The organism is Microbacterium sp. ZW T2_14 (assembly GCF_044987405.1).
Classification (GTDB): domain Bacteria; phylum Actinomycetota; class Actinomycetes; order Actinomycetales; family Microbacteriaceae; genus Microbacterium.
In genome coordinates, this window is sequence record NZ_JBJDRK010000033.1 from 1 (window position 1) to 56,840 (window position 56,840).

The window sequence follows — 56,840 nt, forward strand, 5'->3', positions numbered from 1 at the left end:
GCCCACAACCCCGCCCCGGCGGCGTTCTCCTGGCGAGACCTCAACGGGAACGGCGTGCTCGATCCGTACGAAGACCGTCGCCTCGATCCGGTGGCACGGACGGCGGACCTCCTCGGCCGTCTCTCGATCGAGGAGAAGGTGGGGCTGATGTTCCATACGGTCATCGAGAGCGGACCGAACGGGACGCTCCTGGATGCGCCGGGTGCACTGAGCAAGTCCTCGACGCGCAGTGTCGTACTGCAGAAGCACCTCAGCCACTTCAACGTCCATGCCCTGGGGTCGGGTCGGGATGCCGCGCGGTGGGCGAACGAGCTGCAGCGGCTCGCGGAGCAGACACCCCACGGCATCCCGGTCACGATCAGCACCGACCCGCGTCACGCGTTCATCGAGAATGCCGGGACGTCGTTCACCGCCGGCGCCTTCTCCCAGTGGCCGGAGCCGCTCGGACTTGCCGGACTGGACGATGACGACATCCGGGCATTCGCCGACATCGCACGCCAGGAGTACCTCGCGGTCGGCATCAGGATGGCGCTGCATCCGCAGGTCGATCTCGCCAGCGAGCCGCGTTGGGGTCGGCAGCTGCACACGTTCGGCGCGGACCCGGAACGGACCATTCGCGCGCTCACCGCCTACATCGAGGGGTTCCAGGGGCCCGAGATCGGTGCGTCGTCAGTAGCCTGCGTGACCAAGCACTTCCCCGGAGCGGGCCCGCAGCAGGACGGTGAGGACGCCCACTTCCCCTACGGAAGGGAGCAGGTCTATCCCGGCGGCGCGTTCGACCTCCACCTCGCGCCCTTCCGCGCGGCCGTCGCGTGCGGCACCGCGGGGATGATGCCGTATTACGGCATGCCGGTCGGTCTCGAGCTCGACGGCGAGGCGGTGCCGCCCGTGGGCTTCGGGTACAACCGCCGCATCGTCACCGATCTGCTCCGCGAGCAGCTCGGCTTCGAGGGCCTGGTGGTGACGGACTGGGAGCTGGTCAACGACAACGTCGCGCACGGGCAGGTGCTTCCGGCCAAGGCTTGGGGCGTCGAGCACCTGACTCCGTCGGAGCGGATGCTGGCCATCCTGGACGCCGGGTGCGACCAGTTCGGCGGCGAGGAATGCGTCGACGTCCTGTGCGAGCTCGTCTGCGACGGTCGCGTACCGGAGTCGCGGATCGACGAGTCCGCCCGCCGGATCCTCGAGCTCAAGTTCCGTCTCGGGCTCTTCGACGATCCCTTCGTCGACGAAGACGAGGCCGAGCGGATCGTCGGCAACGCCGGCTTCCGCGCGCTCGGATTCCGCGCACAGGCCGAATCGCTCGCCGTCCTTCAGGACGACCGACGGATGCTGCCGCTCCAGGCGGACGCGCGCATCTACGTCGAGGGGCTGTCGCACGCGGCGGCCGCCGCGCTCGGAACCGTCGTCGATCATCCGGCCGAGGCCGACCTCGCGGTGGTCCGCCTCGCGGCCCCATACGAGCCGCGCGACGACCTGCTGTTCGAATCGCTGTTCCATCAAGGGTCGCTGGAGTTCCGCCCGGGACTGGTCGCGCGACTGGCCGCCATCGGCGCCGAGGTGCCCCTGCTGATCGATGTGTCGCTGGAGCGCCCGGCGATCCTTGAGCCTCTGGCCCGGATCGCGTCCGTGCTCACGGCGAGCTTCGGCACCGGCGACGAGGCGTTCGTCGCGGCGCTCACCGGCGTCATCCACCCTCGGGGCAGCCTGCCGTTCGAGATTCCGCGCTCGATGGAGGCGGTGCGTCGATCGCGAGAGGACGTGCCCCACGACACCGTGGACCCGCTGTTCGCGTTCGGCCACCGGGTCATCGTGCCCGCTGCGGTCAGGCCATGAGGCGGGGCGGGTGGCGGACGGAGCCGGAGCGCGTCGCTGAGCGGCTCGACCGGCTGGTCGGCGAGTCGTTGTCGGCGGCCGTCCACACGCGGACGGCGCCGCTCGAGCTTCTCGGGTGGGAGGTGCCGGGCGAGCCCGTCCCGTTCGCGGACGCCGCGCGACAGCGGTACACCCCGTTCGCGGTCGGCGCCCCGTGGGGGCGGCCCTGGAGCACCCTGTGGCTGCGTGTGCGGGGCGCCGTGCCGGCGGAATGGCAGGTGGACGCCCGCCATCGCCCCGAGATCGTCGTCGACCTGGGTTTCGACGGGCTCATGCCCGGGTTCCAGGCGGAAGGTCTCGCCTTCCGGCCGGACGGCACCGTCGTGAAGGCTGTGTCGCCCCGGAACTCGCACTTGCCGGTCGTGGGCGCAGAGATCGACTACTTCCTCGAGCTCGCTGGAAATCCGGGCATCCCGCCGGAATCGCACTGGCGGCCGACGCCCCTCGGCGACAGGGCGACGGCCGGCCTCGAACCGCTGTACCGGCTGCGGCGGCTGGAGATCGCGCTCGTCGACGTCGTCGCGTGGGAGCTCCTGCAGGACATCGAGGTGGTCCGCGGGCTGGCCGCGCAGCTGCCACCGGATGGACCGCGCGCGCTCCAGCTGTGGAGCGCACTCGACCGCATGATGGACGAGGTCGATCCAGACGACGTGGGCGCGACCGCGCTCGCTGCGCGCCGCGCCCTCGCGCCGGCCCTGGCGGCACCGGCCGCGTCCAGCGCCCACACGGTGCTCGCGACCGGTCACGCCCACATCGACACCGCATGGCTGTGGCCGGTGCGCGAGACCGTCCGCAAATGCGCCAGGACCTTCTCTAACGCCCTCGCGCTGATGGACGAGCATCCCGATTTCCGCTTCGCGTGCTCCTCGGCGCAGCAGCTCGCGTGGGTCAAGGAGTCGTACCCGGACCTCTTCGCTCGCATTCGCGAGAAGGTCGCGTCGGGGCAGTTCGTCCCGGTCGGCAGCCAGTGGGTCGAGCCCGACACGAACATGCCGGGAGGCGAAGCCACGGTACGCCAGCTCGTGTACGGCAAGCGGTTCTTCCTCGAGGAGTTCGGCGTCGAGACACGTGAGGTGTGGCTGCCCGACACGTTCGGCTACTCGGCAGCGCTCCCGCAGATCATGAAGCTCGCCGGAGTCGACTGGTTCATGACGCAGAAGATCTCGTGGAACCAGACCAACGCCATGCCGCACCACACCCTCGCCTGGGAGGGCATCGACGGCACGCGGATCTTCGCGCACTTCCCGCCGATCGAGACCTACAACGCCGAGCTGTCCGCGGCGGAACTGGCACACGCCGAGCGCACGTACCGCGATCACGACGCGGGCACGATCTCGCTCGCACCGTTCGGCTGGGGCGACGGCGGCGGTGGGCCGACGCGCGAGATGCTCGCCGCTGCCCGCCGTCAGGCGAATCTCGAGGGGTCGCCCCGGGTGCGTCTGGGGAGCCCCGGCGACTTCTACACCGCTGCCGTCCAGGAGGCAGACGAGCTCCCGGTCTGGCGGGGCGAGATGTACCTCGAGCTCCACCGCGGCACGCTGACCAGTCAGTTGCGCACCAAGCAGGGCAACCGCCGATGCGAGGAGCTGCTGCACGAGGCGGAGCTCTGGGCGACCACCGCCGCCCTTCATTCGGGGGCCGCGTATCCCTACGACGCGCTCGATCGCCTCTGGAAGCGGGTGCTGATGCTGCAGTTCCACGACATCCTGCCCGGCAGCTCCATCTCGTGGGTGCATCGTGAGGCCGAGGCCGACCACGCAGCCATCGGAAGGGAGCTGGAGGGCATCGTCGTGGCGAGCCTCGATGCTCTCGGCGTCGCCGGCCAGGATGAGCCCCTGCTGTACGCGAATGCCGCTGCCGTGCGGTTGGCCGGAGTGCCCCCGCACGCGGTCGCCGCATCACCTCGGGCGGAAGGGGCGGCACGGTTCGAGGAGACCGCCGACGGGTGGGTGCTCACGAACGGCGTCGTACGGGCGGCCGTCGACCGGCGCGGACTGCTGGTGTCGCTGCAGGGACCGGACGGACGCGAAGCGATCCCGGCCGGCGAGGCGGCCGGACTGCTCCGGCTGCACCGGGACGCGCCCGGAAAGTGGGACGCCTGGGACATCGAGCGGCATGACCTCGGTCACGCCGTCGACCTCGCGGAGCTCGAGAACCTCAGCGTCGTCGTGGAGGACGGCGTGGCCGTGGTGCGATGTGTCCGGCGTTTCGGTTCGTCGTCCGTCACACAGGAGCTGACGCTGATGCCCGGACGGGCGGCCGTCGACATCACCCTCGACGTCGACTGGCAGCACCATGGGCGTCTGCTGAAGCTGATGTTCCCGCTGGACGTGCACGCCGAGGAGACGCGCACCGAGACGCAGTTCGGCCACCTTGCGCGCCCCACGCACGTGAACACCTCGTGGGATGCGGCGCGGTTCGAGGTGTCCGGACAGCGCTGGATCCACGTCGGCGAGGCGGGCTACGGTGTCGCCATCGCGAACGATTCCACCTACGGGCACTCCGTGGAGCGGTGTACGCGACCGGACGGCGGGACGAGGACGACGATCGGGATGTCGGTCATCCGAGGCCCCCGCTTCCCCGATCCCGATGCCGACCGCGGGAGGCATCGCGTCCGATTCTCGATGCGCCCGGCGGCCAGTATCGCCGATGCGCGTGAGGAGGCGCTGCGTCTCGCCCATCCGCTGCGTCCGGTGCGGTCGTCGCGCCCCATCCCGGCGCTCATCACCTCCACCGACCCGCACGTTCTCGTCGAGACGGTGAAGCTCGCCGATGATCGCAGCGGGGACGTCGTGGTGCGTCTCTACGAGGCATCCGGCGGTCGACGGCGAACGACGCTCCGCGCTTCGTTCCCTGTTGCCGCTGTCCAGCGCACCGACGTCCTGGAGCGCCCGCTCGAGACCCCGCACGATGCTCAGGGCGAGGAGGCCGACCCCTCGTCCGTCGCACTCGAACTCCGGTCCTTCGAGATCGTCACGCTGCGGTATCGGGTCGCCCGGATCCGATGAGCGCCTGCGCGAGGAACGCCCGGGCATCCGCCTGCATCTCGGCGGTGAACTCGTGCCCGGCGTCGTGCCAGGCGCCGGTGTAGCGGGCACCGAGCAGCGTGCGAAGGCGGGCGTCGGCATCCGTCATCCCCTGCGGAGGGAAGAGCTCGTCGTGCCGCCCGTACTGCACGAGCAGCCGGCGACCGAGGGCGGCGACGTCGGGAAGGTCGAAGCGAGCGGCGAGGCCCGGGCTGTGCAGCAGCCACGAGTGGGTGTCGAGGTAGTCGGGCACCAGCGAGGCCGCCGTCGCCATCATGCCGGAGACGACGGATGCCGCGACCCGACCGTCGAGCGCGGTCGCGAACAGCGCCCGCCCGCCGCCGCCCGAGAAGCCGACGGCACCGAGGCGTGCGGCGTCGACGCCCGGCCAGTTCGCCAGCACGTCGAGCGCGGCCAGGTCGTCGGTGGCGACGGCGCCGGCGAACGTGGTCCCCAACGCGCCCGCCGCCTTCGCGATGCCGTACTCGTGCAGCGACGAGAGCTCATCGAAGCGCTCGTCGGCCGAAAGTGTCTCATCGCGCTCGCGGTGCAGGGCGTCGAGGGCCGCGCCGAGCCGCGCGAGCACCGCCGGCGGCGCCGAGAGATCGAAGGCGCGACTGGCCCACGAGAACGCATCGGGCACCAGGACCACGAAGCCGTCGCGGGCAAGATCGTTCGCAGGCGTCCGACCGCCGTAGCAGCGGGCGCGGAGGCGGGCCGCCGACGGATGAGGCGCGCGTCCCGCGTCGACGAGCTGCTCGGCGCCGGTCGACCGGACGCCGCCGTGGGCGTGCAGCGCGAGCACCCCGGGAAGATCGCCGGCGCCGGCGGCGCGCTCGGCGGGCTCCAGCAGGTAGGCCCGTGTGCGTGGACCGAAGCCGAGAGACCACGTCAGCTCGCGACCCTGCACACCGTCGACGACCCACTCACGCTCGATGCGCACGTCGACGGCGGTCGCGGCGCGGACGCCCAGCACCGCGACCAGGGCATGGCGGTCGGCGTCGCCGCCGGCATCCGGTGACAGGGTCGCGTCACTCGCGGCCGCGACCGCTCGCCCGTCGCGATCACGCGGCACGAGCGGCGGAGCGCTCGCCAGGTACGCCGGCCAGTCGGCGTACCCCGCGAGCGCTCCGGTGCTCATCGCGGCGCGTTCAGCTCGCGACGCGCGCGCGGAGGTGCGGCGAGACGGATGCCGCGAACCCGGCGGCCGTGCGCTGCACGGCGAGGAGCGGGTCGGTGGCCCAGATCTCCTCGTTGAAGATCTCGACCTCGATGTCGCGGTCGTACCCCGTGGCCTCCACCGCGGCGGTGAGCGAGGCGAGGTCGATGACGCCGTCGCCGGGGTAGTGGCGGCTCAGCAGCACGTCGGCCGGCAGCGGGGTCTTCCAGTCGCACACCTGGTACGTGGCGATGCGGCCCTCACGACCGGCGCGCGCGATGGAGGACAGCACGTCGGGGTCCCACCAGATGTGGAACGTGTCGACGGTGGCGCCGACGACGGCCGGGTCGAAGTCGGCGGCGATGTCGAGAGCCTGCCCGAGCGTCGAGACCACGCAGCGGTCGGACGCGTACATCGGGTGCAGCGGCTCGATGGCGAGCGTCACACCGGCGGCCGCGGCATCGGGAACCAGCTCGCCGATCGCATCGCGCACCCGCTCGCGGGCGCCCACCAGGTCGCGCGACCCTTCGGGGAGGCCCCCGGCGACGAGCACGAGGATCGCAGTCGAGCCCTGGGCGCCGGCGGCGGCGAGCGTCGCGGCCTCCTCGATCGCGATGCGGTTGTCGTCGATCGATGCCCGGCGGGCCGGCCCCTCGGGCATCGTGAAGAAACCCGAGCGGCAGTGCGTGGTGAAGCGCAGGCCCGAGTCGGTGAGCATGGACGCCGCAGTGGCGAGGCCGACCTCCTGCACCGGCTCGCGCCACAGGCCGATGGCCTCGACGCCCGCCTCGGCGGTCACCCGCAGCGCGGTCGCGAGGTCGGCGTACTTGATGGTCGCCTGGTTGATCGACAGGCGGGGGTCGACAGCGGTCACCGTGCGGTCCCTTCTTCCAGGTCCAGATTCCGCGACACGGATGCCTCGGCGGCGGTCATGCGATCACCCCGGGTACGTCGATGCCGTTGTGGCGGAGCATCCCGTGCCAGCGGATCGCGGCGAGCTCGGGCTGCTCGAGCGCGAGGGACGCGTTCGCGAGCTCGACGATGCGCGAGAGGTGCGGGAGGCTCCGGGCCGAATGCAGGCCGCCGACCATCTGGAACGCGGACTGGTGCCCGTTGAGCCACGACAGGAAGGCGACACCGGTCTTGTAGTAGAACGTCGGCGCGGCGAAGACCTGGCGGCTGAGCTCCTCGGTCGGGCCGAGGATCTCGAGGTACCGTGCCGGGTCGCCGGCGTCGAGCGCCTGGATGGCGGCCGAGGCGACCGGCGTGATCGCGGCGAAGGCGCCGAGCAGCGCGTCGGAGTGCTGGCGCGAGCTGTTCGGGTCGCGCTCCGGCTGCGTCGCGTCGGGAACGTCGGCGCCGCCGATCAGCCCGACGTAGTTGAAGTCGTCGCCGGTGAACATGCGCACGCCCTCAGGAAGGCGCTCGCGCACCGAGACCTCCGACGCGGCATCCAGCAGGCTCATCTTGACGCCCGCGACCTTGTCGACGTTCTCCTCGATGATCTCGAGGAGCACCGCCGAGGCCTCGCGCCAGTCGGGCGAGCCGAAGTAGCCCTCGAGCGACGGGTCGAAAGCGGTGCCGAGCCAGTGCAGCACGACCGGGGTCGTGGCGGAGGCGAGCACCTCGCGGTAGACCCGGCGGTAGTCGTCGGCCGACTCCGCGGCGCGGGCGAGATGCCGCGATGCCATGAGCACCGGCCCCGCCCCCTGCTCCTCGGTGAAGTGCAGCTGCTCCTTGTAGGCGTCGATGACCTCGTCGACCGAGATGCGCTCCGCCTCGACGTGGTCGGTGTTGACGCCGACGACGACCGACCCGCCCTCTTCGCGGGCGACCTGCGCCGAGCGGGCGATGAGCTCGCGCGTCGCGGCCGCGTCGAGACCCATGTTGCGCTGGGCCGTGTCCATGGCGTCGGCGACGCCGAGTCCCCACGAGTACACGGCGCGGCGGAAGTCGAGCGTGGCGTCCCAGTCGACCTCAGCCGGTCGGCCCGGGGTGTTGTCGGCCCAGGTCTGCGGCACGACGTGCGCGGCGGCGTAGGCGACCCGGCTGCGGAGCGGTCCTGCGGGCTTGGCGTAGCCCGGGGACTCGTTCAGCCGGACCGCCGAGAGCGCCCCGGCGGCGGAGAGAAGGGTGAGCTTCGGCATCCGTGCTCCCGATCAGTCGAGCGACAGTGCGGGCAGCTCGACCTTGCGGCCCTCGCGGCTCGACTGCAGACCGGCCTCGGCGAGCAGCACGCCGCGGGCGCCCGAGAGCAGGTCGAACTGGTACTCGGTGCCCAGCACGTACGACTCGAGGAACTCCTCCCACTGCTGGCGGAAGCCGTTCTGGAACACGTCGTTGGTGGGCACCTCGGCCCAGTCGGCGTCGTAGTCGTGGTCGTCGGCGAGGTCGGGGTTCCAGACCGGCTTCGGCGTCGCGTTGCGGTGCTGGATCTTCGCGCCGAACAGGCCCACGACGGCCGAGCCGTGGGTGCCGTCGACGTGGAACTCGACGAGCTCGTCGCGGTTCACGCGCACGGTCCACGACGAATTGATCTGCGCGACGATGTCCCCCTCGAGCTCGAAGATGCCGTAGGCGGCGTCTTCGGCGGTGGCCGTGTAGTGCTCGCCGTTCTCGTCCCAGCGGTCCTGGATGTGCACGGCGGCCTGCGCGTAGACGGTCTTGACGTCGCCGAACAGGTTCTCGAGCACGTAGTTCCAGTGCGGGAACATGTCGACGATGATGCCGCCGCCGTCCTCGGCGCGGTAGTTCCAGCTGGGCCGCTGCGCGGGCTGCCAGTCGCCCTCGAACACCCAGTAGCCGAACTCGCCGCGCACCGACAGGATGCGGCCGAAGAAGCCGGAGTCGATGAGCCGCTTGAGCTTCTGCAACCCAGGCAGGTAGAGCTTGTCGTGCACGACGCCGGTCTTCACGCCGGCCTCCTGCGCGAGCTTGGCGAGCTCGAGCGCCTCCTCGACCGTCTCGGCCGTCGGCTTCTCGGTGTAGATGGTCTTGCCGGCGGCGATCGCCTTGCGCAGAGCCGAGGCGCGCGCCTTCGTGACGAGGAAGTCGGCGTAGATCTCCCAGCGCGGGTCGGCGAGGGCTGCGTCGAGGTCGGTCGTGTAGTCCTCGATGCCGTGCTGCGCGGCGAGGTCGGCGAGCTTGGCCTCGCTGCGGCCGACGAGCAGCGGCTTGACGGTCACCTTCGTGCCGTCGGCGAGCTCGATGCCGCCCTGATCGCGGATCGCGAGGATCGAGCGCACCAGGTGCTGGCGGTACCCCATGCGGCCGGACACGCCGTTCATGATGATGCCGATCTCGCGCACCTGCGGACGGGCGGATGCCTCGGCCGGGGCGGGAGCGAGTGTCGTGTCGGTCATGGGGGTCCTGCTTTCTTCTCTGAAGGCCTGTGTGGTTCCCGGTCGCGGAACGCGAACTGGGTAAACGCTTTCCAATAGTCTGACACGGGAGGAAGCGTCATGCAAGCACCTCGTGCCAGAGCGCGCGCTGGCCGATCTCGACGGCGTCGAGAGCACACAGCTGGTCGGTCGCGGCGGCCAGCCGCGCAGCGGCGTCGGCGGGAAGGTGCACGCGGCTGTCGCGCCGGAGCGGCAGCACATGCAGCTCCACGTGGGACGACGCCGAGACGCCGACGTCGCGCAGGTTCACGTAGAGGTCGGAGCCGTCCCAGAACCTGTCGGTCGCCGTCACCCCGTCCACGCGCAGCTGCGCGACGTCGCCTGCCCACGCCGCCCGCAGCACCGTGTCCTCGTCCACCCACCCGGGAACGTCGATGCGGTACACCGCCGCATGCGCCTCGAATACGGCGTCATCGGGAGCGGCGGGCCGGCCGTCGCGCGACCCGTAGTGTCCGGACGGCGTCGACGCCGCTCGCACGAGTGAGACGTCGACGGATGCCGCATCCCCCCGCTGCCCGGTCACCGCACGCGCCGCGCGAGCGACGCCGCTGACGTGCTGCCACACGAGCTCGCGCCAGGCGCCGCCGGCGTACTCCCGCACCTCGGGTGCCGCCCCGCCGGCGCGCACCGAGACGCGGCCCGCGGCATCCCACGTCACCTCGTCCCGACTGAGGAACAGCCGGCGCTGTCCGGCTGCCGCATCGACCACCCAGAGCCGCGCGGCTTCGGTCGCCGGAACGACGAGCACGTCGAGCGCCGCGCCGTGCGACTCCTCGATGCGCAGCGGCGACGGTCCGGGCGTGACGCGGTGGGCGAGGCCGTCGTGCACGATCTCGACCGGGATGCCGGCGTCCTCCACCAGCACGAGCGTGGGAGGTGCAGCGGATGCCGCAGCCCCGGGCAGCACGGTGAGCGCCGACGCGGTCGCCGCGTCGATCGTGACACCAGCCACCTCGAGACCGAGCGGCCAGCGGGCGAGGGTGCCGGGCGGGATGGCGAGGGGTGTGTGAGGCAGCGTGACGGCGCCGCGGGCGGTCTCGACGCGGAACTGCGCGCCGCGGTACGCCGGCAGCGGCGCGTGCGGCTGATGCCGCCCGATGAAGACGAAGCCCGCGCCGTCGTCGGCGCGCACGGCCCATCGCAGGGTCGCGGCATCCTCGACTCCCGTCGGACGCTGCTCGGGCAAGTGCGACGGCATCGGCGCCATGCGCTCGCCGAACGCTTCGATGAAGGCGTGCTGCAGGCGCAGCGCCGCGTGGCTCGGGGCTGCCCGGCCGGACTCGCCGATCGGTGCGTGGAAGTCGTAGCTCAGGCGCGTCATGTCGTTCGGGTAGCCGGTCGCCTGCGTCTCCTCGAGACCAGGGCCGGGGTTGGTGCCGCCGGCGTACATGTAGAAGCCCTGCCACGCCGACCCGCTGCCCAGCTTGGCGTGGGCGACAGCGGCGATGTCGAGAGCGTCGGGGCGGGGACGACGGTGGTAGGCCGTCGCCATGCCGCCGCCCAGCTCGCAGGTCGCGGGCGGGAACCACGGCGACAGCTCGGCACGGCTGGTCGCCGCGTCGTCGGTGCCGCGCACATCGGCGCCGATCCCGGGATCGTCCCACGTGTCGGAGAAGAAGAAGTGCGCGCGGAAGGTCGGATCCCAGGGCTCGGCGGGGTCGACCCAGAATCCGTCGCCGTAGCCGCCCCACAGCGGCAGCACCTCCTGGTCGGGTAGATCGGCTCCTCCCCAGGCTGTCGCGGTCCAGAGCGGTGCCGACATTCCCGCCTCACGGGCGAGGCCCTTGAGCGTCACGAGGTGGCCCGGCTGGTCGTACAGCTCGTTCTCGAGCTGGATCGCGAGCACCGTATCGGGTCGGCAGCGCCCGTCGAGGGCGGCAGCGAGCCGCCCGAACCACTCGCGCACGAGGTCGAGGTACGCGGGGTCGTCGGTGCGGTGCTGCACGGGCGCGTCCTGCACCCAGTCCGGGAAGCCACCGTTGCGCATCTCGCCGTGCACCCACGGACCGATGCGCAGCACGACCTCGAGCCCTTCGGCCCGCACCGCGTCCACGAACGCGCCGACGTCGAATCGCCCGTCGAAGCGGGCCTGGCCGCGCACCGGCTCGTGGTGCAGCCACGGCACGTACGTCGACACGACCGAGACGCCGCCGGCGCGCATGAGCCGAAGCCGCTGGGTCCAGCGCTCGCGGGGAACGCGCGTGTAGTGCAGCTCGCCCGACACCGGCAGCCACGGCCGTCCGTCCCGCATCAGCGCGCGGTTGCTGAGGGCCAGCCCCGGCCGGGAGTCCTCGGAGTTCGCCATGGCCGGCCGGCGCTCTGCGCGCCCGGGTCGGGTCGCGTCGACTCGCAGCATCCGGGGTTCCAATCGGGGATCAGGGGAGGAGATGCGAGGAGCGGAGGAGGTTTTCGCGAAGAAAGGTCCTCCGCTCGTCACATCTCCTCCGCTCGTCGCGGTGGTCACGCAACCAGGCTGTGCTCCGCAGTCGCAATCTGCCGTTGTCTCCCTAGGTGGGACGGCGGAATGCGACTGCGGAGCGATCAGGGCTGCTCAGCCGAGGATGGCGTCGGCCTCGGCGAAGAACTGCGAGACGGCGTCGTCGACCGACAGGGCGCCCAGGCCGATCGACTTGCCGAGGTCCCAGAAGGTCTGCTCGAGCGAGCCGTAGCCGACGACCGGCACGGGCGGGGCGTCGCCGATGCGGTCGGCTGCGGACTCGATGTAGTCGGCGACCTGCTTGTCGGGGCCTTCGAGCGCCGCGCCCTCGAGCTTGGACGACGACGCCGGGAAGCCGAGCGTCGTGCCGAAGATCTCGCCGGCTTCGGGGCTGTTCACGACGAAGTCGAGGAACAGGGCAGCCGCTTCGGGGTGCTCGGTGTTCTTCGCGATCGCGACCTGCAGGCCGGCCTGACGGTAGAGGTCCTTCGAGCCCTCCTTCGCCGTGGGCGGCGCGACGATCGAGATCGACGAGGCGCCCGAGTCGGCGAGGTACCCGCCGAGGAAGTTGCTCCAGCTCATCTCGCTGGCGGTCGCGGCGGCGGCGAAGCCGGACTTCGGCGAGAGCTCCTCGAGCTTCTGCTGCGGGACCGTGACGCCGTCGCGGATCTCGTCGCCGGACTCCCAGAAGTCGCGCAGCTCGTCCTCGGTGAAGCCGAGCTCGCCGTCGTCGGTGTACAGGTTGCCGCCGTTCGCACGGAGCACCATCTCGAACACCTGGATGCGCTGGGTGTAGTCCGTCCCGCCGTAGACCGCACCGCCGGTCGCGTCGGTGACGTCGGCCATCCAGTCGTCGAAGTCGGCGAAGCTCGTGCCCGCCTCGGGCGCCTCGACGCCGGTCTGGGCGAGCAGATCGTCGTTGACGAAGTTCGCCCACAGGCTGTAGCCGGTGGGAAGCGAGTACTGCACGCCGTCGAGCGCGCCCGTGCCGAGGAGCGACTCGTCGAACGTCGTGGTGTCGATGTAGTCCGACACCTCCGCGAGGTCGAGCAGGTTGCCGGACTCGCCGTACTGGCGCAGGTAGCTGTCGGAGAACTGGAACACGTCGGGGAGCCCGCCGCTCGCCGCCTCGGTCTGCCGCTTCTCCCAGAAGCTGGGGAAGTCGGTGAACGAGGCGTTGACCGTGATGTTCGGGTACTCCTCGTTGAACGCGGCGATCAGGTCGTTGTAGCGGGTGGCGCGGTCGTCGTTGCCCCAGAACGCGAAGTCGAGCGTGACCTTCTCGTCGGGGTCGAAGGACGCGGCCTCGTCGGGCGCACTGCCGGAGCAGCCGGCGAGGACGAGCGCGGCGCTCGCGGTCAGGGCGGCTGCCGCGAACAGGGTGCGGGGTGCGGGCATGTGAGGCTCCAGTCTTGTCGGGATGGGTGCGGGTCAGGGGAGGGGCACGGTGGCTGCGGACAGCGTCGCGGCCGAGACCGACGCAGGGGCCGGGGCAGCGGCGGGCGACGCGGCGACGGGTGCCGTGACGAACGCGACCCCCTGGGTCTCGAGCACCACGCGGTCGACGGCGGCGCCGGTTTCGGCATCCGTTCCGTCGATCGCGATCTCGACCCGAGTGTCGCCGTGGTTGATGAGGGTGACGAGGTCGCCGCGGCGCGCTGCCTCGACGCCGGCGGGCAGCCCCTCGACGATGGGACGGACACCGGATGCCGCGACCACCGTCGCGACGACCGCGCCGAGTGCATCACCGGCGCTGCCGATTGCAGGCCCGCCGCTCACCGGCACGCTCGCGACGTACCAGGCCTCGCCCGAGCCGTGGCGGTGACGGGTGAGGGCGGGGGATCCGGCGTGCGGGCCCGAGTCGAAGGCGGCGACGACGTCGGCATCGGTCGCGTGCACGTGCTCGGCCACCAGCCGGCTCCGGTACACGGCGCCGTCGAGGCTGAACGTCACCGTGCCCTCGGCCGCGGCCCGGCGCGCGGCCAGCACGGCGTCGGCGCTGAGCGCACCCACACCCGCGGCGCCTTCCGACGCGCCCGCGAGCGCGCCGAAGTCCTCGAACCGCAGGCCCAGCACGGGGCCGAGCTGCGTCAGGAACCCGCCCTGGCGGAAGTGGTCGTGCTCGTCGACGATGTCGCTGAAGGGCCCGGTGAGCAGCGTGCCGCCGTCATGGACGAAGCGGGCGAGCGCCGCGGCGCCGTCGTCGCGGAGGAGATAGAGGGCGGGGGCGACCACCAGGCGATACGTGTCATCGACCTCTTCGGGCCCGACGATGTCGACCTGGATGTTGCGGGCGTGGAACGCGCCGTACCACTCGAGCACGAGGGCGAGGTAGTCCACCTCGGTCGGATGGTCGCGCTCCTCGACGGCCCACCAGTTCTCCCAGTCGAAGACGAGGGCGACCTGGGCGTCGCGGCCCGGCGCCGGCAGCTGCGGAAGCGCCGCGAGGCGGGCACCGAGCTCGGTCACCGCGTCCCACGTGCGGGTCGCGGTGCCGGCGTGCGGCAGCATCGCCGAGTGGAACTTCTCGCTGCCCGCGCGGGACTGCCGCCACTGGAAGAACATGATGCCGTCGGCGCCGCGTGCGATGGACTGCGCGGTCTCGGCCACCAGCGCGCCGGGCAGCTTGCCGGGATTCGCGGGACGCCAGTTGACGGCATCCGTCGCCTGCTCCCAGAGCAGCCACGGCACGCCGGGCTTGAGCGAGCGGATCAGATCGCGCTGGAACGCCGCGTCGCGCACCCGGTGCGGGTTCGCCGGATCGGGGTAGCAGTCGTCGGCGATGACGTCCATGAACGGCGCCCACCGGCGGTAGTCCGCGGGCTTGAAGGGTCCCATGAAGTTCGTCGTGATCGGCTGCGTGGCACCGGCCTCGAGCAGGATCTCCCGCTCCATGAGGTAGCACTCGAGCAGCATGTCGCTCGTGAAGCGCCGCCAGTCGAGCATCGACGACGGGTTGTGGCTGTAGGGGGCGAGCCGCGGCGGGAAGATCTCGTCGAACTCGCCGTAGCGCTGCGACCAGAAGCTGGTGCCCCACGCGTCGTTCAGGGCGGTGACGGTGGTGTACCGCTTCTCGAGCCAGTCGCGGTACGCGTCGCGCGCGGCATCCGAGAAGTCCATCCACAGGTGGCAGCCGAACTCGTTGCCCACGTGCCACATGACGACGGCCGGGTGGTGGGCGTAGCGCTCGCCGAGGCGTCGCACGAGCTCGCCGGCCAGGCGCCGGTACGTCGGCGACGACGGGGCGAAGTGCTGGCGGCTCCCCGGCCAGTACGACGCACCCGACTCATCGGCCGGAAGGGTCTCGGGGTAGCGGGCGCTCACCCACGGCGGGGGAGACGCCGTGGCGGTCGCCAGGTTCACGGCGATGCCGCCCGCGTGCAGCTTCTCGATCACGGTGTCGAGCCAGGCGAAGTCCCACACGTCCTCGGCGGGCTGGATGCGAGACCACGCGAAGATGCCGAGGCTGACGATGTTGACACCGGCCTCCTGCATGAGGCGCACGTCGTCGTCCCATACCTCTTCGGGCCACTGGTCGGGGTTGTAGTCGGCGCCGTACAGCACGTCGAGCTCCTGGTTCTGTCGTCGGTGGCAGGTGAGCGTGTGGTCTATGGGGTGCGGGTCAGCGCCGGCCGCGGCGTGCCGGGATCGCCATGACGGCGAAGGCCGCGCAGCCGAGCCCCGCGATGATCAGCGGTGTCAGCATCCACGTCACGACGACGACCAGCACGGCCGCCGCGGCGAGGTACACCGCCCCGATCGGGTCGGACGTGAGGGACGACGGGATGCCGCGGACCGCAGCGCGCCAGCCGCGCTCCGGCGTCCACGCGCCACAGGCGAGCAGCAGTGCGACGGCTGCGGTGAGCAGGCCGGCCCAGCCGATCACGGCAACCATCGGCCCGCCGGGCAGCGCGCCCGAGTTGGCCAGGTCGATGTCGAGCAGCAGCAGGATGGCGAGCGCGACGCTCGCGACGCCGACGACGAGGCCGCCGGGCAGAGCCGTCCACCAGTCCCGCCAGAACGTCTTCGCATGGGACTGCTCGGCGTCGACATAGCGGCGGAGATGACGGATGCCGGCGGCCAGTGCCGCGGGGAGAGTGACGACGAGGATGCCGGCGGCGGTGACGAGCAGCCCGGTCAGCAGCACCTCGCCGAACAGTGCGAAGGCGCCCTTGGCGCCCGGATAGCGGGCGGGGTCGCGCTCCTCGAGCGTGGGTCCGCTCCCGGACGCGTCCGCGCGACGTGCGGCGCGGAGTTCTCTGCGGCTCATGTGCGGCGGCATCCCTTCTCGTCTGTCGGTTGGCGTTGGTGGTCTGTCGGCTGGCGTGCCGGAGCGCGGCGGCTCAGCCCTTGAGGCCCTGCGTGGCGACGCCGTCCACGAGGAAGCGCTGGAAGACGAGGAAGAACAGCAGGACGGGGAGCAGCGCGACGAAGCTGGCCGTGACGGTCGCGCCGTAGTCCGCACCGCCGGAGGACGCGTCGTTGTAGAGGCGCAGGGCGATCGGCAGCGGGTAGTTGTCGGGGCTCGTCAGGTAGAGGAGCGGTCCGAGGAAGTCGTTCCACGCCCAGATGAACGCGAAGATCGAGCACGTGATGAGCGCCGGCTTGATGAGCGGGAGCATGATCGACCAGAAGATGCGGATGTGTCCGGCGCCGTCGATGCGGGCGGCTTCGTCCATGTCGCGCGGCATCTGCCGGATGAACTGCACGAGCAGGAAGACGAAGAACGCCTCCGTGGCCAGGAACTTGGGCAGGATCAGCGGGATGAACGTATCCACCCAGCCGAGGTTGTTGAAGAGGATGTACTGCGGGATGATCACGACGTGGAACGGCAGCAGCAGCGTGCCGATCATCGCGGCGAACAGGATGCCGAGGCCCTTGAACTGGATGCGGGCGAAGGCGTAGGCCGCCAGCGACGACGAGATCAGCACCCCGGCCACCGAGGAGGCCGCGATGATGAAGCTGTTCAGGAAGAACCGCCACATCGGCACGCCGGCGATGCCGTCGGCGACCTTGAGGTAGTTCGCGAACGTGGGGTTCTCGGGGATCAGCCCGGGGTTCTGACCGAATTCGCTGTTGGGTTTGAAGGTCGACAAGAAGAGCCACAGCAGCGGATAGAGCACGATCGCGGTGAAGGCGATGAGCACGACGAACCAGATCACCGTCTGCCACGTCTTGCGCTTCACCCGCCGGCGCGAAGTGGTCGGAATGGGGTCGAGCTGGTGCTCGAGGGTCTCGATGGCGGGTTCGCCGAAGCTGGTGGAGCTCATCGGTTGTCTCCCGAGTAGTGGACCCAGCTGCGCTGGGTGCGGAACAGGATCAGGGCGATGACGGCGACGACGATCAGCAGCACCCACGCGATGGCGGCGGCGTAGCCCATCTGCCCGTCGCTGAAGCCGCGCTTGTACATGTACACGGTCACGAAGTTCGTCATGCCCGCGGGGCCGCCGGTGCCGTTGCTGATGATGTAGGCGGACGCGAACACCTGGAACGCGCCGATCAGACCGAGCAGCAGGTTGAAGAAGATGACCGGGCTGAGCATCGGCAGCGTGACAGCGCGGAACCGGTGCCAGGCCCCGGCGCCGTCCATCTCGGCGGCCTCGTACAGCTCCTTGGGGATCTGCTTGAGACCGGCGAGGAAGATCACCATCGTCGCGCCGAACTGCCAGACGTGCAGAAGGATCATCATCGGCAGCACCAGCGCCGGGTTGCCCACCCAGCCGCCCAGATCGATGCCGAAGAACGAGAGGCCGGAGTCGACCGGGCCGTCACTGGCGAACATCGCCCGCCACACGATCGCCACGCTGACGGATCCGCCGATCAGGGAGGGCGCATAGAACGAGGAGCGGAAGAAGGCCGCACCGCGATCGCGGTAGTTCAGGAGCATCGCCACTCCCAGCGCGGCGGCCAGGGTGATCGGCGTGCCGACGATGACGTATACCAGGGTGATCTGCGCGGACTGGATGAACGCCGGGTCGTTCGTGAACATCCGGATGTAGTTGTCCAGGCCGATCCACTTCGGCGGCGAGAAGATGTTGTAGCTCGTGAAGGACAGGTACAGCGAGTACGCCATCGGGATCAGCGTCAGCCCGAAGAAGCCGATCAGCCACGGGATCAGGAAGCCGTAGCCCGCCAGCGTCTCGCGCACCACGCGGCCGCGTGCACCGGGACGCGCCAGCGGGCCTTCGGGTCGGCCTCGTCGCATCAACGATCGACGCGACGACTTCTCACCGGTGACGATCACACGGGTAGCAGTGGTACTCACGGGAACACTTCCAATGCACGAAGGAGGGTGAGGGGTCCCGGTCCGGGCGCTCGCGCGCCCGGACCGGGCGAACGTCACTGGTTGAGGACGACGTCCATCTCGGAGAAGAACTGGTCGACGGCGTCGTCCACCGACATGGTGCCGAAGCCGAGCTCCTTGCCGATCTCGAGGAACTTCTGCTCGAGCGTGCCGTAGCCGTTGATCGGGACGGGCGGGGCATCGCCCAGGCGGTCGGAGATCGATGCCTCGTAGTCCTTGATCTGCTGGCTGATCGGGTCGAGGTTCGCAGCCTCCAGCGCCGTCTCCGAAGCGGGCAGGCCCCGGTTGGTGCCGAAGATCTCGCCCGACTCCGGGCTGTTGATGAGGAAGTTCACCAGGGTGGCGGCGGCCTCCGGGTGCTTCGTCTTGGCCGAGACGGCCTCGAGCATGGAGGGCTTGAGATACAGATCCTTGGCGCCCTCCTCGGTGACGGGCGGCGCGATGAGGTTGAGCTCGGTGTAGCCCTCGCCGAGATTCGCCAGGTAGCCGGCGCCGAAGTTGTCCCAGGTCAGCTCGCTCGCGGTGAGGCCGGCATCGAAGCCGGACAGGGGCAGCAACTCCTCCGCCTTCTGAGCGGGGAGGCCGATGCCGTCGCGGGTCGCGTCGCCCTGCTCCCAGAACTCCTTCAGGTCGTCCTTGGTGAAGTTCGCCTTGCCGTCCTCGGTGAAGAGGTCCTCGCCCTTCGCGCGCTGCTGCACCTCAAAGTTCTGGATGCGTCCGGTGTAGTCGGTGCCGCCGTAGATCGCGCCGCCGCTGGCGTCGGTGACCTCGCCCATCCAGTCGGTGTAGTCCTCCCAGTCGCCGCCGGCGAAGTCGTCGACGCCGGCCTCTTCGAGCAGCTTGGGGTTGGTGTACAGACCCCACGCATTCGTCGACGTCGGGATGGCGGTGGTCTTGTCGTCGACGACGCCGATGCTGAGGATGTTCTCGGGCAGCGGGTCCGTCTCGATGATGCCACCGAGGTACGGGTCGAGGTCGAGCAGCAGTCCGTTCTCGGAGTACTGGCGCAGGTACGAGTAGTCGAACTGCATGACGTCGGGCAGGCCGCCGCCGGCCGCCTCCGTCTGGCGCTTCTCCCAGTACTCGGGGAAGGCGAGGAACGACGTGTTGACCGTGATGTTGGGGTACTCCTCGTTGAAGGCCGCGATCACCTGGTTGTACAGGTCGGCGCGCACATCGTTGCCCCAGAACGACATGTTGAGAGTGACTTCCTCATCCGGGTCGAACGTGGGAGTGCCGCCGCCGGGGGAGTCGCTGCTGCCGCCGGCGCAGCCGGCGAGCACCAGGGCAGCGCCTGCCGCGATCGCGGCGGTGGCGAGTGCCCGCTTCTTGCTGAACATCCTTGTCCTCCTTAGGAACGTCTGCGTTCGCTGTCCGCGTGCAGACCTACGTCGTCTGGGTATGCGGGGGTGGGCGCATTCGGGTGCGGGTGATGCGGTGCTGGAAAGCGCTTGCCCGCTACCGTACCCGCTCTAAAAACGTTTCGCAAGGCATCGTCTCGACGAATTAGAACGATTCAGTAACGACGCCATCCGACGTGCGGGTCCAAGATGGCGCGTCATCGCGGCGCAGGCCTGGATCCGCGCGGCTCGCGTCGCCGCGTGACTCTCGAAACGTTTCTGAGATTTGCATGAGACGTTTCAGTTTTGCCGGCTGGATGAGTTGACTCCTCTGTCGGAGGCGGTTACGTTACTCGTGGCTCGGCCGGGAAAACGTATTCCCGTTCGAGCGCTCTCGCCCACAACGATGGAGATGTGATGACGAACTCTGCGTCAGCCATGCCGACGTGGGCCCTGCGCGCTCACGCCGTCTTCGACTGGGTGTGGTGGATGGCGTACGTCAACGCCCTGTGGTGGGTGTTCGCTCTCGCCGGCGGAATCGTCTTCGGCATCGTCCCCTCGAGCACCGCGGCCGCCGACCTCACCCGGCGTCGCCTGCGCGGCGAGGTGTTCCCGGTCGCACGGAGCTTCGCCGCCGCGTGGCGCCGCGATCTGCGGACGTCCAACCTCGCGCTCGGTCTCGGATTCCTCGTGACCGGGATGCTGGCGGTCGGCGTCGCGGGCCAGCTGGCCGCCGGCGCCCTCGGCTCGGTGCTCGGTATCTCGACGGTCGTCGCGCTGGCCGCGGCCTTCGTCATCACCGCTGTCTCGGTCCCCCTGTACGTCCACTACGAGCTGCCGCTCGGCGCCTACCTCCTCATGGCCAGCCGCTGGGCCATGCGCAACGTCCTGCACGTGGTCCTGCTGCTGCTCGGTGCCGTCGCGATCGCGGGGGTCGGCAGCATCCTTCCCGGGGTCGTCCCGTTCCTGACGGTGGGCGCGTGGCTGACCCTCAGCACCGTCCTGTGCATGGCGTTCTTCGCCGCCAACGACCGCGCTCTCGCTGACCGCGCCCCCGCGGCATCCCGCTCTTCCTGATCCTTTCCGTCCCCTAGAGAACAGTCCCCACCGAACGAAGGAGTTCCCGTCATGAACCACAGCAAGCCGCTCGTCGGCGTCGGCATCGCCGTCGTCGCCGCCCTCGCCCTCACCGGCTGCTCCGGAGGCGGTTCCGGCGACGATGGTGCGAAGGACACGGAAGCCGCGAAGCTCAAGAGCCTCTCGATCATGGCGCCGTACCTCGTGACCAACGCGCCCGAGGCCGACAACGAGATCGAGAAGGCCGTGGAGGACGTCATCGGCGTCGACCTCGACATGACGTGGGTGCCGAACTCGTCGTACGGCGACAAGGTCAACATCACGCTGGCCGGCGGCGACCTGCCGCAGGTCATGGTGATCCAGGGCAAGGACCCGGGCTTCGTGCGCAACGCGGAGGCGGGCGCGTTCTGGGATCTCACCGACTACCTCGCCGACTACCCCAACCTCAAGACGACGTTCCCCGAGGTGCAGAAGGCGTCGAGCGTCAACGGCAAGGTCTACGGCGTGTTCCGCGCCCGCGACGTGATCCGCGAAGCGGTCCTCATCCGCAAGGACTGGCTGGAGAACCTCGGGCTCGACATGCCCAAGACCACGGCCGACCTCGAAAAGGTCGCCAAGGCGTTCACCGAGGACGACCCCGACGGCAACGGCGCGGACGACACCTACGGCCTCATCATCCCGAAGTGGCCCGGCACGATCGGCACCAACAGCCCGTGGGATGCGATCGAGACCTGGTACGGCGCCGGCAACCGCTGGACCGATCGCGACGGCGAACTGGTGCCCAACTTCACCACCGACGAATGGCTCGACGCGGTGAAGTTCGAGCGCAAGCTGGTCGAGGAGGGCGTCGTCAACCCCGACTTCGCGACGTTCGACTCGGCGAAGTGGAACGAGCCGTTCCTCAACGGCCAGGGCGGCATCATCCTCGACGTGCACTCGCGCGCCGCCGTGCTGATCAACCTGTTCAAGCAGTCCGACCCCGAGAACTTCGACAACTACGTCGACGTCACCGGCAACCTCGAGGGCCCCGACGGCGACGTGCACGCGCTGCCCACCACGGGCTACAGCGGCTTCCTCGCCATCCCGAAGTCGAGCGTCAAGACCGAGGCCGACCTCCGGGGCGTGCTCGAGGTGCTGAACAAGCTGAACTCCGAAGAGGCCGGCCCGATCCTCAACAATGGCATCGAGGGCGAGACCTACACGCTCGACGGCGACCTGGCGGTCGCGGTCGACGACGCGCCCCAGGCGCTCAAGGACACCTCGGCGAGCTACGCCCAGCTCGGCACCAACGTGACCGGATTCCAGGGCTACCTGCCCAAGCAGGCGTCCGAGTACGAGCAGGAGATGTACGACAAGCGCAAGCAGATCGAGGCCGACGACCTCAAGGTCGCCGAATTCGATCCGTCGGCGCCGTACGTGTCGCAGACCTACATCTCGAAGGGCGCTCAGCTCGACACCATCGTCGCCGACGCGCGCATCCAGTACATCGCCGGCCAGATCGACCTCGACGGGCTGAAGGACGCCATCGAACTGTGGCGCTCCAGCGGTGGCGACGACGTCATCGACGAGATCAACGAGCTGGCTGACGCCGACAAGTGATCGATGGATGCCGGGGCGGCGGGTCCTCCGCCGCCCCGGCGCCCTGAGAGGTTCTGCCATGGCCATGCTCGACACCGCCATCACCGAGACCGAGACGCTGACCGTAGCGAAGCAGTCGCGTCGTCGCCGCGGGGTGCGCGTGCACTTCACGCAGTTCAAGTGGCTCTACCTGCTGCTGCTGCCCGGGATCGTCTACTTCGTGCTGTTCCGGTACTGGCCGATGTACGGCGCGATCATCGCGTTCAAGGAGTACATCCCGTTCCTCGGCATCTCCGACAGCCCGTGGGTCGGCTTCGCGCACTTCGAGGACTTCTTCTCGAGCCCGGACTTCCCCCGGCTGCTCGCGAACACGCTGATCCTCGCCCTGCTGAGCCTGCTGATCGCGTTCCCGCTGACGATCATCGTCGCGCTGCTGCTCAACGAGCTGCGCGTGACGGTCCTCAAGCGGACGACGCAGACGCTCCTCTACGTGCCGCACTTCCTGTCGTGGACGGTGGTGGCGTCGCTGACCTACCTGCTGTTCGCCCTCGACGTCGGTCCGCTGTTCCAACTGATCAACGGCATGCTCGGCACCGACATCAACTTCCTGGCCGATCCGGCATGGTTCCGTCCGATCATCGTGCTGCAGGACATCTGGAAGAACACCGGCTGGGGCACCATCATCTTCCTCGCGGCGCTCGCGGGCGTCGATCAGGCGCAGTACGAGGCCGCGATCATCGACGGCGCGGGCCGGTTCCAGCGGGTGTGGCACATCACGCTGCCCTCGATCATGCCGACCATCATCGTGATGCTGGTGCTGCAGATGGGGCAGATACTCAACACCGGGTTCGAGCAGATCTACCTCATGACCAACTCGCTCAACCGCTCGGTCGCCGACGTGTTCGACACCTATGTGTACTTCATGGGCATCACGCAGGGCTCCTACAGCTACAGCACGGCGGTGGGCCTGTTCAAGGCGGTCGTCGGCGTCGTGCTCATCTTCGGGGCGAACTGGATCGCCAAGCGCTTCAACCAGGCAGGGATCTTCTGATGGCTCGCGAGAAGTACCGCTTCAACACGCCCGCCGGCCGGGTGTTCGACGTCTTCAACGTCGTGCTCATGATCGCGATCGGCATCGTCGCGCTCATCCCGTTCATCTTCGTGCTGGCCGGATCGTTCGCGACCGAGGCCGAGCTCGCGACCCGGTCGTTCTTCCTCTGGCCCGAGACGTTCTCGCTCGACGCGTACGAGGCGATCTTCACGAGCCCCGCGTTCGTGCGGGCGCTCGTCACGACCATCACCGTCACCGCGGTGGGCACGCTCGTCCAGCTGACGCTGACCGCGGCCATGGCGTACCCGCTCAGCAAGGCGAACCTGCCCGGCGGTCGCCTGATCCTGTCGTTGATCGTGTTCACGATGGTCTTCGGCGGCGGCATGATCCCGACGTTCCTCGTCGTGAAGGACCTGGGGCTGCTCAACAACTACTGGGCGCTGATCCTGCCGATGGCGATCAACCCCTTCAGCCTGATCATCATCAAGAACTTCTTCCAGCAGCTGCCGGCCGAGCTGGAGGAGTCGGCGAAGATCGACGGCGCGAACGAGCTGCAGACGCTGTGGAACATCGTGCTGCCACTGTCGAAGCCGGTGCTCGCGACGTTCGCGCTGTTCTACGCGGTCGGCATCTGGAACGACTTCATGTCGCCGTTGCTGTACCTCAACGACAGCTCGATGTGGACGCTGCAGATGTTCCTCCGCCAGGTGACGGTGGCCACCGACCTGTCGATCGTGGAGTCCGACCCCACCCAGCTGCCGCCCGCGCAGGGCATCAAGTTCGCCGTCATCATCGTCGCGACCCTGCCGATCGTGCTGTTCTATCCGTTCCTGCAGAAGCACTTCGCGAAGGGGATGCTGATCGGATCGGTGAAGGGGTGACGCTGCTGTACCGCAACCCGCTGGGGGCGGCATCCGATCTCGACGGCTGGGTCGCCGAGGGGCCCGTGAGCGCACGGGGCGTCGATGGCGCGCTGGCGCTGTCGAGCCGGGGAGGAGCGGACGACCACTGGACGCTGTGGTGCCCGGAGGTCTTCCCCGACCGGATCCGCGTCGCGTGGGAGTTCTCGCCACGCGAGGAGCCCGGCCTCGCGATGCTGTTCTTCGGCGCCTCGGCACTGGGCGGCGGCGGCATCTTCGACGACGGCGTCGCCCACCGCACCGGCCGGTACCCGCAGTACCACTCCGGCGACATCCGAACGCTGCACGTGTCGTACTTCCGCCGACGGTGGGAGGACGAACGCGCGTTCCACACGTGCAACCTGCGGAAATCGCCGGGGTTCCATCTGGTGTGTCAGGGCGCCGACCCGCTGCCGCCGGTCGTCGATGCGAAGGACGCGTTCTACCGCGTCGAGGTCGTGAAGGACGCCGCGCACGTCGCGTTCTCGATCGACGACCTGCCCCTCTTCTCCTGGACCGACGACGAGTCCACCGGTCCGCGTGTGCGCGGGGGCCGGATCGGCTTCCGCCAGATGGCGCCGCTCGTCGCCCACTACCGCAACCTGGAGGTTCATTCGCTGTGACCGCTGCACCCATCCCGCTCCGCTGGCTCGACGACGCCCCGCCCGCCCGCCTCCCAGGTGGTGCGACATGGGGCGTGCCGCTTCCGCGCGGGACCGTCGCCTCGGCTTCCGTGCTCGGCCTGCGAGAGGTCGACGGCTCGTTCCTTCCGGCGCAGTTCTGGCCGCTCGCGACGTGGCCCGACGGTTCGCTCAAGTGGGCCGGCTGCGCCGTCGGCGCGCTGGCGGTCCCCACGCAGTACGAGGTGGTGGTGGATGCCGGCGATGCAGGCCCCCGGTCGCTGAGCGAGCGCCAGCGAGACGAAGTGGAGCCCACACCCCGGTCGCTGAGCGAGCGCCAGCGAGACGAAGTGGAGCCCACACCCCGGTCGCTGAGCGAGCGCCAGCGAGACGAAGCGCAGCTCGTGCGGGTGAACCAGACGCCCGACGAGATCGTCGTCTCCAACGGTGTCGTCGACATCGCGTTCGCGCGCCCCGAGCATGCCGAGGTCGACACCCTCGTGCGCCGCGTCGTGCGTGACGGTCGTACTGTCGCCGAAGATCTCCGACTGGTCAGCCTGCTGCAGGACGAGGTGACGGAGGACGGCGGCGCCGCGCCGCGCCGGCACTTCCGCTCGCGCGTCCGCACCGTCGTGGTCGAGCAGGACGGCCCGGTGCGCGCGGTGGTGCGCGTCGAGGGCGTCCACCGCGCCGCCGACGGCTCCCGCGAATGGCTGCCGTTCACTGTGCGCGTCGTCGTCGTCGCGGGATCCGCCGATGTGCGGGTCGTGCACAGCGTGGTGTGGGACGGCGATGCCGAGCAGGACTTCCTGGCAGGTCTCGGGCTGCGGGCCGACGTGCCGCTGCGGGCTGCGCTGCACGACCGCCACGTGCGGTTCGCGGGCGCCGACGGCGGATTCTTCGCCGAGGCGGTGCGCGGGCTGACGGGGCTCCGTCGCGACCCCGGTGCTGAGGTCCGCCGGGCCCAGATCCGCGGCGAGCGGACGCCGCCGACCGCCACCTGGAACCCCGAGGTGTCGGAGCGCCTGGAACTCATCCCGGCGTGGGGCGACGTCACCCTCACCCAGCTCAGCGCCGACGGGTTCGGCATCCGCAAGCGCACTGCGCCCGGTCACGCCTGGATCGATGCCGGAGCGGGCACCCGGGCGGAGGGCTACGTCGCGATCAGCGATCCGACCGGCGGCCTCGGGGTCGGCATCCGCTCGTTCTGGCAGTCCCACCCGGGCCAGCTCGACCTCCGCCGGGCGACGAGCGACAGGGCCGAGCTCACCGCCTGGCTGTACGCGCCCGAGGCGCAGCCGATGGACGTGCGGTTCTACCACGACGGTCTCGGGCAGGACGACTTCGCGACGCAGCTCGAAGGCCTGGAGATCACCTACGAGGACTACGAGCCCGGCTTCGGCGACGCCCACGGGGTGGCCCGCACGCACGAGCTGACGCTCTTCGCGTACGCCGCGACGCCCGCGATCGAGGAGGTCGCGGCATCCGTCGCGGCCGTCCAGCGCCCGCCGCTGCTGCAGCCGACCCCCGAGCACCTGCACGCCGTCGGCGTCTTCGGCGACTGGGCGCCCGTCGACCGGTCGACCCCTGCGCGCGCCGAGATCGAAGACAGCGTCGACTTCCTGCTGGACTACTACCTCGGCCAGATCGACCAGCGCCGCTGGTACGGCTTCTGGAACTACGGCGACGTCATGCACGCCTACGACCTCGACCGGCACGTGTGGCGCTACGACGTCGGCGGCTACGCGTGGGACAACAGCGAGCTCTCTCCCGATCTCTGGCTCTGGTACTCGTACCTGCGCACCGGGCGCGCCGACGTGTTCCGCCTCGCCGAGGCCATGACCCGGCACACCGGCGAGGTCGATGTCTATCACCTCGGTCGATGGCAGGGCCTGGGCTCGCGCCACAACGTGCAGCACTGGGGGTGCAGCGCCAAGCAGCTGCGCATCTCGAGTCCGATCTACCGGCGCATCTTCCACTTCCTCACCGCCGACGAGCGGGTCGGCGACCTGCTCACCGAGTTGCGCGACAGCGACGAGCGCTTCGTCGACACCGATCCGACGCGCAAGGTGCGCACGGATGCCGCGACCTACCGCCCTGACCGCGGCGCGCTCGCCGTCGGGCTCGGCACCGACTGGGGAGCGCTGGCGGCGACGTGGCTCGCCGACTGGGAGCGCACCGGCAACGAGCGCTCGCGCGACCGGCTGCTGGGCACGATGGCCGACATCGGCAAGCTGCCTCGCGGGTTCCTCACCGGCGAGGCGCTGTACGACATCGAGACCGGCCGGTTCGACACCACGCGCGACCGGGTCGCGGTGTCGCACCTCAGTGCGGTGTTCGGCCTCGTCGAGGTGTGCAGCGAGCTCATCGACCTCGTCGACGTCCCCGGATTCCGGGAGGCCTGGCTCGAGTACTGCCGTCTCTACCTCGCCTCGCCCGAGGAGCAGGTGGCGGCCGTCGGCCAGCGGCTCACCGGCATCCATCTCGAACAGGCGCACAGTCGCTTGACCGCCTACGCTGCGGCGAGCACGGGCGACGAGGCGATGGCGGATGCCGCGTGGCAGGCGTTCGAGGGCATCGGGGAGTGGCTGGTGCACCGACGGGACTTCGTGCTCCGCCGCATCGAGGGTCCTGCGGTGCTGAACCCTGTGGACGAGGCGCCGAGCGTCGGAACGAACGACGTGGCCCAGTACGGTCTCGCCGCGATCCAGAACCTCGCCCTGATCGGTGACCGCCTGCCCGAACTGCGCTCGTAGCGGGGCGCCCGCTTCGCGTCACGTGACGGTGGGGTGACCGCGGTCGGCCCCGCTGGGTGACCGCGGTCAGCCCCGCCGGCCCGCGGTCAACGGGTGTGCGGTGGTCATCCCGCGGGCCGGGTCATCCGCGGCCCCGGGTCACCCGCGCGGGCCCGGGTCATCCGATCCGGCCGGCGCCTCGGCGATCGGTGACGGGGCTGGCGAACCCGCGGCGGTGCGTGGGGTGTGCGGCGAGCGCGTCCGGGGTCACGACCGCACCGTCGGCTGCCGCCGACGCGTAGATCGCCGCCACGAGCTCGAACGAGCGCGCCGGCTCCTCGCCGACGGCGGGAAGCGGCCCGCCGCTGCGCAGCGCGTCGAAGACATCGCGGATGAGCACGTCGTGGCTGCTGGGTTCCTCGGTGTCGGGGAGTGCCCAGTCGCCGGCCTGGTCCTCGAAGCCGGGGGCCGGGGTGATGCGCCAGTTCTCGTGCCCGTGTCCGTAGAGGTGGTCGACGGTGATCGTCGCGCGCTGCGTGTCGATGCGGATCGAGCTGGTCTCGCGAGGTGACACGGCGCTCGTGACCACCGAGGCGATCGCGCCGTTCGCGAATGCGACGGTCGCTGTGGAGGCATCCTCGGTCTGCGTCTCGCGATCGAGCCGCCAGAGCCGCGCCTGCACGCTCTCCCACTCTCCGAGCAGGAACGCGAGCAGATCGATCTGGTGGATGGCGTGGCCCAGGGTCGGGCCTCCGCCCTCGGTCTCCCACTTGCCGCGCCACGGGACCGCGAAGTAGGCCGGGTCGCGGAACCACAGCGTCTGGCACTGCGCGATGAGCGGACGCCCGAACGCGCCGTCGTCCAGCAGGCGCCTGACATGCGCGGCGGCCGTGCCGGTGCGCTGCTGGAACACCACGACGAGCTCGCGGCCCGCAGCGGCTGCCGCGGCGCGCATCTCGTCCAGCTCTTCGAGGCTGGGCGCCGGCGGCTTCTCGACGATGACGTGCGCGCCGGCCGTCGACGCCGCGACGGACTGGTCGCGGTGCGCCACCGGGGGAGTGCACACGTGCACGACGTCAGGACGCTCCGCCTCGAGCAGGCTCCCCAGGTCGTCGTACACTGCAGGGCCGCCGAACTCGCCCGCGAAGGCCGACGCGGACTCGCGGGACAGGTCGGTGACCGCGACCAGCTGCGCGTGCGGGTACGCCGCGATGGCCTGCGCATGAGCGCGGGCGATCGCCCCGGTTCCGACGATCGCGCAGCGGAGGGTGTCGGTCATTCGGGCAAACCCCTTCGTTCGGGATGCCGGTGGCCGCGGCATCCCTCCCAGCCTAAGTCGTTCGGCCGGAAAGCGCTATCCCAGATCGATGCCCGCGGGACGGTGTGGGGGTCAGCGCGGGCGGCCGGCCTGCGTGGCGTGGAGGTGCGCGTAGCGGCCGTCCGCCGCGAGCAGCTCGTCGTGGGCGCCGATCTCGACGACCCGACCGTGCTCGAGCACGACGATGCGGTCGGCCTGGCGGATCGTCGACAGCCGGTGGGCGACGACGAGAGTGGTGCGGCCGCGCATCAGGCGGTTGAGCGCCTCCTTGACGAGTTCCTCCGACTCGGGATCGAGGGCCGAGGTGGCCTCGTCGAGGAGCAGGATCCGCGGATCGCGGACGAGTGCCCGGGCGATCGCGAGACGCTGTCGCTGCCCGCCCGACAGGCGGGCGCCGCGTTCGCCGACCACCGTGTCCCAGCCGTCGGGGAGCACGTCGACGAACTCGGCGGCGTTCGCGTCGCGCAGCGCCTGGCGCAGGCGCTCCTCCGACGCATCGTCGAGGCCGTACGCGATGTTCTCCCGGATCGTCCCCTCGAACAGCACCGACTCCTGCGGCACGACGGAGACCGCCTGGCGCACCGTCCGCAGGTCGAGGCCCTGCATGTCCGCGCCGTCGAGGAGGATGCGTCCGGACGTCGGCCGCACGAAGCCCAGCACGAGGTTCAGCATCGTCGACTTGCCGGACCCCGACGAGCCGACGAAAGCCACCGTCTCGCCCGGCGGGATGTCGAGCGAGACGTCGTGGACGGCATCCCGTTCCGCGCCGTCGTAGCGGTGCGACACGTGCTGCAGCTCGAGGTGGCCGCCGACGCGTGCGACGGCGCGCTTGCCCTCGTTCTGCTCGAGGTCGGGCTCCTGCAGCACCTCCGAGATCGACCGCATCGACTCGAGGCCGCGGGCACCGACCGGGATGAGCATGAGCAGCGAGGTGAGCCCCTGCGTGAGCAGCGTGAAGTACGTCGACAGCAGCACCACCTCGCCCGGCGTGATGGGGAGGACGCCGGTGAGCGCGAAGATCGCCGCGAGCACGAGGCATCCGAGTCCCAACAGCTGCATCGCGACCCACGAGATCGACGCGACGTGTCCGTTGAGCATGTCGAGATCGAGGCCCGCGCGGCGGACGCCATCGGCGCCGGCCTGCACGCGCGAGACCGCGGTGCGCTCGAGCCCGTGGGCGCGGGTGACGGGGATGAGCGACGCCATCTCGCCCACACGGGCGGCGAAACCCTCGACCTCGCGGCGGAAGACCTCGTTGCGGGCCCGCGAACGGCGGCTGAGGGCGGCGCGCAGCACGAGCGCGATGGGCACGGTGAGGGCGTAGACCGGCAGGAACTGCGGCACGGTGATCGCCGTCATGATGATCGCGCCGATCAGCACCATCGTCGACGACAGCAGGGGGTGGGTGACCTGCTGCAGCATCAGCTCGACGTTCTCGACGTCGCGGACCACCTTCGTCTGCACGATCGATGAGCTCACCCGGGTGTGGTACCCGATCGAGAGGCTCTGCAGGCGCGCCGCGAGCGCGTTGCGCAGGTCGGCGCCGGTGTCGCGCACGACGGTCATGAAGTTGCGCGTGTAGACGATGTGCATCGGATAGTTCTGGATCAGCAGCACGGCGGCCACCGCGAACCAGACCAGCACCGTCGAGACCTCGCCGCCCGTCGCGACGAGGTCGATGATCTTCGCCGTCACCACCGGCAGGAACCACAGCGGGATCTCTTTGCAGGCGAACGCCAGGAGCGCCGCGGTCATGCGTGCGGGCCTCCGGGCGAGCAGGCGCAGCACGGATCGGCCCGGCCGGGGACCTTGGGCGATGGAGATGGTGCGAATGGCGCCGGTAAACGCTTTCTGCGTCATGATGCAATGGTACCGACGCATGCCGCGAGCAATCCCGAGAAGGACAGATATGACGTATCACCTGGCCGGCGACTCCACCGTGGCGCCCGCCAAGCCCGAGGAGCTGCCGATGACGGGATGGGGCTCGTACGTCGAGCCCGTGCTCGGCACGCCGGTGCGCAATCTTGCCTACGGTGGCGCGACCACCGCGTCATTCCTCGCTGACGGATCGTGGACGCGCCTCCTCGACGCCGTCGAGCCGGGCGACACCGTCGTCATCCAGTTCGGGCACAACGACCAGAAGCTTCCCGAGCTCGGCGCGCGCACCGGGTACACCACCAACCTGCGCGGCATGGTCGAGGACGTCCGCGCGCACGGCGCGACCGCCGTGCTGTGCACGTCCGTCGAGAGGCGCTGGTTCGACGGCGATCGCGTGACTCCGACACACGGCGGCTACCCCAACGCCGTGCGAGACCTCGCGCACGACCTCGACGTGCCGCTCATCGACCTGACGGCGTTCACGACGTGGCTCTACGAGGATCTCGGCCCCGAGGCATCCGCTGCGCTGCTCTCGCACTTCGCACCGGGTGAGCACGCGCTCTGGAGCGAGGGGCTGACCGACGACACGCACTTCCGCGAGGAGGGGGCGCGCCGGATCGCGGCCTTCGTGGGGTGGTCGCTGCGCGCCATCGAGCGGAGGGACGGCGATGAGCCGGCGAAGGGCTCGCAGCTCGTCAGCTGACCGGCGGGCTGCCGGCTCAGCCGCCGGTCGAGGCGCGGACGACGAGTTCCGGCAGGTAGACCACGTTGCCGACGTCCGCGCCGGCCGTTCCGGCGATGCGGGCCAGCAGGATCTCGGCCGCGGTGCGGCCCATCTCGCGTGCGGGCTGACGCACCGAGGTGAGAGGGACCGCGGCGATGGCGGCGAACTCGATGTCGTCGTAGCCCACCACCGCGACATCCTCCGGCACGCGCACCCCGTGCGAGATGAGCCCGTGGACGAGGCCGATCGCGAGGTGGTCGTTCGACGTGACGATCCCGTCGGGACGATCGGCGGGGGAGCGGCTCGCCAGCTCCGCGCCGGACGCGAGACCCGATGCCGACGTGGTGCGCGCGGTCCAGATCGGCTCGATCGATGCGCCAGGGTGGCTCGCCACGGCCAGCCGCGCGCCCTGCAGCCGCTCGCGCACCTGGCGCACCTCCTCGCGGGCGCCGACGAACGCCAGCCGGCGCCGTCCGGCGGCCAGCAGGTGCTCGGCGGCGAGCCGCCCCCCGGCGACGTCGTCGAACGACACCGAGGGCAGCTCGCCGGTGTCGTCGACCGCATCGACGAGGACGACCGGGATGCCGCGACCGCGCAGTCGCTGCAGCCAGGGCTCGAGCGGACCGAACGGGCTCACCAGCGCTCCTTCGACCTGCACGCGCTCGAAGAGCTCGAGGTGGTCGCGCTCCTTGGCGATGTCGTCGCTGGAGTTGCCGACGAGCACGCGGAGTCCCGAGGCGGACGCGGCGTCCTCGGCGCCGGCCACCATGTCGGCGAAGAACGGGTTGGCGATGTTGATGACGGTCATGCCGAGCAGGCCCGATCGTCCGGCCCGCAGCTGCTGCGCAGCCTGCAGCGGGACGTAGCCGAGCTGGTCGGCGGCCGAGCGAACGCGATCGATCAGGCGCTCGCTCACCATGTGCGGGCGGTTGAGCGCATTCGACACCGTGCTGATCGACACCCCGGCGCGCTGCGCGACATCACGGATGCCGACTCGCTTCATGTCGCCGTTCCGTCCTGGTCGCCCGGCGCCCGACCGGGGGCGGACGCCCCCGCGCGTCCGATGCGACCATGGTATGCGCTTTCCCTCCGCCGATCGCCGCGCCGTGCCCGCATCGGATCGTTACCTCGGCGTTACGGCCAGACATTTGACGAACGGCGCGCTCGCGCCTACTCTTCAATCGAAGCGGTTCGAAATCGAAGCGGTTCGACGAAAGATTGCCTTCCGCCCCCGACGGGAGCGGCAGCCACGTACACGAAGGAGTGACATGGGACGGCGTCATGCTCACCCGGCAACGGCCTCGACGGGCTCAGCGGCCCGGCACCCGGTCACGATCCGATGACCACGCAGGCGCAGGCGCAGACGGTCTTCCAGGAGGCGGCCGTCCACAACCTGGATGCGAACGGCAAGAAGCGCCGCGGTCGGCGGCTGCGGCCGGCGGGCAGCCGGACCTCGTTCACGCTGTTCCTCTGCATCGTCCCGTTCCTGATCCTGGCGTTCCTGTTCTCGTACCTGCCGCTGTACGGGTGGATCTACTCGCTGTACGACTACAAGCCGGCTCTCGGGCTGGAGGGCAGCGAGTTCGTCGGTCTGCAGTGGTTCCAGATGCTGGTGAGCTCGCCCACGCAGATGGCCCAGATCGGCCAGGTGCTGATGAACACCCTGGCGATCAGCTTCCTCGGGATCGCGACATCCGTCCTGCCGCTGTTCTTCGCGATTCTCCTCAACGAGATCAAGGCGCCCTGGTTCCGCAGCTCGGTGCAGACGCTGACGGCGCTGCCGAACTTCATCTCGTGGGTGCTCGTCTACATGATCGCGTTCTCGCTGTTCTCGAGCTCGGGGCTGGTCAACGACGTCCTCGCCGACACGGGGCTCATCACGACGCCGATCAAGTTCCTCGACAGCGACCAGAACGTGTGGATCACGATGACGCTCTGGAGCATCTGGAAGGGGCTCGGCTGGGGGGCGATCATCTACCTGGCCTCGATCGCGGGCATCGACCAGTCGCTGTACGAGTCGGCCCGCATCGACGGCGCCGGCCGCTTCCAGCTGATGCGGTACATCACGCTGCCGCAGCTGATGCCGACGTACCTCGTGCTGCTGCTGCTGTCGATCGCGAACATCCTCAACAACGGCATGGAGCAGTACTACGTGTTCCAGAACGCGTTCAACAAGGAGTGGATCCAGGTGCTCGACCTGTACGTCTACAACATCGGCATGACGGGCAACAGCCTGTCGCTGGCGACCGCGATCGGCATGCTGAAGTCCCTCATCTCGGTCGCCCTGCTGCTCACCGTCAACGCGGTCTCCAAGCGCGTCCGCGGCGAATCGATCGTGTGAGGGGCCGGCCATGACGACGACGATGACCAAGACGCTCACCACCACGAAGCGCGGCGACACCTCGGCGCGCTACCGGGCCTCGGCCGGCGACATCCTGTTCCGCATCGGCAACTACGCCCTGTTCCTGCTGTTCGCGCTGATCTGCGCGTACCCCTTCTACTACCTGATCATCAACTCGGTCAGTGCCAACGACGTCTCGGCGCTGGGTGACGTCCGGCTGTGGCCGGTCGGGTTCCACCTGTCCAACTACGGCCAGGTGTTCCAGCTGCCCGGACTGCCGATGGCGGCAGTGGTCAGCATCGGGCGCACCGTGATCGGCACGGCCCTCACCGTGCTCGCCTCCGCGTTCCTCGGGTTCATGTTCACGCAGACCCGCATGTGGGGACGCAAGTTCTGGTACCGCTTCCTCATCATCACGATGTACTTCAGCGCCGGCCTGATCCCGGTGTTCATCATCATGAAGACGCTGGGACTGACCAACAACTTCTGGGTCTACGTGCTGCCGTTCGTGGTGCAGCCGTTCAACGTGATCCTCGCGAAGACCTACGTCGAGTCGATGCCGCGGGAGCTGCAGGAGGCCGCCGAGGTCGACGGCGCCAACATCCTGCAGGTCTTCTTCCGCGTGTACCTGCCGAACATGACGCCGATCCTCGCGACCATCGCGATCTTCAGCGCGGTCACGCAGTGGAACAGCTTCCAGGACACCCTGATCTACATCACCGACCAGAGCCTGTACACGCTGCAGTACCTGCTCTACATGTTCATCAACCAGGCGTCCAGCCTCGCCCAGGCCGCGCAGAACGCCGGCGGCAATCTCGGGCAGATCGCCGGGGTGGCGACCCAGCAGACGCCGACGTCGATACGCATGACCGTCTCGGTGCTGGTCGTGCTGCCCATCATCTTCATCTACCCCCTGTTCCAGCGCTTCTTCGTGAAGGGCATCATGCTGGGCGCCGTCAAGGGTTGACGGCGGCCACGCACCACCAAGAAAGGAAAGCAATGAAGCTTCGAAAGAAGGTGTCCCTGGCGCTCGTGACGCTGCTCGCGGCGGGTTCCCTCGCCTCCTGCAGCGCGGGCGGCGCCGAGCAGGGCGCGATCGACGAGTTCCCCGAGAAGTGGGACAAGGAGATCACGATCGACGTGTTCGACGGTCTCGCGAACTACATGGGCATCCAGCAGGGCTGGTTCGCCAAGATCGTCGAAGACAAGTTCAACATGAAGCTCAACATCATCGCCCCCAACGTGGCGGGCGGCGGTGACACTCTCTACAACACCCGCGTCGCGGCCGGTGATCTGGGCGATCTGATCATCACCGACAAGGGCGAGAAGCTCGACGAGCTCATCGAGGGCGGCCTGGTGCAGGACTCCTCGAACTACGTGGGCGCGATGGACAACCTCGCCGAGTTCGATGCGGCCGTCGACAAGCTCAATGACGGGAAGGACGGCGTCTACGGCTTCCCCTCCTCGGTCTCCTCGCTCAAGCCCACCGAGCCGTCGGAGGGCCTGAATCCCACGTTCGGCCCGTACGTGCGCTGGGACTACTACAAAGAGGCGGGCTACCCCCAGATCAGCACCCTCGAAGACCTCCTCCCGGTGCTCGCCGACATGCAGGCGGCCCACCCCACCGCCGACAACGGACAGCCCACCTACGCCTTCTCGCTGTTCAAGGACTGGGACGGCAACATGATGGTCACGGCCAAGCAGCCCGCCTGCTTCTACGGCTACGACGAGATGGGCTTCGTGCTGGCCAAGGCCGACGGCTCGGACTACCAGAGCATCCTCGACCCCGACAGCGAGTACATGCGCAACCTGAAGCTGTACTTCGACGCCAACCAGCTGGGCCTGGTCGACCCGGAGTCGACGACGCAGAACTACGACACCCTGTTCTCGAAGTTCCAGAACGGGCAGGTGCTGTTCTCGTGGTGGCCGTGGCTCGGCCAGTCGGCGTACAACACCGAAGAGAACATGGCCGCGGGCAAGGGATTCGAGATGGTCCCGCTCGAGGACCAGAACATCTTCTCGTACGGCGCTGAGGCGTACGGGGGCAAGCCCGTGTTCGCCATCGGTTCGAAGGCGGAGGATCCCGAGCGCATCGCGGCGTTCATCGACTGGCTGTACTCCGCCGAGGGCGCGTATGCCAACAGCAGCCAGACCGGCGCATCGGCCGGCCCCCAGGGTCTCACCTGGGACGTCAACGACGCCGGCGAGCCCGAGCTGACCGACTTCGGCAGCCAGGTCTTCCTCGAGGGCGGCGCGACCGTTCCCGAGGAGTGGGGCGGCGGCGACTACGCCGACGGCGTCTCGGCCCTCAACCTGAATGCGGTCCTGCCGATCGAGGTCGACACCGAGACCGGGCTGCCGTACAGCTACACGTTCTGGCCGACGTACCAGGCATCCATCGCCAACCCCCTCACCGAGGACTGGTCGGCGAAGATGGGCGGCGTCACCTCCACCATGGAGTATCTGCAGACCAACGACCAGGTGCTGGTCGCGCCGGGTGCGAGCTACGCGGCGCCGGCCGACAGCTCCGAGATCGAGACGCTCCGCAACCAGGTCAAGGAGATCATCAAGCAGCTCTCGTGGCAGATGGTCTTCGCCGACAGCGAGGCGCAGTTCGAGTCGCTCCGCGACGAGCTCATCGAGACCGCGAACGGTCTGGGCTACGAGCAGGTGCTCGAGTTCGACATGGACAACGCCAAGTCGCAGAACGACGCGCGTGTCGCCGTGACGGAGGAGTTCGCCGGCTGACCCCCGCGTGACGCGAAGGGCTCGGGATGCCGCATCCCGAGCCCTTCGTCGTCCCCTGCGTGGCGGTAGTTGTGCCCTGCGCTGGGGTGCCGGGCGCGGCATCCGTGTCGGTAGTCGTCTGTCGGATCGGGACTCCGCGCATCCTCATCTGAGGACGTGGGCCGAGCTGAGGGCGGATCCGCGCGTATCGGTCCGCATCTCGGCCTGGTTCCTCAACTGAGGATTGCGGGCAGCGCGGCTGCGGGCTTTCGCGCATCCTCATCTGAGGACGTGTGCCGAGCTGAGGGCGCATCCGCGCGTATCGGTCCGCATCGTGGTCTGGTTCCTCAACTGAGGATTGCCGGCGGCGCGGATGCGGGCTTCCGCGCGAGCGTTCCTCATCTGAGGACGTGTGCCGAGGTGAGGGCGCATCCGCGCGTATCGGTCCGCATCTCGGCACACGTCCTCAACTGAGGAACGCTCGCGGGAGACGGATGCCGCGACCGCCGCCCCGTCGCAGCCCCGCCGCCCGCCGCGAGACGGGGATTTCCGCCGTCGAGACAAGGGATTCGCGCCGAGACCGAGGACGTGGCCCTCGGTCTCGACGAGAATCCCCGGTCTCGACGAGACAAGGCGGCGCGGACCGCCGGGACCGCCGCGCCGACGCGCCTCAGGCCTCGTGGCGGGTGAAGACGTTGCGGAAGAGGAAGGCCGTGGCGTAGGCGCCCACCGAGAACCCGATGGTGCCGACGAGGATCGCGGCCGGCGGGAACAGGATCATGAGGGCCACCGCGGTGACGGGGATGATGAGCACGCCGAGTGTGCGGACGGGCTCTGCCGCCGGGAGCAGCAGCGCGTTCTTGAGCGTCTGGCCCACCGTGTTGCGGAAGTACGCCACCTGGGCCATCGCATAGAGGAACGCGGCGAACAGGTACACCGCGCCGATCACGGCCACGACGCCGGCAACCCCCGCGAAGAGCGCGGGGTGTGCGAACCAGAACACGCTCGAGAATCCGAGGAGAGCGGCCGGCGCGAGCAGGCACAGCATCAGCACCGTCGCCCGCCCGAAGTTCGTGCGGAACGCGGGGAAGAAGTCCTTCAAGGGCCGGCCGCTCTCGTCGTCGGAGTACCGGATCGTCACCTCGTAGAGGGCGCTCGTCGCGGCGCCGATCGTCACGATCGGCAGGCACAGCACGATGTAGAGCAGGTTGAGCGCGACGAACGTCAGGAACGTCGAGAAGCCGCCGAGGGTGCGGCTGTCGGGGTCGATCCTCATCAACCGGCCACCCGCTGCCCGGGCCTCGAGATGTGCGCGCCGATCGCCGTCATGACGCCGCGGGCGCTCCGGTCAGGAGGGGCGGCAGCAGCCGCACCGCAGGCTTCGCGCCGTTCGCGAGGATCTCGCAGATCATGTCGGTCGCCGCCGCGCCGATGGCCTCCGCCGGCACCGCGATGCTGTCGGCGAGGCCCGAGACGGAGCGTGCCACGTCATCCGGGCACAGCGCGACGACGGCCAGGTCGTCGCCGCGCGCGTGCCCGCGCTGCGCGATGGTGGTGGCGACGTGCGGCAGCGCGCCCTCGTTGTGCACGAAGAATCCGGTGATGTCGGGGTCATCTGTCATCACCGCGTCGACGGTGGCGACCGACTCCGCGCTGCTCGGGCACGCGTGCACGCTGCCGGTCACCCCGTTGGCCTCGCAGGCCGCCAGGAAGCCGCGCGCGAGGCGGTCGGCGTAGGACGTGTGGCGCGACATGACCTCGGGCGGCGAGCCGATGAGGGCGACCCGCCGGTGCCCCAGCGCGACGAGGCGGTCCACCGCGAGCCAGCCGGCCGCCTCGAAGTCGAAGTCGACGCACGGGATCGCGCGGCGGCCCTCCGGCAGTCCGATGAGGACGCTCGGATGCCCGAGCCCCGAGAGGGTGTCGATGCGGGGGTCGTCGGACTCGACATCCATCACCAGCAGCGCGTCCACCATCGACCCCTTCGCCGCGCGCTGCAGCGCCTTGGCGTCGTCACTGGCGAGCAGGAGGATGTCGTAGCCGTGCTTGCGCGCCTGCGTCACGACCCCGGTGACGATCTGCATGATGACGTGCACGTCGACGCCGGTGCGCAGCGGCGCCTGGAGGCCGATGACGTTGGTCGACCGCGACGCGAGCGAACGCGCGCCGGCATGGGGGCTGAAGCCGAGGTGGTCGATGGCCTTCTCGACGCGGTCGCGCGTCTCCTGCGAGATGGCCCGCTTGCCGCTCATGACGTACGACACCGTCGAGATCGACACGCCCGCCGCCTGTGCGACGTCCGCGATCGTCACCATGAGGTTCCCCGTTCTCCTGCTTCGATCACCCGCGTGGTTCCGGGGGCGAGCTCGTATGTGCCGAGCGAACCGTCCGGCCCGTGCACCATCATTGTCGCGGGTCGCGCGCCGGCTCGAAGCCGCGCTCGCACGAGCCGCCCGCCGGCCCACTCCACGTCCACCGACACGTCCCCTCGGGAACGGATGCCGCGCACGGCGCCGTCCGGCCACTGCGGCGGCAGCGCGGGCAGCAGTTTCAGCCGCACGCGAGCCGGGTCGACAGGTCCCGACGGGTCGCCGACCCCTCCAGACCCGGACTCGAGCGGCGCGTCGAAGGACTGCAAGAGCGCCTCGGCGATCGCCGCGGTCAGCCCGAGATTGCCGTCGATCTGGTACGGCGGGTGGGCGCTGAACAGGTTCGGATAGAGCCCGCCGCGGTGCTCCGCAGCGGCGTCGGAGTCGTGTCCTCGCGCGCCCACCTCGGCCGGCCGGAGCGCCAGCCGCAGCTGGGCGTGCACCGCCTCGCCGTCGCCCAGCCGCGCCTGCATGGCGGCGCGCCACGCGAGCGCCCAGCCGGTCGACTCGGGACCGCGCAGCCGGATGGACTCGGATGCCGCGCGCGCGAGTCCCGGCGTCGCCTCAGGCGTGATCTGGGCCAGCGGGAAAAGCCCGACGAGGTGGGAGAGATGGCGGTGCTCGGGTTCGGCCTCCGGGCGTTCGCGGTCCCACTCGAGGAGGTCGCCCCGTGCCGAGATGCGCGGGTCGGGCAGCCTCCCCGTGAGCGCGGCGAGCTCCGCCACCCAGGGGGCGTCGACGCCCAGCGCCGCGGCACCGGCGCGGCAGATGCCGGCCAGCGCGCGCAGCAGCGCGACGTCCATCGCCGCCGTGATCGCGACCCCGCGCTCGCGGCCATCGGCGTCGAGGTAGTGGTTCTCGGGAGAGGTGGAGGGGCTCGTCCACGCCCGTTCGCCGTCGGTCCGGATCCACGACAGGGCGAAGGCCGCGGCCGACGAGAGCACCGGCCACGCCTCGTCGCGGAGGAAGTCGCGGTCGCCGCTGAACGCGTAGTGGTCCCACAGGTGCAGTGCGAGCCAGACCCCGCCCAGCGACCAGTTCGCCCATGCGGGGTCGCCGCGACCCGCGCCGACGGGGGCGGCATACGCCCAGGCATCCGAATTGTGATGGGCGACCCAGCCGTCGGCGCCGTAGAGCTCGCGCGCCACGAGGGGGCCGGTGGTCTCGGAGAGCCGCCGCGTGAACCGCAGCAGCGGCTCGTGGCACTCGGCGAGGCCGGTCGTCTCGGCCGGCCAGTACGCCATCTGGGTGTTGATGTTGAGCGTGTAGGCGCTCGACCACGGACCGGGCAGCTCGGCGTTCCAGAGGCCCTGCAGCGTGATCGGCAGCCCTCCCGGCTGTGACGACGCGATCAGGAGGTAGCGCCCGTAGTGGAAGGCGAGAGCCGCGAGGGAAGGGTCGTCGCTCTCCTGTGCGCGCCGCACGCGCTCGACGGTGTCGATGCTGTCGGCGCCGGACGCAGCCGGAAGCTCGAGCGCGCACCGCCGGTAGAGCTCGCCGTGGGCGGCGGTGTGCGCAGCGAGCAGTCCAGCCGCAGTGCTCGTGACATCGGCGGAGGTCGGGATGCCGCGGAGCAGGTCCTGCGCCCGCTGCAGCGCATCGCGGTCGTCGGCCGGCTCGCCCGGCAGCGAGGGGGCGGTGGCCGTGGCGATCGCGAACAGGTGGGTCGTGGCGGCGGAGGCGCTGAGCACGCCGTCGGTCACCTCGGCCGCGCCGAGCGAGCGCACGACGATCGCGCCGTGGCGTCCGGTCGCCTCGTCGTAGCGGATCGGCTCGGCGGGCTGCTCGTGCCCGGGCGCGACGTCGATCGGAAGCCACCGCTGCGTGACGAGGTCTCCGTCCACATCTGCGGCAGCGGACTTCGCCCGCAGCTGCGATCCGACGCCGAGCCGCACCGACACCGGCTTGTCGGCGGTGATCTCGTGCATGATCAGCCCCGTCACGAGGTCGGCCCAGGTGCGGTGCGTCACCCCGTCGTAGGAGTGGGTCGCGACGCCGGTCGCGAGGTCGAGGCGCCGCTGGAAGGCGTGGCGCGTTTCGTCTCGCTCGCGGTGTCTGAGCCTGTCGAAGGGCGCTCGCTCAACGACCGGGTGCTGGTTGTCCGGGGACGTTTCGTCTCGCTCGTGGTCCGGATCCCGGTCGTTGAGCGAGGGAGCGCCGGCGACCGAGACGAACCGCGCCGACCCTCCGGCCTCCGCGACCTCTATGTCGATCCATCCGAGCGGCAGGTAGGCCTGGACCCACGGCGTCTGCATCCCCTGCAGGAGCGCCTCCGCGGCGTCGAGGTCGCCCGCGTCGATCGCGGTGCGCACGGCTGCGAGCGCCTCCGGGCCGCGCGCCGTGACGCCGGCGAGGGGATCGGCGTCGGCGGTTCCCGACCACGCCGTGATGTCGTTCAGCCACAGCCGGTCGCCGCCGGCCAGTCCCGCGCACATCGCCCCGCGCAGGCCGTTGCCCACCGGGTACGCCTCGAGCCAGCGCGCCGCCGGAGCGGAGTCGCGCAGCTCGTGAAGGGCTCCGGCGAGGGGCTGGTCGACCGCATCGTCGCGGCGCGTGGACATCGTCACACCCTTAGTATATGTTCTCGGTGTTGAAGCGCTTCGAAAGTCCGAGACCGCTTTTCCGTCCGACCGATCTGCACGAACGAAACTCAGCGAAGAGGTTCCCGCTTCATGGCCGCCACCCCGCACCCGCGCCGCGTCGACGCATTCGGCGAACTCGCCGGCGAGCTCGGCTTCTGCTTCGGCGGGGACTACAACCCCGAGCAATGGCCGCGCGAGATCTGGCACGAGGATGCCGAGCTGATGGTCCGCGCGGGCGTCAACCTCGTGACGGTCGGCGTCTTCAGCTGGGCCCGGCTGGAGCCTTCGCCCGGTGAGCGCGACTTCGCCTGGCTCGACGAGGTGCTCGATCTGCTGCACGCGCACGGCATCGCCGTGGACCTCGCGACGCCGACGGCCTCGCCGCCGCCGTGGCTCGGCATCCTTCATCCCGAGACCTTGCCCGTGAACCCCGACGGGGTGCGGCTCGTCGCCGGGTCGCGCAACCAGTTCACGCCGGCGTCGCGCGTCTACCGGGAGCACGCGCTGTCCATCGCGACGGCGATGGCCGAGCGGTATGTCGATCACCCGGCCGTGCGCATGTGGCACGTGGGCAACGAGTTCGGCCAGATCGACTTCGGCGACGAGGCCGCGCGTGAGTTCCGGCTGTGGCTCCGCGAGCGCTACGGCACGATCGACGCGCTCAACGACGCGTGGGGGACGCTCGTGTGGTCCCAGCGCTACCGCGACTTCGACGAGATCCTGCCGCCGCGACGTATGCCGTACCTGGTCAACCCGGCGCAGTCGCTCGATTTCCGGCGCTACACGTCATGGGCGTTGCAGCGGGTGTTCGCCGAGCAGCGCGACGCGATCCGCGCGGCCGGCGCGACGCAGCCGGTCACCACGAACTTCATGGGCTTCGAGCCGCTCACGGACCTGTGGGAGTGGGCCTCGGAGGTCGACGTCATCGCCGACGACCAGTACCCCGACCACGGCGCGGCGACCGCGTCGTCCGACATCGCCCTCGTGCAGGACCTCATGCGCTCGCTCGGCGAGGGCCGACCGTGGGTGCTGATGGAGCAGTCGGTGAGCGCCACCTCGTGGCGCCCGCACAACCTGCCCAAGACGGCGGATCGGGCCCGCCTCGACTCGCTCCAGGCCGTCGCGCGGGGCGCCGATGCGATCTGCTTCTTCCAGTGGCGCCAGGCCCGCACGGGCGCCGAGCGCTTCCACTCCGCCCTGCTGCCGCACGCCGGCGCCGACACCGAGGTGTTCGCGAGCGCGTGCGCCCTCGGCGCCGACCTGCAGAAGCTCCGGCGCGTGGTCGGCGGCCGGGTCGCGGCATCCGTCGCCCTGCTCTTCGACTGGCCGTCGTGGTGGGCCGCCGAAGAGCCGGGTCGGCCGACCGAGCGCCTCCGCACCCTCGAGCAGGTGCAGCGGTGGCACCGCGCGCTGTGGCGCCGGGGCATCGCCGTCGACCTCGTGAAGCCCGGCGCCGACCTCTCCGCCTACGCCACGGTGCTGGTGCCGCACTCGTACATCGTCGAGACGGATGCCGCAGCCGCCCTCCGCGCGGCGGTCCAGCGCGGTGCGAGCCTCGTCGTGGGGCCGTTCTCGGGGGTCGCCGACGCCAACGCCGGCATCCTCACCGGCCGCTCGCCGGTGCTGCTGCGCGACCTGGTGGGCGTGAGCGGCGAGGAGTGGGTGGGCCTGCCGGACGCACCGACGCCCCTCACCGCGGAATCCGCCTGGGCGACCGCTCCCGCCGCGGCCGCGGCATCCGTACTCGGGGAACGCCTGCGCGCCGACGGCGCCGAGGTGCTCGCGCGCTTCGGCGGCGGACACCTGTCGGGCGCCCCCGCGATCACGCGGCACCGGGTGGGGGACGGCGCCGCCTGGTACGTCGGCGCGGTCCTGTCGGATGACGCTCTCGAGGCGGTCCTCGACGACGCGCTGAGCGCGGCCGGCGTGGCCGGCGTGCTCGGCGAGGGCGTCCTGCCCGACGGCGTCCTCCCCGACGACGTCGAGGCCGTGCGCCGCGGCGACGCCCTCTTCCTGCTCAACCACGGTGGGGCGACACGGCGCGTGGCCGTGCCTGGGCCCCACCGGGATCTCCTGTCGGACGCGGATGTCGACGGCCAGGTCACCCTGGCCCCCGGCGCCGCCATGGTGCTCATCGAAAGGCACGCAGAGTGAAGTTCACCGATGGCTACTGGCTCACGAGGCCCGGACTCACCCCGCTGTACGCGGTCGAGGTCGACGACATCCGCCACGACGAGGCGGCCGGGACCATGACGGTCTACGCGCCGACCGCCGTCATCCGCGACCGGGGCGACACCCTCAACCGTGCGATGCTCACGGTGACCCTGTCGGCCCCGGCGCCCGGCGTCGTCAAGGTGCGGCTCGAGCGGCACGCGGGCGCGGTGCACCGCGGACCCGACTTCGAGGTGTTCGGCGAGGACGGCTTCCGCCCCGAGATCGCGATCGACGACGAGGCCGGCATCCTCGATGCCGGCCCGCTGACGGCGCGCGTCTCGCGCGCCGCCGGGCAGTGGCGCATCGACTTCGAGAGCGAGGGCCGCGTGCTCACGAGCTCGCTGCCGCGCTCCATCGGCCACTTCACCGGCACCAGCGGCAAGAACGGCACCGCAGGCACCCCGGGCACGGCAGGCACTGCGGGCACGGCCGCCGGAGGGAGCCAGCCGACCTGGGTGCACCAGCAGCTGACCATCGAGCCGGGGGAGCGCGTCTACGGCCTCGGCGAGCGGTTCGGGGCGTTCGTGAAGAACGGCCAGGCGGTCGACACGTGGAACGCCGACGGCGGCACCTCGAGCGAGCAGGCCTACAAGAACGTGCCGTTCTACCTCACGAGCCGCGGCTACGGCGTCTTCGTGGACAACCCCGCGAACGTCTCGTTCGAGGTGGGCAGCGAGGTCAACTCGCGCGTGCAGTTCTCGGTCGACGGCGAATCGCTCGAGTACTACGTGATCGCCGGGCCGGAGCCCAAGGACGTGCTGCGCCGCTACACCGCCCTCACCGGGCGACCGGCGCGCGTGCCGGCGTGGTCGTTCGGGCTGTGGCTGACGACATCCTTCACCGCCAGCTACGACGAAGACACCGTGAGCGCCTTCGTCGACGGCATGGCCGAGCGCGACATCCCGCTGTCGGTGTTCCACTACGACTGCTTCTGGATGCGGGAGTACCAGTGGACCGATTTCGAGTGGGACGCCCGCGCCTTCCATGATCCGGTCGGCCAGATCGCCCGCATGCACGAGCGGGATGTGCATGTCTCGGTCTGGATCAATCCGTACATCGCGCAGCGGTCGGCGCTGTTCCGCGAGGCGGCGGAGAACGGCTACCTGCTCCGGCGCATCGACGGCAGCGTGTGGCAGTGGGACATGTGGCAGGCCGGCATGGGCCTGGTCGATTTCACGAATCCGGATGCCGCGGACTGGTATGTCGCGAAGCTGCAGGGTCTGCTCGATCAGGGTGTCGACGCCTTCAAGACCGACTTCGGCGAGCGGATCCCGGTCGAAGGCGTCGTGTGGCACGACGGCTCCGACCCGCACCGCATGCACAACTACTACGCGAAGCTCTACAACGAGGTCGTGTTCCGTGCGCTCGAACGGCACCATGGAGCCGGTGACGCGGTCGTCTTCGCGCGTTCCGCCACGGCGGGATCCCAGCAGTTCCCCGTGCACTGGGGCGGCGACAACGACTCGACGTTCCTGTCGATGGCCGAGTCCCTGCGCGGCGGCCTGTCGCTGGCCATGTCGGGCTTCGGCTACTGGAGCCACGACATCGGCGGGTTCGAGGGCACGCCCGACCCGGGCCTCTTCAAGCGCTGGCTCGCCTTCGGCCTGCTGTCGTCGCACTCGCGCCTGCACGGCTCGTCGTCGGTGCGCGTGCCGTGGGCCTTCGACGAGGAGGCCGTCGACATCGCGCGCAGGTTCACGAAGCTCAAGATGCGCCTGATGCCGTACCTGGCCGGCGCCGCGGAGCAGGCGCACCACGAGGGCACGCCGATGATGCGGCCGATGGTGCTCGAGTTCCCGGGCGACCGCTCCGGGTTCGACGCCGACACGCAGTACATGCTGGGCGACGCCCTCCTGGTCGCGCCGGTGTTCACCGCCGACGGCACCGTGGAGTACTACGTCCCCGAGGGGCAGTGGACCTCGCTCGTCGACGGCTCCGTGGTGGACGGCCGGCGCTGGGTGGCCGAGACCCACGGCTACGACTCGGTGCCGCTGCGGGTGCGGCCCGGCACGGTGCTGCCCTTCGGTGCCGACGACAGTCGTCCCGACTACGACTGGGCCGACGGCGTCACGCTCCGCTGCTTCGAGCTGCCCGACGGCTACGACGCGGTGACGAGGGTGCCCGGCCACGATGCCAAGGGGTCGATCGACGGGGTCGGCGCCACGACCTTCCGCGTACGCCGCGAAGGCAGCGCGATCATCGCGTCGTCGGACGACGCGCATGCCGCCTGGTCGCTGCAGGTGGGGGAGCGGGTCGCTCAGGCGGAGGCATCCGGAGAAGTTCGCATCGAGATCGAGGAGGATGAGCGATGAAGGAGACGCTGACGGATGCTGTAACCCCTCCGCACAGCGCGGGCGCGCTGAACGGAGCCTCCGGTGGCGGGGGCCCGGCCGGGGCGCAGCCGACGGAGAATCACGGCGTCGACGAGCCGGTGTTCCGGCAGGTCGACCAGCCGCTCGCCGTGCGGGCCGGCGACCTGCTCGAGCGGCTGACGCCGGACGAGCGCATCGCGATGCTGCACCAGGCGGCCCCCGCGATCGAGCGGCTTGGCGTCTCGGCCTGGCACACCGGCTGCGAGGCGCTCCACGGCGTCGCGTGGCTCGGTCGCGCGACGGTGTTCCCGCAGCCGGTCGGCCTGGCCGCGACGTGGGACACCGAGCTCGTGCGCCAGGTCGGCGAGGTCGCCGCGGTGGAGGTGCGCGCCAAGCGCGCCGAGAACCCGATGGTGAGCCTCAACGTCTGGGCGCCGGTCGTCAACACGCTGCGTCATCCCGCCTGGGGGCGCAACGAGGAGGGCTACTCCGAAGACCCGCACGTCACCGCGGTGTTCGGCACGGCCTACTCGCAGGGTCTTCGCGGGGACCACCCGCGGGTGTGGCGCACGGTGCCGGCCCTCAAGCACTTCCTCGCCTACAACAACGAGACGGACCGCTCGACGACGTCGTCCGAGATGTCGCTCCGCACCCTCCACGAAGAGGAGCTCCCCGCCTTCCGCGGAGCCCTCGAGGCCGGCGCCGCCGGCGGCATCATGCTCGCCTACAACCAGGTGAACGGCATCCCGGCGCACACCCAGCCCGAGCTCGTCGCGGAGGCGCGGTCGTGGTCGGACGAGTCGATCGCGGTGGTGTCGGATGCCGGTGCCCCGACGTTCCTCGTGAACACCCAGCGCGCCCAGCCGGATCATGTCCACGCGGCGGCGGCCCTGGTGCGCTCGGGCCTCGACTCCTTCACCGACAACGAGGCGAACGCGGAGCCCACCATCGGCTACCTGCGCGAGGCGCTCGAGGCCGGGCTCCTCACGACCGATGACATCGACCGGGCGGTGGTGCGGCTGCTCGAGTTGCGGATCCGCACGGGCGAGTTCGACGGCGCCGACGACCCCTATGCGGGCATCGGCGTCGAGGCGATCGACGCGCCGCAGGCGCGCGCGCTCGCCCGCGAGACGGTGGCGCGCTCCGTCGTCGTGCTGCGGAACGACGACGGGGTGCTGCCACTCTCGGACGTGAGCCGGGTGGCGGTGGTCGGGCCGTTGGCCGACCTGGTGCTCACCGACTGGTACGCGGGCACCCCGCCGTACGCGGTGGGGATCGGTGCAGCGTCCGCCGAGCGCTTCGGTGAGGCCGAGGTGGTCACGGGCGCCGACACGGTGGCACTGCGCGCAGCGTCGAACGGCCGGTACGTCGTCGCCGCGGCAGACGGGTCGGTCGTCGAGGCGTCGGCCGACAGCGTCGGCGAAGAGGCGCTGTTCGATGTGACGGACTGGGGTGACGGCATCCTGACCCTCCGCTCCCACGCGAGCGGGTTGCTGCTCACCGGGGGAGCGTGGCCGATGCGCGCCGACGCCGCCCGGGTCGGCGGCTGGGTCGTGCAGGAGAGCTTCCGCCGGCATCTGCACGCCGACGGCTCGTGGTCGCTGCTGCACCTCGGCTCCGGTCGCTGGGTGCGGACGTTCCGCGACTCGGGGCTGCTCGCCGCGGAGGCGGTGACCCTCGATCACGCCGAGCGGTTCGGCGTACGCGTCGTGCGCTCGGGTGCGTCGGCGGTCGCCGAGGCGGCCGCACGCGCCGACGCCGTCATCGTCGCTGTCGGCAACGACCCGCATCTGGCGGGCCGCGAGACCGAGGACCGGCCGCACCTGCGGCTGCCCGCCGCGGCCGCCGAGGTGTGGCGGGTCGCACGCGAGGCGAACCCGCGTGCGGTGCTCACGATCGTCTCGAGCTACCCGTATGTGCTGGACGACACGGATGCCGCCACCGTCGTGTGGTCGAGCCACGGCGGCCAGGAGCTCGGCCACGGCGTGATCGATGTGCTGTCGGGCGACCGCGAGCCCTACGGACGCCTGTCGCAGAGCTGGCCCGCCACCGAGGAGCAGGCCGGCGACCTGTTCGACTACGACACGCTGCGCCAGGGCGCGACCTACCGCCACCAGGCCGACCGGCCGACGTTCGCCTTCGGCCACGGCCTCACGTATTCCGCGGTCGCATACGAGTCGGTGGCGGTGGATGCCGCGGCGTCCGCGCCTGCGCCGACGCACCGTCACGCCGGCTTCGCGCCGCGTGCGGACGAGGCCGTCGTGCGGGCGGTGGTGCGGGTGCGCAACAGCGGCGACCGCGACGCCGAGGAGCTCGTGCAGCTGTACGCGCTGCCGTCGTCCGGTCTCGCTCTCCCGACGCCGCGCCGAGTCCTCGTCGCCTACCGTCGGGTGCGGCTCGCCCCCGGCGAGGTCGCCGACGTCGAGCTGTCGTTCTCGCCCGACCGCCTCGCGGTGTGGGATGACGACGTGCGCCTTGCGGGTGCGGTGGACGACTGGCTCCATGCCGGCGCCCTCCGAGTCCAGCCCGGTTCGTACGTCCTCGCGGCCGGCCCCTCGGCGTGGGACCTCCCGGTCCGCGCTGATCTCGAAGTCACGGCCACTTCCTGACGCACCCTTCGTCTCGTCGCCGGCGCACCTCGCTCAGGGACCGGAGCTTCCTGCCGGTCGCTGAGCGAGCGCCGGCGAGACGAAGCGCCGCACCTCTCGCCGACAGGTCAACCGGATCTGCGGCGAAGCCGCCCAGCCCGGTCGTTGAGCGAGCGAGGAACGAGCGAGACGAAACGCCCGCACCCGGAGCAGACGTGTGATGGCGTCAGGGGGCGAGCTCGGTCGCCAGGGCACGGGTCTCGGCGGGCGTCCAGGCGCGGTCGCCGAAAGCGTGCCGGTGGGCGAGCGAGAGCTCGGCGCCGGGCGCGAGCACGATGTGCTCGTCGAACGACGGAGAGGGCGCGATGATCGGGAACGGCTCGCTGCGCACGAACCAGCGGATCGGCGGCGCGCCGGTCGACGTGCCCGCGAACGCCAGCACGGTGCCGCCGCCGTCGAACTCGTCGTGCTCACCCGAGAGGGCGACCCACGGGGACTCGAGACCCATGACGGCGTCGGCGCCGGCGTCGTCGGGCAGGCCACCGGCAAGGACGCGGCCGCCCGTCCACGCGCGCGGCATCCGGATGACGAAGCCGGTGTAGCCGGCGTTCGGGCGGCCCTGCGTGGTGGGGCTGCCGAACTCGAGGTCGTGGCCGGCGACGTTGCGCAGCGTCGTGGCGAAGTCCAGCAGCCAGAGCCCCCGCTCGACGTCCACGCCGTGGAACCGGTGCGTGCGCGTCTCGGCCACCCATTCCTCGCCCGCCTGGGCGATCCAGGTGAGCTCTTCGGTGAACGACACGGCGGTGCCGGCATCCACGATCCCCGTGAAGCCGTCGTGACGCATGCGCCCGACGTTGTCGAGGAGGGCGTAGTCGCCGGTCTCGGGTCGGAAGGTGTTCCCGCCCCAGAAGTTCTGCCCCGACACGTGGGTCCAGGTCATCTGCAGGCCTTTGTGCCAGCGGTGGTCCCAAGGGCGGTAGGCCGTGATCGGCGCACCGTCGAGCGTCCGGAGCGGGTGCAGGAACGGCTTCGGGCCTTCTGACAGCGCCCCGCCGGGATCGAAGACATACCGCGCGATGTCGATCCCGCCCGTCGACACGGTCAGGTCGGTGTCATTGCGGCGCAGCGTGAGGTGGGGCACTCGTCCATTGTGCAGGAGAGCGCAGGAAAACGCTTCCCCGACGACGTTCGTCGTCAGAAGATGTGGCCAAGCTCGCGTATATAGCGCGTTTTGCGTCCGGGCGGTAGGGGGCGCATCGGGAATCGGGCTCGCGCTAACGTCGTCGTCATCTCAACCGAGACACCGCACCCCCCGCGGTGTCCACGAGACAAAGGAGAGATCACATGCTCTGGACAATCATCGGCCTCATCATCATCGGCCTCATCGCCGGCCTCATCGCTCGCGCCGTCATTCCCGGCAAGCAGAGCATGGGCATCCTGCTGACGATCGTCCTCGGAATCGTCGGCTCGTTCGTCGGCGGTTTCCTAGGCTTCCTGATCTTCGGCAGCGACCCCAACGGCGGCTTCCTGCAGCCGGCCGGCATCATCGGGTCCATCCTCGGAGCGATCATCGTGCTCGGCCTGTACGTGCTGTTCACGCGTCGCCGCGGAGTCACCCGGTCCTGATCGGCCCGCGGGCCGCAAGAAACGTCGCCCGAATCCACGCGTCCCTCGCGTGGGTTCGGGCGATTCTTCTGCCTGTGGTCAGCCGCGTTTCGTCTCGCTCGTTCCTCGCTCGCTCAACGACCGGGACCTTGACCTCCGGTCGTTGAGCGAGGGAGCGCCGTGAACGAGGCGAAACGCATCGGCTGTGCGAGGTCGGGCGCGTTTCGTCTCGCTCGTTCCTCGCTCGCTCAACGACCGGGACCTTGACCTCCGGTCGTTGAGCGAGGGAGCGCCGGCGACCGGGACCTCCGGTCGTTGAGCGAGGGAGCGCCGGCGACCGAGACGAAATGCCCCGAACCGACGGGCGGCACTGGGGCCTGATGTCGCGCGCTCGACGCCCGCGTCAGGCGCCGGCCAGCGCCTGAGACACCACCTCGCGGGCCTCGGCCTGCACCTGTGCCAGGTGCTCCGGTCCGCGGAGCGATTCGGCGTACAGCTTGTAGACGTCCTCGGTGCCCGACGGGCGCGCGGCGAACCAGGCATGCTCGGTCTGCACCTTGAGTCCGCCGATCGCCGCGCCGTTGCCGGGGGCGTGCGACAGCTTCGCGGTGATCGGCTCGCCGGCGAGCTCGGTCGCCGTGACCGCCTCCGGTGCCAGCTTTCCGAGTGCGGCCTTCTGGGCGGGGGATGCCGGGGCATCCACGCGCTGGTACGCCGAGGCGCCGAACTCGGCCTCGAGCTCCGCATAGCGCTGGGAGGGCGTCTTGCCCGTCACCGCGAGGATCTCGGCGGCGAGCAGGCACAGCAGGATGCCGTCCTTGTCGGTGGTCCAGACGCTGCCGTCGCGGCGCAGGAACGACGCGCCGGCCGACTCCTCGCCGCCGAAGGCGACGGATCCGTCGAGGAGTCCGGGAACGAACCACTTGAAGCCGACCGGCACCTCCAGCAGCGGCCGCCCGAGCGACGCGGCCACGCGGTCGATGATCATCGAGCTGACGAGAGTCTTGCCGACCGCGGCATCCGTCGGCCATTCCGGTCGATGCGAGTACAGGTAGTCGATGGCGACGGCCAGGTAGTGGTTGGGGTTCATCAGCCCCGCATCCGGCGTGACGATGCCGTGCCGGTCGGCGTCGGCGTCGTTGCCGGTCAGGATGTCGTACTCGTCGCGACGGCCGATGAGACCGGCCATCGCCGACGGCGACGACGGGTCCATGCGGATCTTCTCGTCCCAGTCGAGCGTCATGAACCGCCACGTCGGGTCGACGTCCGGGTTGACGACCGTGAGGTCGAGCTCGTGCACCTCGGCGATGAGCGCCCAGTATTCGACCGATGCGCCGCCGAGGGGGTCGGCGCCGATGCGCACCCCCGCGCGGCGGATCGCGTCGACGTCGATGATGTTCGCGAGGTCGCGCACGTACGCATCGCGGAAGTCGTACTCGCCGAGCGTGTCGGCGTCGATGTCGCGGAACGGCGTCCGTGCCACGCCTTCCAGGTTCGCCGCGATGAGCTCGTTGGCCCGATCGGCGATCCAGCCGGTCGCGTCGGTGTCGGCGGGGCCGCCGTTCGGCGGGTTGTACTTGAAGCCGCCGTCACGGGGCGGGTTGTGGCTCGGGGTCACCACGATGCCGTCGGAGCGGCTCGGGTCGGCGGCATCCTTCCCGCGGTTGTAGGTGAGTATGGCGTGGCTGAGCGCCGGCGTCGGCACCCACGAGTCCCGGGCGTCGACCCGTACGTCGATGCCGTTGGCGACGAGCACCTCGATGGCGCTGCGCTCGGCGGGAAGCGACAGCCCGTGCGTGTCGCGGCCGAGGAAGAGCGGCCCCTCGATGCGCTGCGACCGGCGGTAGTCGACGATCGCCTGGGTCGTGGCGAGGATGTGGGTCTCGTTGAAGCTGGCCGACAGCGACGAGCCGCGATGCCCGCTCGTGCCGAACGCGACGCGCTGTTCGGGCACGGCCGGATCCGGCGTGATGTCGTAGTAGGCGGAGATCACCTCATCGATATCGATGAGGTCGGATGGTTCGGCGGGCTGTCCTGCGCGACTCATGCGTCCAGTCTGCCCTCCCGCCGGGCGTCGCGCACAGCCGATGACGCTCGTGCGGCGTACCGTTCTCAGGAGCGGGTCCTCCCCTCGCACGAATCCGCCGCGGAATCACGCGCTCCGGACGGCGCGCTCACCCCCGTGATCCTGCGCACGGTACGCGGGGTCGACGGCGCCGGGGGCTGCGGGCCGGCCGGCAGGCGCCGGGCTAGGCTGGCACGCGTGACATCCGAGGTCGACGCCGTCGAGGCACCCGCTCCCGTCCGCCGCACCTACAGCTACCTGGGTCCGGCCGGCACGTTCACCGAGGCGGCGCTCGCGCAGGTACCCGAGGCGCGCGGTCACGAGTGGCGGTCGGTCCGCAACGTCGGCGAGGCGCTCGCGGACGTCGTCGAAGGCCGATCGGATGCCGCGATGATCGCCATCGAGAACTCCGTCGACGGCGGGGTGTCCACGGCGCAGGACGCCCTCGCGACGGTGCCGGGGCTCCGCATCGTGGGGGAGTACCTCGTCCCTGTGGAGTTCGTGCTGGTCGGGCGGCCCGGTGCCCGGCTCGAGGACGTGTCGCTGATCGCCGCCCACCCGGTGGCCTACGCGCAGTGCCTGCAGTGGCTCTCGGCCTCCCTGCCGGCCCACGCGCACGTGCCCGCGGCGAGCAATGTCGCGAGTGCGATGGGCCTCCTCGACGGTTCGAGCGATGCGGATGCCGCGATCGCCCCCCCGGGCATCCTCGAGCACCACGAGCTCGAGCTGCTCGCCTCGAACATCGGCGACAACCCTCACGCCGTGACGCGGTTCGTGCTGGTGAGCCGCACCGTGCCGCCGCCCCCGCCGACGGGCGCCGACAAGACCTCCCTCATCGTGGAGCTGCCCGACGACCATCCCGGCGCCCTGCTCGAGATGCTCGAGCAGTTCGCGACGCGCGGCATCAACCTGTCGCTGCTCGCGTCCCGCCCCATCGGCGACGAGCTCGGCCGCTACCGCTTCGTGGTCGATGCCGACGGGCACCTCGAGGACGAGCGCATGGCCGACGCCCTGATGGGTCTGCGGCGCTTCAGCCCCCGGGTCACCTTCCTCGGGTCGTACCCGCGGGCCGACCGGGCCGTCGTCCGCTACCCGGACCGCTACGCCGACGACGTCTTCGTCGAGGCGCGCGACTGGCTGCGGGGACTCATCTCCGGCGAGCCCGAGGTGCAGGACTGATCGCGTCGGGCGCAGTCATGCTCTCGCGCCGGGCTCGCGACCCCCACGGGTGAGCACGGGCCGGCACCCAGCTGCGGCCTCCGGCGCGGCTGTCGCCGCTGGCTATGCTGTAGCCGTGTCCGACTCGTCCACTGAATCCGAGTCGGCCGAGCGGGCGCCGGGCGCGCGCCTCCTGCGCACCAAGACGATGGTCCGGATGCCGCAGCCCGATGCCGTGAGCCGCCGGGCGCTGATCGAACGGGCGCGCACGCCGCACGCCCGGATCGTCGCGGTGACCGCACCCGCCGGCTACGGCAAGTCCACGATGCTGGCGGAGTGGGCGGCCCTCGAGGACCGGGCGGTGGCGTGGGCCACTGTCGACGCCTTGGACGACGACCCGGTGGCGTTGATGGAACTGCTGGCGGCGGCGTGTCACGACATCTCACCGCACGCGGGTGCCGTGGCGCAGCAGATGGGCGGCAGCGGCGCCGGTGTGCTGGGCCGGTCGGCGCCACTCCTGGCGGCAGTCCTGCGCCAAGCGCCTGCGCCTTTCGTGCTGTTCGTCGACGACGTGCACACGGCGGCATCGCCCGCATGCCGCGACGTGCTCGAGGTGATGCTCGCCGGAATGCCGGCGGGCTCGCAGATCGTGCTGGCGAGCAGGCACGAGCACGACTTCCTCGCCCGCTTCCGCGCGGCGGGGACGGTCTTCGAGGTCATTCCCGACGATCTGCGCGTGGATGCCGACGGCGCCCGAACGATGTTCGCGCGTGTGGATGCCGTCATCTCGGACGACGAACTGACCGCGGCGGTCGAACGATGCGAGGGGTGGCCGGCCGGCCTGCGCCTGTGCGCGCTGGCAGTCGATGCCGGCGCCGACATCGCCGAGCTGACGCGGGACGGCGCGTTCGCGGCGGACTACCTGTACGACGAGGCGCTGGCAGGCTTGTCCGCCGACGTCCGGGGCTTCCTCCGGCGCACGGCCGTGCTCGATCAGCTCTCCGGGCCGTTGTGCGACGCGGTTCTGCAGCGGGACGGCTCGCTCGCGGTGCTCCACGAGCTTGAGGCTCGCAACATCTTCGTCGTGGCCCTCGACCGGCGCCGCCGCTGGTTCCGCTACCACGACCTGTTCCGGGCCTTCCTGCTCGCCGACCTTCATCGCACCGAGCCGACGACCGTGGCGCCGCTGCACCGCCGCGCGGCGGAATGGCTCGAGGGGAACGGATCGCCCGAACTGGCGGTGGAGCATCGTCTCGCCGCCGGCGATCTGCCGCAGGCGGGAGAGCTCGTCGTCGGGTTGGCGATGCCGGTCTACCAGAGCGGGCGCGTGGTGGTCGTGGATCGGTGGCTGTCCGAGCTCGAGGCCGGCGGCGAGCCGATGTCGTCTCGCGTGCTGGCCATCGCGGGGTGGATCGCGATGCTCCGCGGCAACTCGGCGGCGGCCGAGAAGTGGACTGCTGCGCTGGGAGGGGAGGCGTCGTCCAGCCAGTCGCCCGGCGACGCGTCCGCTGCACGGTCGGCGCGCGCCATGATCGGCGTGGCGATGTGTGCCCGAGACTCCGCGCAGCTGCTGGAAGACGCCCTGCTGGCCGTCGAACTCGAGACCGAGCACAGTCGATGGCGCGGTCCGGCCCTGTACCTGCTCGGCACAGCGCACGTGCTCAACGGGGATGCCGCCGCTTCACGCGACGTCTTCGTGGCGGCGTCTGCGCACGCCCACGCGGCGCACAACACCGTCGCGGCGATCCTGAGCGACGCCGAGCTCGCCGTGCTGGCCTTGGAGAACGGCTCCCTCGAGGCCGCCGCCGCTCACGCCGGTGACGCCATGGCCGTCGTCGACGAGTCGCACCTGGACGGCTACCCGACGATCACGCTCGCGCTGGCGGTGAGTGCTCGGGTCGCGCTGCGACGGGGCGACACGGAGTCGATGAGCCGGCTCCTCGCTCGCGCGATGAGAGCGCGCATCGACTGCACCCACGCGATGCCCTTCGTGGCGGTCCGCTCGCGTCTGCAGCTGGCGATGGCGTTCGCCGCCACCGGCGATCGCGCGTCGTTGGCGCAGCTGCTGAGCGAGATCGACGACATCCTGGGGCGGCGGCCGCACCTTGCCCGACTCGCCGAGCAGACCGCGGAGTTCCGCCGCATCGTCGGCGATGAGTGGGCCATGGGCCTGCGTCCGCTGAGTCCCGCCGAGATGCGGCTGCTTCCCTACCTCCAGACCCACTTGACGGTCGCCGAGATCGGGAGTCGCCTGTTCATCTCGCGCAACACGGCGAGCACCGAGATCGGTTCGATCTACCGCAAGCTCGGCGTCGGAAGCCGCTCGGCGGCCGTCGGCCGCGCCATCGAACTGGGGCTGCTCGGCGAGTAAGCCGCCGACTCCGCGTCCGATGGCGCGCCGCCTGGCCTCAGGCGAGGCCGAGCTCGGCGGCGAGCAGCTCGAGGGTCTGCAGACGGCCGGGTGCGGCATCCATCGGCTCGTTCTCGTACGACCCGGCGATCGGCGAGATCATGACCTCGTCGACGCCGTGCCGAGTGGCGAAGGCACGGAGATCGCATGCCACGGCCGACGCCGTGCCGACGAACCACTTGGCGCGCGCCGAGGCCATGAACGTGTCGCCGGGGCCGGCGAAGTCCGCCGCTCCGGCGAGGGACTCCTCGACCGTCTCGAGGGCGACGAGCGGCTTGTTGGTGCGCAGCCGCGCGGTCATGCGCAGGTTGGGCAGCGCACGTGCCTCCGCTTCCTCGGCCGTCGGGGCGACGAGCACGTTGGCGGTCAGGAAGGTGCGCGGGGCGGCGAGCGTCTCGGACGGGACGAACGCCGTGCGGTACAGGTCGAGTGCGCGCTCGAGCCCTTCGCCCGAGAAGTGGTTCGCGAACACGTAGGGCAGGCCGAGGGATGCCGCGAGCTGCGCCGAGTAGTCGCTCGAGCCGAGCAGCCACACCTCGGGCGTGGTGGTGGCGGCCGGCGTCGCGTGCACGTCGTACGTGCCGCCCGACGTGAAGCGCAGCGAGGCTCCGTCGGGGGCGACCAGCGACATGATGTCGCGCACGTGGTCGGGGAAGCGCTCGACGTCGCTCGTGGTGCCGCTCTGGCGGAGCAGTTGCGTGATGACCGGGTCGGATCCCGGCGCCCGGCCGAGGCCCAGGTCGATCCGGCCGGGGGCGAGCGCCTCGAGGGCCGCGAACTGCTCGGCGACCACGAGCGGCGAGTGGTTGGGCAGCATGACCCCGCCCGAGCCGAGGCGGATGCGCGACGTCCGCGCGGCGGCGGCGTCGTGGAGGCGACCGCGGGCATGTTGTGGTGCTCGGCGAACCAGTACCGCCGGAAGCCGAGCCGGTCGGCCGCATCGACGACGGAGAGGGATGCCGCGACCGCCTGCGCGCTCGTCTGACCGGTGCGCACCGGAACGAGGTCCAGGACGGAAAGGGCGAGGGCGGACTGGGAGGGGTGGGG

General features: G+C 70.5%; 37 protein-coding genes and 1 pseudogene. 18 read left to right on the top strand and 20 right to left on the bottom strand.

Annotated elements, in window-relative coordinates; translation table 11 throughout:
* Positions 1-1,836, top strand: a 1,836-nt coding sequence (locus ACI3KY_RS12230) for a glycoside hydrolase family 3 protein (protein WP_404930442.1), incomplete at its 5' end; no start/stop codon positions are given.
* Complete coding sequence (locus tag ACI3KY_RS12235; protein WP_404930443.1) at positions 1,833-4,883, top strand: alpha-mannosidase; 3,051 nt, start codon at positions 1,833-1,835, stop codon at positions 4,881-4,883. The genes ACI3KY_RS12230 and ACI3KY_RS12235, both read left to right, overlap by 4 nt.
* Here ACI3KY_RS12235 and ACI3KY_RS12240 read toward each other — a convergent pair.
* From ACI3KY_RS12240 to ACI3KY_RS12290, 11 genes are all read right to left on the bottom strand, one after another.
* Positions 4,849-6,042 (bottom strand): dienelactone hydrolase family protein, encoded by a 1,194-nt coding sequence (locus tag ACI3KY_RS12240; protein WP_404930444.1) that lies wholly within the window; start codon positions 6,040-6,042, stop codon positions 4,849-4,851. The genes ACI3KY_RS12235 and ACI3KY_RS12240 overlap by 35 nt on opposite strands.
* Positions 6,043-6,052: 10 nt before the next feature.
* Positions 6,053-6,934, bottom strand: a complete 882-nt coding sequence (locus ACI3KY_RS12245) for a sugar phosphate isomerase/epimerase family protein (protein WP_404930445.1) — start codon at positions 6,932-6,934, stop codon at positions 6,053-6,055.
* A 55-nt stretch (positions 6,935-6,989) separates the two neighbouring features.
* A complete protein-coding gene (locus tag ACI3KY_RS12250) occupies positions 6,990-8,207 on the bottom strand; it encodes a dihydrodipicolinate synthase family protein (RefSeq protein WP_404930446.1) in 1,218 nt (405 codons plus the stop codon).
* Between the two features lie 12 nt (positions 8,208-8,219).
* The gene (locus ACI3KY_RS12255; protein WP_404930447.1) at positions 8,220-9,422 is read right to left on the bottom strand and encodes a Gfo/Idh/MocA family protein; all 1,203 of its coding nucleotides are present in this window, start codon (positions 9,420-9,422) and stop codon (positions 8,220-8,222) included.
* Between the two features lie 97 nt (positions 9,423-9,519).
* A complete protein-coding gene (locus tag ACI3KY_RS12260) occupies positions 9,520-11,817 on the bottom strand; it encodes a beta-galactosidase (protein ID WP_404930448.1) in 2,298 nt (765 codons plus the stop codon).
* 195 nt (positions 11,818-12,012) lie between these two features.
* Complete coding sequence (locus ACI3KY_RS12265) at positions 12,013-13,296, bottom strand: ABC transporter substrate-binding protein (RefSeq protein ID WP_404930449.1); 1,284 nt, start codon at positions 13,294-13,296, stop codon at positions 12,013-12,015.
* A 33-nt stretch (positions 13,297-13,329) separates the two neighbouring features.
* On the bottom strand, positions 13,330-15,462 hold the full coding sequence (locus tag ACI3KY_RS12270; RefSeq protein ID WP_404930450.1) for a beta-galactosidase: 2,133 nt from the start codon (positions 15,460-15,462) through the stop codon (positions 13,330-13,332).
* Between the two features lie 58 nt (positions 15,463-15,520).
* Entirely contained in the window at positions 15,521-16,168 is a 648-nt protein-coding gene (locus tag ACI3KY_RS12275) for a hypothetical protein (RefSeq protein WP_404930451.1), read from the bottom strand.
* A gap of 73 nt (positions 16,169-16,241) precedes the next feature.
* Positions 16,242-17,168 (bottom strand): carbohydrate ABC transporter permease, encoded by a 927-nt coding sequence (locus ACI3KY_RS12280; protein ID WP_404930452.1) that lies wholly within the window; start codon positions 17,166-17,168, stop codon positions 16,242-16,244.
* A complete protein-coding gene (locus ACI3KY_RS12285) occupies positions 17,165-18,163 on the bottom strand; it encodes a carbohydrate ABC transporter permease (protein WP_404930453.1) in 999 nt (332 codons plus the stop codon). Before ACI3KY_RS12285 ends, ACI3KY_RS12280 begins: the two co-directional genes overlap by 4 nt.
* 74 nt (positions 18,164-18,237) lie before the next feature.
* Positions 18,238-19,542 (bottom strand): ABC transporter substrate-binding protein, encoded by a 1,305-nt coding sequence (locus ACI3KY_RS12290; RefSeq protein WP_404930454.1) that lies wholly within the window; start codon positions 19,540-19,542, stop codon positions 18,238-18,240.
* 417 nt (positions 19,543-19,959) lie between these two features.
* On the opposite strand from ACI3KY_RS12290, the gene ACI3KY_RS12295 reads away from it, so the two are divergent.
* From ACI3KY_RS12295 to ACI3KY_RS12320, 6 genes are read left to right on the top strand one after another with little or no spacing between them, the layout of a single operon-like run.
* Positions 19,960-20,619 (top strand): YesL family protein, encoded by a 660-nt coding sequence (locus ACI3KY_RS12295; RefSeq protein ID WP_404930455.1) that lies wholly within the window; start codon positions 19,960-19,962, stop codon positions 20,617-20,619.
* Between the two features lie 51 nt (positions 20,620-20,670).
* Positions 20,671-22,218: an extracellular solute-binding protein gene (locus tag ACI3KY_RS12300; protein ID WP_404930456.1), complete on the top strand. Its 1,548-nt coding sequence runs from the start codon at positions 20,671-20,673 to the stop codon at positions 22,216-22,218.
* Positions 22,219-22,276: 58 nt separating this feature from the next.
* A complete protein-coding gene (locus ACI3KY_RS12305; protein WP_404930457.1) occupies positions 22,277-23,248 on the top strand; it encodes an ABC transporter permease in 972 nt (323 codons plus the stop codon).
* Positions 23,248-24,129: a carbohydrate ABC transporter permease gene (locus tag ACI3KY_RS12310; protein WP_404930458.1), complete on the top strand. Its 882-nt coding sequence runs from the start codon at positions 23,248-23,250 to the stop codon at positions 24,127-24,129. The genes ACI3KY_RS12305 and ACI3KY_RS12310 overlap by 1 nt, the downstream gene beginning before the upstream one ends.
* Positions 24,126-24,770 (top strand): DUF1961 family protein, encoded by a 645-nt coding sequence (locus ACI3KY_RS12315; protein WP_404930459.1) that lies wholly within the window; start codon positions 24,126-24,128, stop codon positions 24,768-24,770. Before ACI3KY_RS12310 ends, ACI3KY_RS12315 begins: the two co-directional genes overlap by 4 nt.
* The gene (locus ACI3KY_RS12320; protein WP_404930460.1) at positions 24,767-27,523 is read left to right on the top strand and encodes a Tat pathway signal sequence domain protein; all 2,757 of its coding nucleotides are present in this window, start codon (positions 24,767-24,769) and stop codon (positions 27,521-27,523) included. Before ACI3KY_RS12315 ends, ACI3KY_RS12320 begins: the two co-directional genes overlap by 4 nt.
* A 157-nt stretch (positions 27,524-27,680) precedes the next feature.
* On the opposite strand, the gene ACI3KY_RS12325 is transcribed toward ACI3KY_RS12320, so the two are convergent.
* Entirely contained in the window at positions 27,681-28,781 is a 1,101-nt protein-coding gene (locus ACI3KY_RS12325; protein WP_404930461.1) for a Gfo/Idh/MocA family protein, read from the bottom strand.
* A 111-nt stretch (positions 28,782-28,892) separates the two neighbouring features.
* Positions 28,893-30,680 carry an ABC transporter ATP-binding protein gene (locus ACI3KY_RS12330; RefSeq protein ID WP_404930462.1) on the bottom strand — a complete coding sequence of 596 codons (1,788 nt, stop codon included), beginning with the start codon at positions 30,678-30,680 and terminating at the stop codon, positions 28,893-28,895.
* A gap of 49 nt (positions 30,681-30,729) precedes the next feature.
* Here ACI3KY_RS12330 and ACI3KY_RS12335 point away from each other — a divergent pair, with 49 nt between their 5' ends.
* Complete coding sequence (locus ACI3KY_RS12335; protein WP_404930463.1) at positions 30,730-31,401, top strand: rhamnogalacturonan acetylesterase; 672 nt, start codon at positions 30,730-30,732, stop codon at positions 31,399-31,401.
* Positions 31,402-31,417: 16 nt separating this feature from the next.
* Here ACI3KY_RS12335 and ACI3KY_RS12340 read toward each other — a convergent pair whose 3' ends face one another.
* A complete protein-coding gene (locus ACI3KY_RS12340) occupies positions 31,418-32,425 on the bottom strand; it encodes a LacI family DNA-binding transcriptional regulator (RefSeq protein ID WP_404930464.1) in 1,008 nt (335 codons plus the stop codon).
* 336 nt (positions 32,426-32,761) lie between these two features.
* Here ACI3KY_RS12340 and ACI3KY_RS12345 point away from each other — a divergent pair, with 336 nt between their 5' ends.
* The 3 genes from ACI3KY_RS12345 to ACI3KY_RS12355 are packed head-to-tail and all read left to right on the top strand — an operon-like array spanning position 32,762 to position 36,511.
* On the top strand, positions 32,762-33,763 hold the full coding sequence (locus tag ACI3KY_RS12345) for an ABC transporter permease (protein WP_404930465.1): 1,002 nt from the start codon (positions 32,762-32,764) through the stop codon (positions 33,761-33,763).
* 10 nt (positions 33,764-33,773) lie between these two features.
* The gene (locus ACI3KY_RS12350; protein WP_404930466.1) at positions 33,774-34,730 is read left to right on the top strand and encodes a carbohydrate ABC transporter permease; all 957 of its coding nucleotides are present in this window, start codon (positions 33,774-33,776) and stop codon (positions 34,728-34,730) included.
* 32 nt (positions 34,731-34,762) lie between these two features.
* Positions 34,763-36,511 carry an ABC transporter substrate-binding protein gene (locus tag ACI3KY_RS12355; protein WP_404930467.1) on the top strand — a complete coding sequence of 583 codons (1,749 nt, stop codon included), beginning with the start codon at positions 34,763-34,765 and terminating at the stop codon, positions 36,509-36,511.
* Positions 36,512-37,160: 649 nt separating this feature from the next.
* Here ACI3KY_RS12355 and ACI3KY_RS12360 read toward each other — a convergent pair.
* Genes ACI3KY_RS12360 through ACI3KY_RS12370 form a run of 3 tightly spaced genes read right to left on the bottom strand, consistent with a single transcriptional unit; the run spans position 37,161 to position 41,420 of the window.
* Positions 37,161-37,766, bottom strand: a complete 606-nt coding sequence (locus ACI3KY_RS12360; protein WP_404930468.1) for a YesL family protein — start codon at positions 37,764-37,766, stop codon at positions 37,161-37,163.
* A 49-nt stretch (positions 37,767-37,815) separates the two neighbouring features.
* Positions 37,816-38,805: a LacI family DNA-binding transcriptional regulator gene (locus tag ACI3KY_RS12365; protein WP_404930469.1), complete on the bottom strand. Its 990-nt coding sequence runs from the start codon at positions 38,803-38,805 to the stop codon at positions 37,816-37,818.
* A complete protein-coding gene (locus ACI3KY_RS12370) occupies positions 38,799-41,420 on the bottom strand; it encodes a glycosyl hydrolase family 95 catalytic domain-containing protein (protein WP_404930478.1) in 2,622 nt (873 codons plus the stop codon). Before ACI3KY_RS12370 ends, ACI3KY_RS12365 begins: the two co-directional genes overlap by 7 nt.
* Before the next feature lie 111 nt (positions 41,421-41,531).
* Here ACI3KY_RS12370 and ACI3KY_RS12375 point away from each other — a divergent pair, with 111 nt between their 5' ends.
* Genes ACI3KY_RS12375 through ACI3KY_RS12385 form a run of 3 tightly spaced genes read left to right on the top strand, consistent with a single transcriptional unit; the run spans position 41,532 to position 48,576 of the window.
* Positions 41,532-43,595, top strand: a complete 2,064-nt coding sequence (locus ACI3KY_RS12375; RefSeq protein WP_404930470.1) for a beta-galactosidase — start codon at positions 41,532-41,534, stop codon at positions 43,593-43,595.
* On the top strand, positions 43,592-45,967 hold the full coding sequence (gene yicI, locus ACI3KY_RS12380; protein ID WP_404930471.1) for an alpha-xylosidase: 2,376 nt from the start codon (positions 43,592-43,594) through the stop codon (positions 45,965-45,967). Before ACI3KY_RS12375 ends, yicI begins: the two co-directional genes overlap by 4 nt.
* The gene (locus ACI3KY_RS12385; RefSeq protein ID WP_404930472.1) at positions 45,964-48,576 is read left to right on the top strand and encodes a glycoside hydrolase family 3 C-terminal domain-containing protein; all 2,613 of its coding nucleotides are present in this window, start codon (positions 45,964-45,966) and stop codon (positions 48,574-48,576) included. Before yicI ends, ACI3KY_RS12385 begins: the two co-directional genes overlap by 4 nt.
* A gap of 205 nt (positions 48,577-48,781) precedes the next feature.
* On the opposite strand, the gene ACI3KY_RS12390 is transcribed toward ACI3KY_RS12385, so the two are convergent.
* Positions 48,782-49,696 carry a PmoA family protein gene (locus tag ACI3KY_RS12390; RefSeq protein ID WP_404930473.1) on the bottom strand — a complete coding sequence of 305 codons (915 nt, stop codon included), beginning with the start codon at positions 49,694-49,696 and terminating at the stop codon, positions 48,782-48,784.
* A 203-nt stretch (positions 49,697-49,899) separates the two neighbouring features.
* Between ACI3KY_RS12390 and ACI3KY_RS12395 the strand changes: the two genes are divergently transcribed.
* Positions 49,900-50,181: a GlsB/YeaQ/YmgE family stress response membrane protein gene (locus tag ACI3KY_RS12395; protein WP_404930474.1), complete on the top strand. Its 282-nt coding sequence runs from the start codon at positions 49,900-49,902 to the stop codon at positions 50,179-50,181.
* Between the two features lie 382 nt (positions 50,182-50,563).
* Here ACI3KY_RS12395 and pgm read toward each other — a convergent pair whose 3' ends face one another.
* The gene (pgm, locus tag ACI3KY_RS12400; protein WP_404930475.1) at positions 50,564-52,207 is read right to left on the bottom strand and encodes a phosphoglucomutase (alpha-D-glucose-1,6-bisphosphate-dependent); all 1,644 of its coding nucleotides are present in this window, start codon (positions 52,205-52,207) and stop codon (positions 50,564-50,566) included.
* A 216-nt stretch (positions 52,208-52,423) separates the two neighbouring features.
* Here pgm and pheA point away from each other — a divergent pair, with 216 nt between their 5' ends.
* On the top strand, positions 52,424-53,404 hold the full coding sequence (gene pheA / locus ACI3KY_RS12405) for a prephenate dehydratase (protein WP_404930476.1): 981 nt from the start codon (positions 52,424-52,426) through the stop codon (positions 53,402-53,404).
* A 115-nt stretch (positions 53,405-53,519) separates the two neighbouring features.
* Positions 53,520-55,754 carry an AAA family ATPase gene (locus tag ACI3KY_RS12410; RefSeq protein WP_404930477.1) on the top strand — a complete coding sequence of 745 codons (2,235 nt, stop codon included), beginning with the start codon at positions 53,520-53,522 and terminating at the stop codon, positions 55,752-55,754.
* A gap of 37 nt (positions 55,755-55,791) precedes the next feature.
* On the opposite strand, the pseudogene ACI3KY_RS12415 reads toward ACI3KY_RS12410, so the two are convergent.
* Positions 55,792-56,840 (bottom strand): annotated as a pseudogene (locus tag ACI3KY_RS12415) (LLM class flavin-dependent oxidoreductase); the annotation flags it as partial.

Coding starts and splice junctions, on each gene's coding strand:
- ACI3KY_RS12235 (WP_404930443.1), top strand. CDS start 1,833: ATGAGGCGGGGCGGGTGGCGGACGGAGCCGGAGCGCGTCGCTGAGCGG.
- ACI3KY_RS12240 (WP_404930444.1), bottom strand. CDS start 6,042: ATGAGCACCGGAGCGCTCGCGGGGTACGCCGACTGGCCGGCGTACCTG.
- ACI3KY_RS12250 (WP_404930446.1), bottom strand. CDS start 8,207: ATGCCGAAGCTCACCCTTCTCTCCGCCGCCGGGGCGCTCTCGGCGGTC.
- ACI3KY_RS12255 (WP_404930447.1), bottom strand. CDS start 9,422: ATGACCGACACGACACTCGCTCCCGCCCCGGCCGAGGCATCCGCCCGT.
- ACI3KY_RS12260 (WP_404930448.1), bottom strand. CDS start 11,817: ATGCTGCGAGTCGACGCGACCCGACCCGGGCGCGCAGAGCGCCGGCCG.
- ACI3KY_RS12265 (WP_404930449.1), bottom strand. CDS start 13,296: ATGCCCGCACCCCGCACCCTGTTCGCGGCAGCCGCCCTGACCGCGAGC.
- ACI3KY_RS12275 (WP_404930451.1), bottom strand. CDS start 16,168: ATGAGCCGCAGAGAACTCCGCGCCGCACGTCGCGCGGACGCGTCCGGG.
- ACI3KY_RS12280 (WP_404930452.1), bottom strand. CDS start 17,168: ATGAGCTCCACCAGCTTCGGCGAACCCGCCATCGAGACCCTCGAGCAC.
- ACI3KY_RS12290 (WP_404930454.1), bottom strand. CDS start 19,542: ATGTTCAGCAAGAAGCGGGCACTCGCCACCGCCGCGATCGCGGCAGGC.
- ACI3KY_RS12295 (WP_404930455.1), top strand. CDS start 19,960: ATGACGAACTCTGCGTCAGCCATGCCGACGTGGGCCCTGCGCGCTCAC.
- ACI3KY_RS12300 (WP_404930456.1), top strand. CDS start 20,671: ATGAACCACAGCAAGCCGCTCGTCGGCGTCGGCATCGCCGTCGTCGCC.
- ACI3KY_RS12305 (WP_404930457.1), top strand. CDS start 22,277: ATGGCCATGCTCGACACCGCCATCACCGAGACCGAGACGCTGACCGTA.
- ACI3KY_RS12310 (WP_404930458.1), top strand. CDS start 23,248: ATGGCTCGCGAGAAGTACCGCTTCAACACGCCCGCCGGCCGGGTGTTC.
- ACI3KY_RS12325 (WP_404930461.1), bottom strand. CDS start 28,781: ATGACCGACACCCTCCGCTGCGCGATCGTCGGAACCGGGGCGATCGCC.
- ACI3KY_RS12330 (WP_404930462.1), bottom strand. CDS start 30,680: ATGACGCAGAAAGCGTTTACCGGCGCCATTCGCACCATCTCCATCGCC.
- ACI3KY_RS12335 (WP_404930463.1), top strand. CDS start 30,730: ATGACGTATCACCTGGCCGGCGACTCCACCGTGGCGCCCGCCAAGCCC.
- ACI3KY_RS12340 (WP_404930464.1), bottom strand. CDS start 32,425: ATGAAGCGAGTCGGCATCCGTGATGTCGCGCAGCGCGCCGGGGTGTCG.
- ACI3KY_RS12345 (WP_404930465.1), top strand. CDS start 32,762: ATGACCACGCAGGCGCAGGCGCAGACGGTCTTCCAGGAGGCGGCCGTC.
- ACI3KY_RS12350 (WP_404930466.1), top strand. CDS start 33,774: ATGACGACGACGATGACCAAGACGCTCACCACCACGAAGCGCGGCGAC.
- ACI3KY_RS12355 (WP_404930467.1), top strand. CDS start 34,763: ATGAAGCTTCGAAAGAAGGTGTCCCTGGCGCTCGTGACGCTGCTCGCG.
- ACI3KY_RS12360 (WP_404930468.1), bottom strand. CDS start 37,766: ATGAGGATCGACCCCGACAGCCGCACCCTCGGCGGCTTCTCGACGTTC.
- ACI3KY_RS12365 (WP_404930469.1), bottom strand. CDS start 38,805: ATGGTGACGATCGCGGACGTCGCACAGGCGGCGGGCGTGTCGATCTCG.
- ACI3KY_RS12370 (WP_404930478.1), bottom strand. CDS start 41,420: ATGTCCACGCGCCGCGACGATGCGGTCGACCAGCCCCTCGCCGGAGCC.
- ACI3KY_RS12375 (WP_404930470.1), top strand. CDS start 41,532: ATGGCCGCCACCCCGCACCCGCGCCGCGTCGACGCATTCGGCGAACTC.
- ACI3KY_RS12385 (WP_404930472.1), top strand. CDS start 45,964: ATGAAGGAGACGCTGACGGATGCTGTAACCCCTCCGCACAGCGCGGGC.
- ACI3KY_RS12395 (WP_404930474.1), top strand. CDS start 49,900: ATGCTCTGGACAATCATCGGCCTCATCATCATCGGCCTCATCGCCGGC.
- pgm (WP_404930475.1), bottom strand. CDS start 52,207: ATGAGTCGCGCAGGACAGCCCGCCGAACCATCCGACCTCATCGATATC.